The sequence below is a fragment of the Tropicimonas sp. IMCC34043 genome (genome assembly GCF_003390845.1).
GTDB lineage: Bacteria > Pseudomonadota > Alphaproteobacteria > Rhodobacterales > Rhodobacteraceae > Tropicimonas.
The window spans coordinates 115344-170458 of the sequence record NZ_QMEK01000006.1; the positions used below are offsets into that span (position 1 = coordinate 115344).

General features: G+C 64.8%; 57 protein-coding genes and 1 tRNA gene (1 of these 58 only partly in view). 31 read left to right on the plus strand and 27 right to left on the minus strand.

All coding sequences use genetic code 11. The features are described 5' to 3' along the window. Positions 1–144 precede the first annotated feature (144 nt). The 11 genes from DQG17_RS18040 to DQG17_RS18090 all read left to right on the plus strand — a co-directional run bounded on the left by DQG17_RS18040 (position 145) and on the right by DQG17_RS18090 (position 11881). Positions 145–801 carry a Crp/Fnr family transcriptional regulator gene (locus tag DQG17_RS18040; RefSeq protein ID WP_116134269.1) on the plus strand — a complete coding sequence of 219 codons (657 nt, stop codon included), beginning with the start codon at positions 145–147 and terminating at the stop codon, positions 799–801. Positions 802–1212: 411 nt separating this feature from the next. Further along, a complete protein-coding gene (locus DQG17_RS18045; protein WP_116134270.1) occupies positions 1213–1413 on the plus strand; it encodes a DUF2892 domain-containing protein in 201 nt (66 codons plus the stop codon). A gap of 28 nt (positions 1414–1441) precedes the next feature. After that, on the plus strand, positions 1442–1867 hold the full coding sequence (locus tag DQG17_RS18050) for a YeeE/YedE family protein (protein WP_116134271.1): 426 nt from the start codon (positions 1442–1444) through the stop codon (positions 1865–1867). Between the two features lie 4 nt (positions 1868–1871). Continuing rightward, entirely contained in the window at positions 1872–2387 is a 516-nt protein-coding gene (locus DQG17_RS18055; protein WP_116134272.1) for a YeeE/YedE family protein, read from the plus strand. Between the two features lie 10 nt (positions 2388–2397). Further along, positions 2398–3279, plus strand: a complete 882-nt coding sequence (locus DQG17_RS18060) for an MBL fold metallo-hydrolase (RefSeq protein WP_116134273.1) — start codon at positions 2398–2400, stop codon at positions 3277–3279. A gap of 81 nt (positions 3280–3360) precedes the next feature. Next, on the plus strand, positions 3361–5049 hold the full coding sequence (locus DQG17_RS18065; protein ID WP_116134274.1) for a bifunctional protein tyrosine phosphatase family protein/NAD(P)/FAD-dependent oxidoreductase: 1689 nt from the start codon (positions 3361–3363) through the stop codon (positions 5047–5049). 64 nt (positions 5050–5113) lie between these two features. After that, entirely contained in the window at positions 5114–6865 is a 1752-nt protein-coding gene (locus tag DQG17_RS18070; RefSeq protein WP_116134275.1) for a SulP family inorganic anion transporter, read from the plus strand. 109 nt (positions 6866–6974) lie between these two features. After that, on the plus strand, positions 6975–8084 hold the full coding sequence (locus DQG17_RS18075) for a hypothetical protein (protein ID WP_116134276.1): 1110 nt from the start codon (positions 6975–6977) through the stop codon (positions 8082–8084). 85 nt (positions 8085–8169) lie between these two features. Continuing rightward, positions 8170–9177: a deoxyribose-phosphate aldolase gene (gene deoC / locus DQG17_RS18080; protein WP_116134277.1), complete on the plus strand. Its 1008-nt coding sequence runs from the start codon at positions 8170–8172 to the stop codon at positions 9175–9177. Between the two features lie 4 nt (positions 9178–9181). Further along, positions 9182–9538 carry a hypothetical protein gene (locus DQG17_RS18085; protein ID WP_116134278.1) on the plus strand — a complete coding sequence of 119 codons (357 nt, stop codon included), beginning with the start codon at positions 9182–9184 and terminating at the stop codon, positions 9536–9538. Between the two features lie 6 nt (positions 9539–9544). Continuing rightward, a complete protein-coding gene (locus DQG17_RS18090; RefSeq protein ID WP_116134279.1) occupies positions 9545–11881 on the plus strand; it encodes an aldehyde dehydrogenase family protein in 2337 nt (778 codons plus the stop codon). 119 nt (positions 11882–12000) lie between these two features. Here DQG17_RS18090 and DQG17_RS18095 read toward each other — a convergent pair whose 3' ends face one another. Beyond that, entirely contained in the window at positions 12001–13242 is a 1242-nt protein-coding gene (locus DQG17_RS18095) for a urate hydroxylase PuuD (RefSeq protein ID WP_116134280.1), read from the minus strand. Positions 13243–13484: 242 nt separating this feature from the next. Here DQG17_RS18095 and alc point away from each other — a divergent pair, with 242 nt between their 5' ends. Next, positions 13485–14489, plus strand: a complete 1005-nt coding sequence (gene alc / locus DQG17_RS18100; protein WP_116134412.1) for an allantoicase — start codon at positions 13485–13487, stop codon at positions 14487–14489. 39 nt (positions 14490–14528) lie between these two features. Here the strand turns inward: alc and DQG17_RS18105 are convergent, their stop codons facing one another. The 4 genes from DQG17_RS18105 to DQG17_RS18120 are packed head-to-tail and all read right to left on the minus strand — an operon-like array spanning position 14529 to position 18464. Next, entirely contained in the window at positions 14529–15272 is a 744-nt protein-coding gene (locus DQG17_RS18105; RefSeq protein WP_116134281.1) for a proteasome-type protease, read from the minus strand. A 32-nt stretch (positions 15273–15304) separates the two neighbouring features. Next, the gene (locus DQG17_RS18110) at positions 15305–16111 is read right to left on the minus strand and encodes a transglutaminase family protein (protein ID WP_116134282.1); all 807 of its coding nucleotides are present in this window, start codon (positions 16109–16111) and stop codon (positions 15305–15307) included. A 4-nt stretch (positions 16112–16115) separates the two neighbouring features. Then, positions 16116–17057 carry an alpha-E domain-containing protein gene (locus tag DQG17_RS18115; protein ID WP_116134283.1) on the minus strand — a complete coding sequence of 314 codons (942 nt, stop codon included), beginning with the start codon at positions 17055–17057 and terminating at the stop codon, positions 16116–16118. 6 nt (positions 17058–17063) lie between these two features. Continuing rightward, entirely contained in the window at positions 17064–18464 is a 1401-nt protein-coding gene (locus DQG17_RS18120) for a circularly permuted type 2 ATP-grasp protein (protein WP_116134413.1), read from the minus strand. Between the two features lie 843 nt (positions 18465–19307). On the opposite strand from DQG17_RS18120, the gene chvE reads away from it, so the two are divergent. From chvE to araA, 5 genes are all read left to right on the plus strand, one after another. After that, positions 19308–20396: a multiple monosaccharide ABC transporter substrate-binding protein gene (gene chvE / locus DQG17_RS18125; RefSeq protein WP_116134284.1), complete on the plus strand. Its 1089-nt coding sequence runs from the start codon at positions 19308–19310 to the stop codon at positions 20394–20396. An 81-nt stretch (positions 20397–20477) separates the two neighbouring features. Further along, a complete protein-coding gene (gene mmsA, locus DQG17_RS18130; RefSeq protein ID WP_116134285.1) occupies positions 20478–22004 on the plus strand; it encodes a multiple monosaccharide ABC transporter ATP-binding protein in 1527 nt (508 codons plus the stop codon). 4 nt (positions 22005–22008) lie between these two features. Next, positions 22009–23226 carry a multiple monosaccharide ABC transporter permease gene (mmsB, locus tag DQG17_RS18135; protein ID WP_116134414.1) on the plus strand — a complete coding sequence of 406 codons (1218 nt, stop codon included), beginning with the start codon at positions 22009–22011 and terminating at the stop codon, positions 23224–23226. Between the two features lie 120 nt (positions 23227–23346). Next, positions 23347–24045, plus strand: a complete 699-nt coding sequence (gene araD / locus DQG17_RS18140) for an L-ribulose-5-phosphate 4-epimerase AraD (protein ID WP_116134286.1) — start codon at positions 23347–23349, stop codon at positions 24043–24045. Between the two features lie 132 nt (positions 24046–24177). Further along, complete coding sequence (gene araA, locus DQG17_RS18145) at positions 24178–25686, plus strand: L-arabinose isomerase (protein WP_116134287.1); 1509 nt, start codon at positions 24178–24180, stop codon at positions 25684–25686. A gap of 165 nt (positions 25687–25851) precedes the next feature. Here the strand turns inward: araA and araC are convergent, their stop codons facing one another. Further along, positions 25852–26844, minus strand: a complete 993-nt coding sequence (gene araC / locus DQG17_RS18150; RefSeq protein WP_157973658.1) for an arabinose operon transcriptional regulator AraC — start codon at positions 26842–26844, stop codon at positions 25852–25854. A gap of 164 nt (positions 26845–27008) precedes the next feature. On the opposite strand from araC, the gene DQG17_RS18155 reads away from it, so the two are divergent. Further along, complete coding sequence (locus tag DQG17_RS18155) at positions 27009–28640, plus strand: ribulokinase (RefSeq protein WP_116134289.1); 1632 nt, start codon at positions 27009–27011, stop codon at positions 28638–28640. Between the two features lie 339 nt (positions 28641–28979). Continuing rightward, a complete protein-coding gene (locus DQG17_RS18160) occupies positions 28980–30290 on the plus strand; it encodes a replication-associated recombination protein A (protein WP_116134290.1) in 1311 nt (436 codons plus the stop codon). Between the two features lie 109 nt (positions 30291–30399). On the opposite strand, the gene rplQ is transcribed toward DQG17_RS18160, so the two are convergent. The 15 genes from rplQ to ttcA all read right to left on the minus strand — a co-directional run bounded on the left by rplQ (position 30400) and on the right by ttcA (position 44547). Then, positions 30400–30810 (minus strand): 50S ribosomal protein L17, encoded by a 411-nt coding sequence (gene rplQ / locus DQG17_RS18165; protein WP_116134291.1) that lies wholly within the window; start codon positions 30808–30810, stop codon positions 30400–30402. A gap of 128 nt (positions 30811–30938) precedes the next feature. Next, positions 30939–31955 carry a DNA-directed RNA polymerase subunit alpha gene (locus DQG17_RS18170; RefSeq protein ID WP_116134292.1) on the minus strand — a complete coding sequence of 339 codons (1017 nt, stop codon included), beginning with the start codon at positions 31953–31955 and terminating at the stop codon, positions 30939–30941. A 115-nt stretch (positions 31956–32070) separates the two neighbouring features. Then, positions 32071–32460 (minus strand): 30S ribosomal protein S11, encoded by a 390-nt coding sequence (rpsK, locus tag DQG17_RS18175; RefSeq protein ID WP_116134293.1) that lies wholly within the window; start codon positions 32458–32460, stop codon positions 32071–32073. 14 nt (positions 32461–32474) lie between these two features. Then, a complete protein-coding gene (gene rpsM / locus DQG17_RS18180) occupies positions 32475–32843 on the minus strand; it encodes a 30S ribosomal protein S13 (RefSeq protein ID WP_116134294.1) in 369 nt (122 codons plus the stop codon). A gap of 337 nt (positions 32844–33180) precedes the next feature. Continuing rightward, positions 33181–34536 (minus strand): preprotein translocase subunit SecY, encoded by a 1356-nt coding sequence (gene secY / locus DQG17_RS18185; RefSeq protein WP_116134295.1) that lies wholly within the window; start codon positions 34534–34536, stop codon positions 33181–33183. 100 nt (positions 34537–34636) lie between these two features. Beyond that, positions 34637–35110, minus strand: coding sequence for a 50S ribosomal protein L15 (gene rplO / locus DQG17_RS18190; RefSeq protein WP_116134296.1), 474 nt, complete (start codon positions 35108–35110; stop codon positions 34637–34639). Between the two features lie 138 nt (positions 35111–35248). Then, positions 35249–36286 (minus strand): L-glyceraldehyde 3-phosphate reductase, encoded by a 1038-nt coding sequence (gene mgrA, locus DQG17_RS18195; RefSeq protein ID WP_116134297.1) that lies wholly within the window; start codon positions 36284–36286, stop codon positions 35249–35251. Positions 36287–36335: 49 nt separating this feature from the next. Then, entirely contained in the window at positions 36336–36842 is a 507-nt protein-coding gene (locus DQG17_RS18200; RefSeq protein WP_116134298.1) for a histidine phosphatase family protein, read from the minus strand. Positions 36843–36964: 122 nt separating this feature from the next. Beyond that, complete coding sequence (argB, locus tag DQG17_RS18205; RefSeq protein ID WP_116134299.1) at positions 36965–37843, minus strand: acetylglutamate kinase; 879 nt, start codon at positions 37841–37843, stop codon at positions 36965–36967. 190 nt (positions 37844–38033) lie between these two features. After that, positions 38034–38687, minus strand: a complete 654-nt coding sequence (yihA, locus tag DQG17_RS18210) for a ribosome biogenesis GTP-binding protein YihA/YsxC (RefSeq protein ID WP_116134300.1) — start codon at positions 38685–38687, stop codon at positions 38034–38036. After that, a complete protein-coding gene (locus DQG17_RS18215) occupies positions 38684–39307 on the minus strand; it encodes a CatB-related O-acetyltransferase (protein ID WP_116134301.1) in 624 nt (207 codons plus the stop codon). Before DQG17_RS18215 ends, yihA begins: the two co-directional genes overlap by 4 nt. 14 nt (positions 39308–39321) lie before the next feature. Beyond that, positions 39322–40083, minus strand: coding sequence for an MOSC domain-containing protein (locus DQG17_RS18220; protein WP_116134302.1), 762 nt, complete (start codon positions 40081–40083; stop codon positions 39322–39324). A 28-nt stretch (positions 40084–40111) separates the two neighbouring features. Continuing rightward, positions 40112–41917 carry a membrane protein insertase YidC gene (gene yidC / locus DQG17_RS18225; RefSeq protein WP_116134303.1) on the minus strand — a complete coding sequence of 602 codons (1806 nt, stop codon included), beginning with the start codon at positions 41915–41917 and terminating at the stop codon, positions 40112–40114. 126 nt (positions 41918–42043) lie between these two features. Then, positions 42044–43582 (minus strand): bifunctional diguanylate cyclase/phosphodiesterase, encoded by a 1539-nt coding sequence (locus DQG17_RS18230; protein WP_116134415.1) that lies wholly within the window; start codon positions 43580–43582, stop codon positions 42044–42046. A gap of 95 nt (positions 43583–43677) precedes the next feature. Then, positions 43678–44547 (minus strand): tRNA 2-thiocytidine(32) synthetase TtcA, encoded by an 870-nt coding sequence (ttcA, locus tag DQG17_RS18235; RefSeq protein ID WP_116134304.1) that lies wholly within the window; start codon positions 44545–44547, stop codon positions 43678–43680. 135 nt (positions 44548–44682) lie between these two features. Between ttcA and DQG17_RS18240 the strand changes: the two genes are divergently transcribed. Continuing rightward, positions 44683–45630, plus strand: a complete 948-nt coding sequence (locus DQG17_RS18240) for an alpha/beta hydrolase (RefSeq protein ID WP_116134305.1) — start codon at positions 44683–44685, stop codon at positions 45628–45630. Between the two features lie 33 nt (positions 45631–45663). On the opposite strand, the gene yidD is transcribed toward DQG17_RS18240, so the two are convergent. From yidD to rpmH, 3 genes are read right to left on the minus strand one after another with little or no spacing between them, the layout of a single operon-like run. Continuing rightward, entirely contained in the window at positions 45664–45924 is a 261-nt protein-coding gene (gene yidD, locus DQG17_RS18245; RefSeq protein ID WP_116134306.1) for a membrane protein insertion efficiency factor YidD, read from the minus strand. Next, entirely contained in the window at positions 45921–46277 is a 357-nt protein-coding gene (gene rnpA, locus DQG17_RS18250) for a ribonuclease P protein component (protein WP_116134307.1), read from the minus strand. The genes yidD and rnpA overlap by 4 nt, the downstream gene beginning before the upstream one ends. 17 nt (positions 46278–46294) lie before the next feature. Continuing rightward, positions 46295–46429 carry a 50S ribosomal protein L34 gene (gene rpmH / locus DQG17_RS18255; protein WP_104020418.1) on the minus strand — a complete coding sequence of 45 codons (135 nt, stop codon included), beginning with the start codon at positions 46427–46429 and terminating at the stop codon, positions 46295–46297. A 388-nt stretch (positions 46430–46817) separates the two neighbouring features. Between rpmH and DQG17_RS18260 the strand changes: the two genes are divergently transcribed. From DQG17_RS18260 to DQG17_RS18280, 7 genes are all read left to right on the plus strand, one after another. After that, positions 46818–47507: a TVP38/TMEM64 family protein gene (locus tag DQG17_RS18260; protein WP_369908077.1), complete on the plus strand. Its 690-nt coding sequence runs from the start codon at positions 46818–46820 to the stop codon at positions 47505–47507. 4 nt (positions 47508–47511) lie between these two features. Continuing rightward, complete coding sequence (locus tag DQG17_RS18265; RefSeq protein WP_116134309.1) at positions 47512–48924, plus strand: NAD(P)/FAD-dependent oxidoreductase; 1413 nt, start codon at positions 47512–47514, stop codon at positions 48922–48924. Between the two features lie 14 nt (positions 48925–48938). Continuing rightward, positions 48939–50345 carry a HAMP domain-containing sensor histidine kinase gene (locus DQG17_RS18270; RefSeq protein ID WP_116134310.1) on the plus strand — a complete coding sequence of 469 codons (1407 nt, stop codon included), beginning with the start codon at positions 48939–48941 and terminating at the stop codon, positions 50343–50345. 48 nt (positions 50346–50393) lie between these two features. Further along, positions 50394–50470, plus strand: a tRNA-Arg gene (locus tag DQG17_RS18275). 251 nt (positions 50471–50721) lie between these two features. Continuing rightward, positions 50722–50892, plus strand: coding sequence for a hypothetical protein (locus tag DQG17_RS21735; RefSeq protein ID WP_157973659.1), 171 nt, complete (start codon positions 50722–50724; stop codon positions 50890–50892). Positions 50893–51031: 139 nt separating this feature from the next. Further along, a complete protein-coding gene (locus tag DQG17_RS21740; RefSeq protein ID WP_157973660.1) occupies positions 51032–51220 on the plus strand; it encodes a hypothetical protein in 189 nt (62 codons plus the stop codon). Beyond that, positions 51210–52580: a DUF6538 domain-containing protein gene (locus DQG17_RS18280; protein WP_369908079.1), complete on the plus strand. Its 1371-nt coding sequence runs from the start codon at positions 51210–51212 to the stop codon at positions 52578–52580. Before DQG17_RS21740 ends, DQG17_RS18280 begins: the two co-directional genes overlap by 11 nt. Here the strand turns inward: DQG17_RS18280 and DQG17_RS21745 are convergent. Further along, entirely contained in the window at positions 52577–52750 is a 174-nt protein-coding gene (locus DQG17_RS21745; RefSeq protein ID WP_157973662.1) for a hypothetical protein, read from the minus strand. The genes DQG17_RS18280 and DQG17_RS21745 overlap by 4 nt on opposite strands. A gap of 3 nt (positions 52751–52753) precedes the next feature. After that, positions 52754–52984 (minus strand): helix-turn-helix domain-containing protein, encoded by a 231-nt coding sequence (locus DQG17_RS18285; RefSeq protein ID WP_116134312.1) that lies wholly within the window; start codon positions 52982–52984, stop codon positions 52754–52756. Positions 52985–53269: 285 nt separating this feature from the next. On the opposite strand from DQG17_RS18285, the gene DQG17_RS18290 reads away from it, so the two are divergent. Continuing rightward, complete coding sequence (locus DQG17_RS18290) at positions 53270–53566, plus strand: hypothetical protein (RefSeq protein WP_157973663.1); 297 nt, start codon at positions 53270–53272, stop codon at positions 53564–53566. Positions 53567–53592: 26 nt separating this feature from the next. Here the strand turns inward: DQG17_RS18290 and DQG17_RS21750 are convergent, their stop codons facing one another. Next, on the minus strand, positions 53593–53745 hold the full coding sequence (locus tag DQG17_RS21750) for a hypothetical protein (RefSeq protein ID WP_157973664.1): 153 nt from the start codon (positions 53743–53745) through the stop codon (positions 53593–53595). 98 nt (positions 53746–53843) lie between these two features. On the opposite strand from DQG17_RS21750, the gene DQG17_RS18300 reads away from it, so the two are divergent. The 3 genes in view from DQG17_RS18300 to DQG17_RS18310 are tightly spaced (each overlapping or abutting the next) and all read left to right on the plus strand, a layout consistent with a single transcriptional unit that may run on beyond the window. Further along, the gene (locus DQG17_RS18300; RefSeq protein ID WP_116134315.1) at positions 53844–54155 is read left to right on the plus strand and encodes a hypothetical protein; all 312 of its coding nucleotides are present in this window, start codon (positions 53844–53846) and stop codon (positions 54153–54155) included. Then, positions 54155–55015 carry a DUF6456 domain-containing protein gene (locus tag DQG17_RS18305; protein WP_116134316.1) on the plus strand — a complete coding sequence of 287 codons (861 nt, stop codon included), beginning with the start codon at positions 54155–54157 and terminating at the stop codon, positions 55013–55015. Before DQG17_RS18300 ends, DQG17_RS18305 begins: the two co-directional genes overlap by 1 nt. Continuing rightward, positions 55012–55115: the 5' portion of a hypothetical protein gene (locus DQG17_RS18310; protein WP_116134317.1), read on the plus strand. The gene runs 289 nt beyond the window's last position; only the first 104 of its 393 coding nucleotides appear in the window; it begins with the start codon at positions 55012–55014; its stop codon lies beyond the right edge, outside the window. Before DQG17_RS18305 ends, DQG17_RS18310 begins: the two co-directional genes overlap by 4 nt.

A 55115-nucleotide genomic window follows, 5' to 3' on the forward strand; every position in this document is an offset into this window, starting at 1 on the left:
TATCACGAGGGTTATCGTCATCCATTATGCCGCGGGACGCAACGGCGCGGGCGTTTTCCGCTCGAAACGGGGGTTGAAAAGCCGGGCCCGCGGGCCGAGACAAGGCCGGGACCATGTCCCGCAACCAGAAGGACGACAACCGGGATGACCTGGCTCGACCAATTCGACGGCCTTGCCGGGCTTGCCCCGCAGGAACACGCGACGCTTGCCGCGCGCAGCCAGATCATCGAGGCTCCCGCCGGCGCGGTTCTGTTCGGCCCCGGTAATTCGCCAGAGAACATGCTGCTGCTGCTGTCGGGCATTGTCCGGGTGCAGAAGATCTCGGACTCGGGGCGCGAGATCGTGCTCTACCGCGTGCGCGCGGGCGAAAGCTGCGTGCTGACCACGGCCTGCCTGCTGGCACACGAATCCTATGCCGCCGAAGGCATCGCCGAGACCGAGGTCAGGGCCGCGGCCATCCCCCGCACCGTCTTTGACGACCTCATGGGCCGGTCCGCAGCGTTCCGAAGCTTTGTCTTCGACGCCTATTCCCGGCGCATCACCGACCTTTTCGTGGTGATCGAAGAGGTCGCCTTCCGCCGCATGGACATCCGTCTGGCGCAAAAGCTGCTGGAACTGGCGCAGGGCGGCGTGATCAAGGCGACCCACCAGATGATGGCCGCCGAACTCGGCACCGCGCGCGAGGTGGTGTCGCGCCAGCTTGCCGAATTCCAGCGCCGCGGCTGGGTCGCCCAGTCGCGCGGCACCATCGCCATCCTCGACGGCGCGGGGCTGGCCGCACTGGCCGCCACAGCCGCCTGAACCGCCGCGGCATTCTCCGAAAAGACGCCGCAAGCGCGCCGATGCAGGCGGACAGCGCAGCGGCCTCCGATGCGGGTGCGGGCGCCTTGACGCCGACCAGCGATATTCCCACATTCACAGAATGGAATTTCTTTTCGGATCGGTATATAGTCCGCTCCACAGGCCCGGCGGCGGCAACACCGCCCCGGTGCCTGGGGTGGCTTCTTGCGAAGGCGCGCCTGTCCGGGGGGAACTGCGAATGACATCATACGACGGGTCGGGCGCGCCCGACGGTGTCCTTTTGCCCGGTCGGGCCGAATCTGACGTGTTCGTGAGATCGGGAAGAAACCTCGTCGAACTGTGACATGATCACCGATGGCCGTGCCGCTTGGGTGCTATGCCACCGCTACATCTGAACCAAAGGAACACACCATGACCAAGAACGTTGGAAGCCTCGACCGGACCATCCGGCTTGTCGTCGGCATCGTATTGCTGGTCCTCCCGTTCATTGCCGGCTGGAGCATGCTCTGGACCGTGATTTCGGTGGTCGTCGCCCTGGTATTGCTGGGCACCGCCGCTGCGCGCACCTGCCCGCTCTACACCATGCTCGGCATGAAGACCGAAAAGAGCTGACGATCGGCCAAACGGACTGACAGGATAGATGGAAACGAACTTCACGCCGCTGGCGTCTCTGCTCGGCGGGGGTCTTATCGGGCTCGCCGCCGTGCTTCTCATGCTCACTCTGGGCCGGATCATGGGCGCGACCGGGATCCTGTCTGCCGCGATCTGGGGCACCGACGACCGCCGCTGGCGGTGGGCGATCCTCGCCGGCATGGTCTCGGGTCCCGCCGCCTATCTGGGCCTCACCGGCAACTGGCCGGCGGTCGAAGTGCCGGTCTCGACGCCCGCACTGCTGATCGGCGGCTTTCTGGTTGGCATCGGGGTCAGCTATGGCTCTGGCTGCACCTCGGGGCACGGGGTCTGCGGCATGGCGCGGCTTTCGCCACGGTCCATTGCGGCAACGCTCTGCTTCATGCTGTTCACGGGTCTGACCGTCTATGTCACCCGCCACCTGATCGGAGGGTGAAGCGATGCGCCTGATCCTGAGCTATCTCATCGGCCTGATCTTCGGCCTCGGCATCTCGATTTCCGGCATGGCGAACCCTGCCAAGGTGCTGAACTTCTTCGATGTCGCGGGGTCCTGGGACCCCTCGCTCCTGTTCGTCATGGGCGGCGCTGTCGTCGTCACCTTCTTCGGCTATCGCTGGGTGCTGAAACGCCCTGGGCCAAGTTTCGACCAGATCTTTCACCTGCCGCAGAACAAGGCGATCGACGTCAAGCTTCTGGCGGGTTCTGCCGTCTTCGGCATCGGCTGGGGTCTTGCCGGGTTCTGCCCGGGCGGGGCGCTGCCCGCACTTGGCACCGGCAAGCTCGAGGTGCTGATCTTCGCGCTTGCCATGCTTGCAGGCATGTTCGCCGCGCGGCTGATCGATACCCGCATGGCGGCCCGGCTTCAGGCCCCGCCGCTGCACGAACACCAGCCGGCGCCGCATGGCCCGCTGACCCACAAACCGCGCGATCCCGGCGCGAAAGCAGACATTACCTGAGGAGGAAACCATGAACTTCCCCGTCGAACTATCCGTGAAGCCCGACGTGACGGGCTTTTTCGATCCTGACACCAATACGATCAGCTATGTGGTCAAGGACCCGGCCTCGAATGCCTGTGCCATCGTCGATTCGGTGATGGATATCGATTATGCCGCCGGTCGCATCACCTATACCCACGCCGACGAGTTGATCCGCCATGTGCAGGACAACGGGCTGAAACTGGAATGGCTGCTCGAAACCCATGTCCATGCCGATCACCTGTCGGCCGCGCCCTATATCCAGCAAAAGCTCGGCGGCAAGATCGGCATCGGCGAGAAGATTACCGTCGTGCAGGACGTCTTCGGCAAGATCTTCAACGAAGGCACCGAGTTCCAGCGCGACGGCAGCCAGTTCGACGCCCTGTTCAAGGATGGCGACAGCTACATGATCGGCACGATGAAGGCCGTCGCCCTGCACACGCCGGGCCATACGCCCGCCTGCATGACCCATGTCGTGGGCGACGCAGCCTTTGTCGGCGACACGCTGTTCATGCCCGACGGCGGCTCGGCCCGGGCGGATTTCCCGGGCGGCGACGCGGGCGTGCTTTATGACAGCATCCAGAAGGTGCTGGCGCTGCCCGACGAGACCCGGCTGTTCATGTGCCACGACTATGCCCCGAACGGCCGCGAGATCCAGTGGGAGACCACGGTGGCCGAGGAGAAGGCCAACAACATCCACGTCGGCGGCGGCAAGACGAAGGAGGAGTTCGTCAGGTTCCGCACCGAACGCGACGCAACGCTCGACATGCCGCGGCTGATCATCCCCTCGCTGCAGGTCAACATGCGCGCGGGCGAGATCCCGACCGACAAGGACGGCCGGCAAATGCTGAAGGTTCCGGTCAACGGCCTCTGACAAAGACACAATGACAAGACGACGCCGCTTCGGGCGCCGGTGCTCCGGCCCCGGGGCATCCCTGTGGAGGAGAACAGGACCATGGACGCCAGAAAACTGACCGAGGCAATCTCGGTCGCGCCGCAGATCACGCCCGAGGACATCGCTGCCATCAAGGAGGCGGGTTTTCGCGCCATCATCTGCAACCGTCCCGACGGTGAAGGCGCCGACCAGCCGACCTTCGAGGAAATCGAGATGGCCGCCAGGGCGGCCGGGATCGAGGCGCGCTATATCCCGATCGTCGGCGGCATGGTCCGGGACGAGGATGCCCGGACCTTTGGCCGGGCGCTGACCGAACTGCCGGGGCCAGTGCTGGCCTATTGCCGTTCGGGCACCCGTTCGACCACCTTGTGGGCGCTCTGCAAGGCGCCCGAGATGGACGTCTCGGCCATCCTCGCGACGGCCAAGGCCGCGGGATATGACATGGGCGGCGTCGTGCGGCGCATCGTCAACGGCGGCAAGACCCCAACGACGACCGGCGACGCCAAGTTCGACGTGGTGATCGTGGGCGGCGGCGCGGGCGGCATCTCGGTCGCATCGAGCCTGCGCGCACGCAACCGCGACATCTCGATTGCCGTGATCGACCCCGCCGACATCCACTATTACCAGCCCGGCTGGACCATGGTCGGTGCCGGCATCTTCGACCCCGCGACCACCGCCCGCACCATGGGATCGCTGATCCCGCGCGGCGTGCACTGGATCAAGTCCGCGGTTGCGGCCTTCGAGCCCGCCAACGACGCCGTCATCCTCGATGGCTGCCGGGTCGTGACCTATGACCGGCTGATCGTCTGCCCGGGGCTGAAGCTTGACTGGCAGAAGGTCGAGGGGCTGGTCGACACGCTCGGCAAGAACGGCGTCACCTCGAACTATCGCTATGATCTCGCGCCCTATACCTGGGACCTCGTGCAGGGGCTGAAATCGGGCCGGGCGCTGTTCACCCAGCCGCCGATGCCGATTAAATGCGCCGGGGCGCCGCAAAAGGCGATGTATCTGTCCGCCGACCACTGGTTCCGCACCGGGGTGCTGAAAGACATCGACGTGCAGTTCATGAACGCCGGCGGCGTGCTGTTCGGGGTCAAGGATTTCGTCCCGGCGCTGATGGAATACGTCAGGAAATACGATGCGACGCTGAACTACTTCCACAACCTCGTCGCCGTCGACGGCGCGGGCAAGACCGCGACCTTCGAGGTCACCGAGCCCGGGCAGGAGCCGCGGCGTGTCACTGTCGAATACGACATGATGCACGTCTGCCCGCCGCAGACCGCGCCCGACTTCATCCGCGTCTCGCCACTCGCCGATGCCGTGGGCTGGGTCGATGTCGACCCGTCCACCCTGCGCCACAAGACCTACGAGAACATCTGGTCGCTCGGCGACGTGATGAACGCGCCGAACGCCAAGACTGCGGCCGCAGCCCGGATCCAGGCCCCGGTGGTCGCCGCCAATGTCGCTGCCGACATCGCCGGCCACAGCCCCGAGGGGTCTTACAACGGCTATGGCTCCTGCCCGCTGACGGTCGAGCGCGGCAAGATCGTGCTGGCGGAATTCGGCTATGGCGGCGTGTTGCTGCCCTCGTTCCCGAAATGGGTCATCGACGGCACCAAACCGACCCGCGCCGCCTGGTGGCTGAAGGAACAGCTTTTGCCCCCGGTCTATTGGAGCGCCATGCTCAAGGGCCGGGAATGGATGGCAAAGCCCGAACGGATCACCGACGACGGCGCCGTGGTCTCGTGAGCCTTTGCGCCGACGCGGCCCGCCCCGGACCGCGTCGGCGCCCCCATTGACGACAGGACTTCAGATGCCACGCTACCTCCGCCGCTATCTGCCCATCCTCGACTGGGGCAGCCAGTACGACCGCCGGACCTTTGAAAGCGACCTGCTGGCCGCGGTGATCGTGACGATCATGCTGATCCCGCAGTCGCTCGCCTATGCGCTGCTGGCCGGCCTGCCACCCGAAATGGGGCTTTACGCCTCGATCCTGCCGCTGGTCGCCTATGCGGTCTTTGGCACCTCGCGGGCGCTGGCGGTCGGGCCGGTTGCGGTGGTCTCGCTGATGACGGCGGCGGCAATCGCCCGGCTCGGCCTCAACGATCCGGCGGCCATTGCGCTTGCGGCGATCACGCTGGCCTTCCTGTCGGGCATCTTCCTGATCACGCTCGGCGTGCTGCGGCTGGGCTTTCTGGCCAATTTCCTGTCGCACCCGGTGGTCGCGGGGTTCGTCACCGCCTCGGGGATCCTGATCGCGGCAAGCCAGCTCAAGCACATCCTCGGAGTGAAAGCCGGGGGGAACAACCTGCTCGATACGCTCGGCCAGTTGTTTGCCAATATCGGCCAGACCAACCTCTGGACGCTGACGATCGGCGCGTCTGCCATCGGCTTTCTCTATTGGGTGCGCCGGGGGCTGAGACCGATGCTGCGCGCCCGCGGTGTGCCGCCGCGGATCGCCGACATCGCGGCCAAGGCGGGGCCGGTCGGCGCGGTCGTGGCAACGACGCTGGTCGCCTGGATCTTCGGCCTTGCCGACCGCGGCGTCGCCGTCGTGGGCGACATCCCCTCGGGCCTGCCGCCGCTGACCGCGCCCAGCTTCGATCTTGCGGTCTGGGGCAAACTGTTCGGCTCGGCGGTCCTGATCTCGATCATCGGCTTTGTCGAGTCGGTCTCGGTCGCGCAGACCTTCGCCGCAAAGCGGCGCCAGCGCATCGACCCGGATCAGGAGCTTATCGGGCTTGGCGCCTCGAACGTCGCCGCATCGCTGACCGGCGGCTATCCGGTGACGGGCGGGTTCTCGCGCTCGGTCATCAGCTTCGATGCCGGGGCCGAAACACCGGCGGCAGGTGCCTATACCGCGGTCGGGATCATGATCGCCGCGCTGGTGCTGACGCCGCTGCTCTACTTCCTGCCCAAGGCAACGCTTGCGGCCACGATCATCGTCGCGGTGCTGAGCCTCGTCGATTTCTCGATCCTGCGCCACGCCTGGAGGTTTTCCCGGACCGATTTCTTCGCCGTTCTCGCCACGATCGTCCTGACCCTCGGCGTCGGGGTCGAAGTCGGGGTCTCGTCCGGCGTGGTGCTGTCGATCTTCCTGCATCTCTACAAGACCTCGCGCCCCCATATCGCCGAGGTCGGGCTGGTGCCGGGCACCCATCACTTTCGCAACATCGATCGCCACAAGGTGCTGACCGATCCCAGCCTGCTGACGCTACGCGTCGACGAAAGCCTTTACTTCGCCAATGCGCGGTTCCTCGAGGATTACATCTTCGACCGGGTCGCAGACGACAAGCAGGTCAAGAACGTGGTGCTGATGTTCCCGGCGGTGAACGAGATCGACCTCTCCGCACTCGAATCGCTCGAGGCGATCCTGCACCGGATGAAGGACATGGGCGTCGGGCTGCATCTGTCCGAGGTGAAAGGCCCGGTGATGGACCGGCTGAAACGCAGCCATTTCCTCGAACACCTGAACGGCCGGGTGTTCCTGTCGCAATATGACGCCTACATGGCGCTTGCGAAGACCGCGGCCGAGGCCCCCCCACAGCCAGATGCCGCCGAATAGCGGCAGGACGCGGCGAAACCCCGGGCGCGGGACCTTGCCCGGCCCGGGGACGCCCGCCCGACCCGTCGCGGCAGTTGGCATCGCCCCCGCTTGCCCCTAAGACGCGGACATGGATCTGGCCGATTTCTCCATCGCCGCGCTCAATTCGCTGTCAGTCGAGGGCAGCGGGCTTGCACGTCGGGCGATCGTGCCGCCCGCCGCGCAGGGCGAAGGCTTCGACGAGGCCTATGACCGGACGACGCTTTGGTACGACGCGCTGGCGCAGGATGGCCGGGTCCTGCTGATCTGCCCAAAACTGCTCAACCTGCGAACGCTGATCAACGATGGCAATTTGAAGCTCGACGGGGTGCCAAGCCCGATCCGCCGGGTCCGTCATTTCCGCCGCCACGATATCGTCGAGCTGAAGGCCGCCCATCCGCCCGCCCGTATCGAAACCTCGGCCGGCCGCTGGACCGGCGGCAGCGGCGTCAGCCCGGACCAGACCGCTCTGTTTGCGGGCCTCAACGCCTCGCTGCACATCTCGCGCAACAACCGGCTCGACTGGATCGCCGACTGGGCGCGATTTCACATCGGCGAGCACGGGCTGCAGGCCATGCTGATCATGGACAACGGATCGGACGCCTACCCGCCCGAGGCGATCCTGGAGGCGCTGATCCCGACCGGCCTGCAACGTGCCGTGGTGCTGAAGGTGCCGCAAAGCTATGGCCCGGTGCGAACCAAGGCGGGCGGCGGTGGCGCGAAGTTCCTGCAGCCGGCGATGCTGAACCTCGCCCGGCTTCGTTTTCTCGCCCGCGCCCGCGCGGTGCTGAACGCCGATCTCGACGAACTGGTCTGGTCTGCCGGTGGCTCGATCTTTGACGCCGCCGTCGACAGCCCGCTGGGCCTTGTCCCGTTTGCCGGCGAATGGCGCCAGCCGGGACCCGAGGCCGAACCGCCCTGGTGCCACGCCCAGCACGACCACACCCGCCCCGGTGCCCGGCCCTGCCCGCCGAAATATTGCCTGCGCCCGGGTGGCTGGCTCGGCCGCGGCGGCTGGGATGTCCACCGCCCCGAGATGCCGCTGTCCGCGCTCTGGCCGCGCCGCCGCGACTTCGGCTATTGGCATTGCCGCGCGATCACCACGAACTGGAAATCCTACAACCGGCTCAGCTTTCGCAAGGCGGGCAGTCTGGATCCGGTGACGCGGGCAAAGCTTGACGCGCGCCTGCCTTGCGCCTGATCCCACGTTATCGTCCTGCCCTGTTGCTCCTGCGCGCGCCGCGTGCAACGCTCGGTACCATGTATCAGAGGGAGGGGAGCGCCCGATGCAAAGCCGAACCGAGACCGGGACCGACCTGGCAACGGGCAGCCAGCATCTGCCGCAACTGACCGAGCCGCGCAATCCGGGCCTCGAACTTGACATGGACTGGGTGATGCGGGCCGCGGCCAACCGTTCGGCGATCGAACGGCGCACCGCCACCCTGCCCGGCCGTCGCTCGGTAAAGAAGGAATTTCAGGCAGCCTGGCTGCTCAGGGCGATCTCGGTGATCGATCTGACCACGCTTTCGGGCGACGACACGCCGGGCCGGGTCAGGCGGCTTTGCGCCAAGGCGCGCCAGCCGGTGCGCCACGACCTGCTGGAGGCGCTCGGGATGACCGGGCTGACCACGGGCGCGGTCTGCGTCTATCACGAGATGGTGGAAACGGCGGTCGCGGCGCTGGACGGCTCGGGCATCCCGGTCGCCGCAGTCTCGACCGGATTTCCGGCCGGGCTGTCGCCCTTCAAGCTGCGCGTGGCCGAGATCGGCGAATCGGTCCGTGCCGGCGCCTCGGAAATCGACATCGTGATCTCGCGCCGCCATGTGCTGACCGGCGACTGGCAGGCGCTTTACGACGAGATGCGGACCTTCCGCGAGGCCTGCGGCGCGGCGCATATCAAGGCGATCCTGGCGACGGGCGAGCTTGGCAGCCTTCGCAACGTGGCGCGGGCGAGCCTTGTCTGCATGATGGCGGGCGCCGATTTCATCAAGACCTCGACCGGCAAGGAGGCCGTCAATGCCACCCTGCCGGTGAGCCTCGTGATGATGCGTGCGATCCGCGATTATCACGCCCGCACCGGGATCCGAATCGGCTACAAGCCCGCGGGCGGGATCTCGACCGCCAAGGACGCGCTGATCTATCTGATGCTGCTGAACGAGGAACTGGGGCCACATTGGGTGCGGCCGGATCTGTTCCGGTTCGGCGCCTCCTCGCTTCTGGGCGATATCGAACGGCAGCTTGAACACCACGTGACCGGCGCCTATTCGGCCGCCTGGCGCCATGCGCTGGCCTGACCACATGCGCCCGCTCGCCCTGCTTTGCGCCGCCGCCCTGATCCATCCCGCGACCGGCGGGGCAGAACCGTTCACGGGTCGCACCACGTCGGCCAGTTCCGGTTCCGTCGCCATCGGCAACCCGGAGCCTTCGGCGGGCGATACGACCGATCTGGAGGGCGTCATGGGCGGCTCGCTTGGCGCCATGGCAGGCGCGGCGGTCGGCGCGCGGATCGGCGGGCTGCCGGGGGCCATCGCGGGCGGCTATGCCGGGGCGGCGATTGGCAGCGACGCGATTGCGACCCCCGGCGGATGGCAAGGCTGCGAGGCGGGAACACAGGCGCTCGAAGGCTCCTGTCCGCCCGAAGGAAGGGGAGACTAGATCGACATGAGCAGCGACACAGACATCGCCACGATCTTCGAGACGCTGGAGTATGGCCCGGCCCCGGAAAGCGATGCCGAGGCGCAGGCCTGGCTTGCCAGCCACAATCGCGCGTTCGGCCATTTCATCGACGGCGCCTTCACCCTGCCGGCCGAGGGGTTCGACAGCCTCAATCCCGCCACAGGCGCGCTGCTGGCAAGCGTCTCCCAGGCGACGGCCGAGGATGTGGACGCGGCCATCGCTGCGGCGCGGGCGGCACAGCCCGGCTGGGCAGCGCTTGGTGGCCATCGCAGGGCGCGGTATCTCTATGCCCTGGCGCGGCTTTTGCAGAAACACACCCGGCTGTTTGCGGTGCTCGAGACGCTCGACAACGGCAAGCCGATCCGCGAAAGCCGCGACATCGACATCCCGCTAGCCCAGCGGCATTTCTATTACCACGCCGGGATGGCGCAGTTGATGGACGAGGCGCTGCCTGGGCGCCTGGCGCTGGGTGTCTGCGGCCAGATCATCCCCTGGAACTTCCCGCTGCTGATGCTGGCCTGGAAGATTGCCCCGGCGATTGCCGCCGGCAACACCGTGGTGCTGAAACCCGCCGAATGGACCCCCCTGACCGCATTGCTGTTCGGACGGATCTGTCAGGAGGCGGGGCTGCCCGCCGGTGTCGTCAATATCGTGACCGGCGACGGCGCGGTGGGCGAGATGATCGTCGCCGCCCCGGTCGACAAGATCGCCTTCACCGGCTCGACCGAGGTCGGCCGCGCGATCCGCCGTGCCACCGCGGGATCGGACAAGTCACTGACGCTCGAACTGGGGGGCAAGTCGCCCTATGTCGTGTTCGAGGACGCCGATCTCGATTCCGCGGTCGAGGGGCTGGTGGATGCGATCTGGTTCAACCAGGGCCAGGTCTGCTGTGCCGGATCGCGCCTGCTGGTGCAGGAGGGGGTCGCAGACCGTTTCCATGCGATGCTGAAGGCGCGGATGGCGACGCTGCGGCTTGGCGATCCGCTCGACAAATGCATCGACGTCGGCGCCATGGTCGATCCGGTGCAGCGCGACCGGGTCGCGGCGATGGTCGCGGCAAGCGGCGGCGATCTGTTCCAGCCCGCCAAGGCCCTGCCCAGGGGCTGCTTCTATCCCCCCACCCTGATCACCGGGCTCAGCCCCGCCGACCGGCTGATGCAGGAGGAGATCTTCGGCCCCGTCCTTGTCTCGACCACCTTCCGCACCCCCGACGAGGCGGTCGATCTGGCCAACAACAGCCGCTATGGTCTGGCCGCTTCGGTCTGGTCCGAGAATGTGAACCTCGCGCTCGGGATCGCGCCGCGGCTGACGGCGGGCGTCGTGTGGATCAACGGCACCAACATGTTCGATGCCGCCGCGGGCTTTGGCGGCGTCCGCGAAAGCGGCTTTGGCCGCGAAGGTGGCTGGGAGGGGATGCGCGCCTATACAAAGGCGAAGACCGTGCCGAACCGGGCCCGCCCGGTCGCAGCAATACCGGCGCCGGCCGCCGGCGCGCCCGCAGGCCCGATTGACCGCACCGCCAAGATGTTCATCGGTGGCAAGCAGGCCCGCCCCGACGGCGGCCATTCCCGTGCCCTCTGGTCGCCCGCGGGCGCGCTTCTGGGCCATGTCGGCGAGGGCAGCCGCAAGGACATCCGCAATGCGGTCGAGGCGGCGACGAAGGCCACGGGCTGGTCACGCGCAACCGCGCATCTGCGGTCCCAGATCCTGTACTACGTCGCCGAGAACCTGTCGGCCCGCGCCGCCGAATTCGCCGCCCGGGTCAATGCCACGACCGGCGGCGGTGCGGGTGCCGCCGAGGTGGAGACAGCGCTCGATCAGCTGTTCACCCATGCCGCCTGGGCCGACAAGCTCGACGGCGCGACCAAACCGGTGCCACTGCGCGGACTTGCCTTGGCGGTGCCGGAACCACTGGGCGTGATCGGGATTCTCTGCCCGCCGATGCCCTCCTTCATGGGCCTCGTCGCCGCCATGGCGCCGGCGATTGCCATGGGCAACCGGGTGGTGATTGTGCCCTCCGAACCCTTCCCGCTGATCGCGACCGATTTCTATCAGGTGCTCGAAACCTCCGACGTTCCGGCCGGCGTGGTCAATATCGTCACCGGCCCGCAAGAAGCGCTCGGGTGCACGCTGGCCGACCACACGGGCGTCGATGCGGTCTGGAACCTGTCGCTGCCCGATTACGATGCCGCAATCGAGACGGCCGCGGCCGGCAACCTGAAGCGCACCTGGTGCAGCGGCGTGCCAAAGCGCGGGTTTGGCCGCGCGGCTCTTGATGAAGCAACCGGGATCAAGACGATCTGGGTGCCCTACGGCGAATAGCCTCGACCGCAGCGTGGCCCTGCAAGGGCCCGCGCTGCCTGGCCCAAGGCAAAGGCCCGCATCTGCGATGCGAGCCCCAGGGGCAGGCGCCCCGGCCCCGCAAGTCCGGTCCTGAAAGATCAGCCGCCCGTCGCCGCGCGATACCACGCGACCAGCACCATGCGGTCGGCCGGTTCCATCATGTTGGCACTGCCCGGCGGCATGGCATGGGTGACCCCCGCCTGCAGATAGATCTGCTCGGCATGGCGCGCCACGTCGGATTCGGTCACGAGCTTCACCCCCCGCGGCGGCACGACGATGCCGGGCCACCCGGGTTCGGGCGTGTGGCACATCGAGCAATTGCCCTGAACGATGTCGAAGGCGTCGGCGAAATGCTCGGACTCGACAAAGCGTTGCTGGGACGGCGTCAGCGCCGTCTCCTCCCAGCCTTCGTCGTCGCCATAAAGCGGCGCCATCGACAGCCAGACGATGGCCAGAAACAGCAGCACGGTCGCTGCCCAGGTCCACTTCGGCCCCTTCTTGGGGTACTCGCTGGCATGCAGCGTGTTGAAATAATGCCGGATCGTCACGCCCATCAGGAAGACGAGGCTGGCGATCAGCCAGTTCCACTTGCTGGCGAAGGCCAGCGGATAGTGGTTCGACAGCATCAGGAACAGCACCGGAAGCGTCAGATAGTTGTTGTGGGTCGACCGCTGCTTGGCGATCTTGCCGTATTTCGCATCCGGCACCCGGCCCGCCTTCAGATCGTCGACCACGATCTTCTGGTTCGGGATGATGATGAAGAACACGTTTGCCGTCATGATCGTGGCGGTAAAGGCACCAAGATGCAGCAACGCCGCCCGTCCGGTGAAGATGTGGGTGTATCCCCAGGCCATCACCACAAGGATCACGTAAAGCAACAGCATCAGCCGGGTATTGTCGTCGCCAAACTTCGACTTGCAGATCCGGTCATAAGCCAGCCAGCCGATGGTCAGCGACGCGAGCGAGATCAGGATCCCAAGCCAGATCGGCATGTTCAGCACTGTCGGATCGACCAGGAACAGGTCGGCGCCGAGGTAATAGACCAGCACCAGCATGGCAAAGCCCGACAGCCAGGTCGCATAGCTTTCCCATTTGAACCAGACCAGATGCTCGGGCATGCGGTCGGGAGCGACCATGTATTTCTGCACGTGATAGAAACCGCCTCCGTGCACCTGCCATTCCTCGCCGGTGGCGCCATGCGGCATGTCGGGCGCCTTGCGCAGGCCGAGGTCGAGCGCGATGAAATAGAACGACGAGCCGATCCAGGCGATGCCGGTGATGACATGAAGCCAGCGGACCGCAAATTCGGCCCATGACCAGAGAATAGCTGTATCTAGCAAATGCGCCTCCCGCTCGGCTCTGCACGGATTTGTGTTCTGCGGCCAAGGTCGTCCAACTCGGGGCCGATTTCAAACCCCTTCGCGCCGACCGCTGTGACCATCTTGCGGGAGGTCCGGCGCTTCGGCTAGGAAACAGGCGAGAACAGGCGCCACCGCGCAAGCCCCCGGCAACTTTGGCCTTCGCGCCGGAGCCACGGCACGGTCGGCGCCCAATCCCCTTTATGCCGAAAGCGATCCGTCACATGACCGATACTCCCGATCAGGACATTCCCCAATTCGCCCGCAGCGGCATCAACCTCGCCTCGGGCGGTCTGGGCGCGCGCGGGCTCTATGCCACCGACGAGTTCTTTGCCCCGCTCGAACGGATGCTGGCCGATACAGATCCCGTCTTCATCGCCGACAAGTATGACGACAACGGCAAGTGGATGGACGGCTGGGAGACGCGCCGCCGCCGCGGCGAGGGCCATGACCATGCCGTGATCACGCTGGCAGCTCCGGGCCGGATCACTGGATTTGACGTCGATACCCGGCATTTCACCGGCAACTATGCCCCCGCGGTGCGCATCGAGGCCGCCTGGACCGAAGACCTGACCGACGCGACCGAGTGGGTCGAGGTGCTGCCGCTGAAGCCGCTTGGCCCCAACGCGCATCACTTCTTTTCCTGCCGCAGCCCCGAGGTCTGGCACCATCTGCGGCTGCACATCTATCCCGACGGCGGCGTGGCGCGTCTGCGGGTGTTCGGGATGCCCGAACTGCGGCCCGAGTTGAAGGGGGCGAACATCGACCTTGCCGCGGCGCTGAACGGCGGCCGGGTGCTGGCGGTGTCGGACGCCCACTATGGCGACCCGCAGCGGCTGCTGTTTCCCGGCCGCGGCGCCAACATGGGCGACGGCTGGGAAACCCGGCGTCGGCGCGCGCCCGGGCATGACTGGGCCATCATCGCGCTCGGCGCCCGCGGCACGATCGACTCGCTGACCGTCGACACCGCGCATTTCAAGGGCAATTTCCCCGACCGCTGTTCGTTCCAGGTCGCCGATCTGCCGCAATACGGCGACGCGCTGACCGACGCGCTGGTCACCCAGTCGATGTTCTGGAAACCGCTGCTGGCCGAACAGCCGCTGAGCGCCGATCATATCCACGAGTTCCGCGACGAGGTCGAAAAGCACGGGCCCGTCACCCATGTGCGGTTCAATATTCAGCCCGATGGCGGGGTCAGCCGGGTCCGCATCAACGGTCTGGTCGCCTGACGGGGTGCGGCCGGCGGTGTGGCGCCGGCCGTCCGCGCATCAGGTGTCGTCGGGAAAGGTGAAGTCCGGCAGGCGGCCGAAGGCGTCGCGCAGCGCAATGCCCCAGCCGCTCGAGATCAGTTCGAAATAGCCGTCGTCCGGCTGTACCCGAAACACCCGCCCGCGCTCGAAACTGTCGGTTTCATAGGCATGGACGTCGAGCGGCAGGCTGACCGACAGGTTGGCCTTGATCGTCGAATCGAACGAGACCATCAAAAGCTTGATCGCCTCTTCGAACGTCATCTCGGGATCGTAGGCGCGCACCAGGATCGGGCGGCCGTATTTCGTTTCGCCGATCTGGAAATAGGGCGTGTCGAAGCTCGCTTCGATGAAGTTGCCCTCGGGATAGATCATGAACAGCCGCGGCCCGCCGCCGCTGATCTGACCGCCAAGGATCACCGTCGCGTTAAAGCTCGAATCGGCACGCTGCCCGGATTCGGCATGGGCCCCGATCACTTCGCGCAGGGTATTGCCGACCAGCGAGGCGACCTGAAACATCGACCGCGCCTTGAGGATGCCGGGCTGGCGCGCCGCGGGTTCCTTGCTGCGTTCCTCAAGCAGGCTGATCAGCGCCTGCGTGGTCGCCAGGTTGCCGGCGGTCATCAGCGTGATGTTTCGCTCGCCCGGCACATGCCATATGTACATTTTCCGGAAGGTCGAGATGTTGTCGACCCCTGCATTGGTGCGGGTGTCGGACATGAACACCAGCCCACGCTTCATCATCAGGCCAACGCAGTAGGTCATGGCGGCGCATACTCCTTGAGTCGTGCCGCTCCCTATTGCTGGATCTGCAGGGCAACGTGAAGGGACTCCTGTCCACTGCCCTGACGAATTCCATGGATTGGTGCCGCATCGCGATAGTCGCGCCCGACGGCCACCCGGACATAGCGGTCGTCCGGGCAGACCTCGTTCGACACGTCGAAGCCAACCCAGCCCAGACCGTCCACCCAGATCTCGCACCAGGCGTGGCTTGCCTCCTGCTCGTCCTGCCCGTCCATCTTCAGATATCCGCTGACATAGCGCGCCGCATAGCCCATCAGCCGGGCCACGGAGATCATGATATGGGCGTGATCCTGGCAAACCCCCTGCCCGGCGGTCAGCGCCGCCTCGGCGGTGGTGGTACTGTTCGTGGTGCCGGCCTGGTAGCGAACCGCACCGGCGATCGCATCCGAAAGCTTGTGCGCCTGATCCAGCGCCTCGCTGTCGCTCAACCCCGCCTTCAGCTTGCGGGCGAATTGCCGGATCTGCGGGCCCGGCGCGGTGAATGCGGTCGGTTCCTTGAACAGCCACAGCGGCGCGCAGCCCTGATGCGCCCCGAGGACGCCCTGGCGATCAACGGTCTCGACCAACCCCTCGCTGACGATCTCGATCTCCTGCACGCCGGGATCGACCTTGACCAGCTCGGTATGGTTGACGAACTGATCCTCAAAGGTCACCTGCCGGGTTCCGCCGGTGATCGAGGTCGACCATTCCAGAACCTGCTGGCCGTGCCCGGTCCTCGGCACCAGCCGCAGCTGTTGCAACGCATAGTGAACCGGCTGGTCATAGGTGTACTTTGTCACATGGGTGATTTTCAGCCGCATATCATCACCCGTAAAATCGAAAGTCGGTTTCGATGTCATTGCTCAGCTTGCCGCTTTCCGCAATGAAAACACCGAGGAATTCATGCAGCCCATTCTCGAAGATGGTCTGAATGGAACTGCCGTCCAGCACTTCGCAGATCTGCTGGGCCTGAAGCTGGCTTTCCTGGCAAATGCCGTATTCGGCCTCGAGGTATTTCAGATAGCGACTGATCTCGGACGAGCAGAACGCAAGCGACCGCGGCATCCGCTTGTCGAGGATCAGGAATTCCGCAATCCCCTTGGCGCTGGTTTCGCCCGGGTTCAGCCAGTTATAGGACCGTTCGGCCGAAACGGACCGCAGGATTACCTCCCACTGGGCATTGTCGATCGTCGAGCCGACGAATGTCGCCGAGGGAAGCAGGACGTAATACTTCACGTCGAGGATCCGGGCAGTGCTGCCGGCGCGTTCGATGAAGGTCCCGAGCCGAGAGAAGGCGTAGATGTCATTGCGCAACATCGTGCCGTGCAATGCACCGCGCACCACCGAGGTTCGGTTGCGGATGATCATCAGCGTGTCGTGCATGTTGCGTTCGGTCACCGGACGGGCCAGCGCCGTCTTCAGTGACATCCAGCACTCGTTCGTGGCCTCCCAGACCTCGCTCGACAACGCGGTCCGCACCGTGCGGGCGTTGTTGCGTGCCAGTTCGATCAGGTTCATCACGCTCGACGGGTTCGATTTGTCGCGCAACAGGAAATCCATCACCCGCGCGGCGTCGTAACCGTCGTTCTTCTCGTCATAGAGTGCCAGCATTCCGGCGGTGGTCAGGATCGACTGCCATTCGTTCGAGGCATCCGACGACCGCGTCAACGCGATGCGCCAGCCAGCCTCGAGCAGTCGTGCGGTGTTTTCGGCGCGTTCCAGATATCGAAACATCCAGAACAGCCCGCCTGCTGTCTTGCCAAGCATCTCGGGCTACTCCCCCAAAACCCAGGTGTCCTTGGTTCCCCCGCCTTGCGAGGAATTGACCACAAGCGACCCTTTCTTAAGGGCAACCCGGGTCAGGCCGCCCGGTGGCATCTGAATCCGGTTCGGCGATACCAGAACGAACGGGCGCAAGTCGACATGGCGCGGGGCAAGCCCCGCCTTGGTCAGGATCGGTACCGTCGACAGCGAAAGCGTGGGCTGCGCGATATAGTTCCCGGGTCGCGTTTTCAACTTGCTGATGAAGGAGGCGATTTCCTTCTTGCTGGCCAGCGGGCCGATCAACATGCCGTAGCCGCCCGAGCCATGCACCTCTTTCACCACCAGCTCAGTGATGTGTTCAAGCACATAGGCCAGCGAATCGGGTTCGGAACAGCGCCAGGTCGGCACATTCTTCAGGATCGCTGTCTCGCCGGTGTAGAACTCGACGATGTCAGGCATATAGGAATACAGCGCCTTGTCGTCGGCGATCCCGGTGCCGGGCGCATTGGCGATCGTGATGTTGCCGGCGCGATAGACGTCCATGATCCCAGGCACGCCCAGCAGGCTTTCCGGCTTGAACGTCAGCGGGTCGAGATAGTCGTCGTCGACCCGGCGATAGATCACGTCGATCGGCTGATAGCCGCGGGTCGTACGCATTGCCACCCGGCCGTCTTCGATCCTCAGATCGGCGCTTTCGACCAGTTCGGCGCCCATCTGATCGGCGATGAAGGCATGTTCGAAATAGGCCGAGTTGTGGATCCCGGGCGTCAGCACCGCGATCACCGGCCTGTGGTTCGGCGACCCGGCCGGCGCACATTCAGACAGCGAACGCCGCAGCATTTGCGGATAGGCGCTGACGGGGCGCACCTTTAGCTGAGTGAACAATTCCGGGAACATCTGCAGCATCGTCTCGCGGTTCTCCAACATATAGGAGACCCCCGAGGGTGTGCGCGCATTGTCCTCGAGCACGAAGAATTCGTCCTCGCCGGTACGGACCAGATCCACGCCGACGATATGGGTATAAACCCCGCCCGGCGGATTCACCCCGACCATCTCCGGAAGAAATGCCGAATTGCCCGCAATGATCTCGGGCGGAAGTCGACCCGCGCGCAGGATTTCCTGGCGATGATAAATGTCGTGGAGGAAGGCGTTGATCGCCCTCACCCTTTGCTCGATACCGCGCTCCAGCCGCGACCATTCCCGTGCCGAGATAATTCGCGGAACCACGTCAAAGGGAATCAGCCGTTCGTCGGCTTCCTTTTGACCATAGACTGCAAATGTGATCCCGATCCGCCGGAAAAACGCCTCTGCCTGAGCGGACATGCGGTTCAGACCTTTCAGATCCTCACCACAAAACCACTTGTAAAAGCCTTCGTAAGGCTCGCGCGCGCTGTCGTTGTCCAACAGCATTTCGTCGAAATGATTCTGCACCTGACCCATGAGTCGATCAGCGTCTTTCCCGCAGGAAACGGCAAGAGGGGACAATGCGTACCGCGCGAATTTGCCCGAGTTGCCATGGATTTGGCGCTCTCAGGGGCGGCATTTAGCTCAAAAAACAAGCAGAAAAATTACCAAGTTGCGTCCTTCGGGTCATTTCTACCTGAGGTAGAACGGCGGTCGCGTCGCAACGGCGCCCGGCATCGCGCCCCTCTTCCGGCGACGATCCTCCTCCCGGTCAGGCGTCGCACGAAACTCCATGTCCAATCCCCGTGCGATCTGACCAGACCCGGGCGGGAGTGCCGTCTGCCCGCGGGGCAAGCGTGTCGGGTTTCAAGGTACAGCGGGTAATTGAAGCGGAAAAATCCGTCAGAGCGTCAATTTTGTACCCAGCTTTGCGCCGGAACGGCCCCATGGCGCAGAATACGGCGGGCCAGGCTCGCTCTGGCCATAGCGCGCCTGCCCGGCAAGGGGAGCAAGGCCGGGCAGCGATTCGGATCGCCCGGACGGCGGCACCTTCCGATCCGTAGTCCAAAAGCAAAATGATCCATGTATTTGACCAATTGCCGTCTTCCAAACCGCGGAATTTGGAACAGAATAAGCGCAGGAGGACAAAACCGACCGTGTTTTGGAGCCCGTCAGCAGTGGCGCCGCTCGGAGGGAGGATCAAGAGGCTCAACGGACTCGTCGTCTCTGCCCGTTCGCGGGTGGATGGCCGAGTTGTACCGACCTCTGATGCTCGCCCCAATGGCAAGACCGCTGAAGTTCGGAACGATCCGCACCAAGGTGCGGCCCATATGTTAGAGGGAGGAATACATGCTGGAAATCAGGAACCTATCGGCAGCGCTGACGGCTGGTGCGACGGCGCTGGCACTCGGCCTTTCACTCGCCGCGGCGCCGGCCGTTGCCGCCGACAAGGGCTATGTCGGTATCTCGATGCCGACGAAGTCCTCTGCGCGCTGGATCACCGATGGCGAGAGCATGGTCGAGCAATTCCAGGCGGCGGGCTACGAGACCGACCTGCAATATGCCGAAGACGACATCGCCAACCAGCTTCAACAGATCGAGACGATGATGCTGAAAGGCGTCAACGTGCTGGTCATTGGCGCAATTGACGGCACCACGCTGTCGGCCGCGCTGGAAAACGCCGCCGCCTCGGACATCAAGGTCATTTCCTATGACCGCCTGATCCGCGATTCCGGCAATGTCGACTATTACGCGACCTTCGACAACTTCCAGGTCGGCGTGCTGCAGGCCACGTCGCTGGTCGACGGCTTGCAGGCGCGGTTCCCCGATGCCGGCACCTGGAACATCGAACTGTTCGGCGGCAGCCCCGACGACAACAACGCCTATTTCTTCTATGACGGCGCCATGTCGGTGCTTCAGCCGCTGATCGATGACGGCAAGATCAACGTCGTCTCCGGCCAGACGGGCATGGAAAAGGTCGGCACGTTGCGCTGGGACGGTGCGGTCGCGCAGGCTCGCATGGATAACCTGCTGTCGGCCAACTACACCGACACGCAGCTGCATGGCGTTCTGTCGCCCTATGACGGGCTGTCGATCGGCATCATCTCGTCCGTGAAGGGCGTCGGCTATGGCTCCGGCGATCTGCCGATGCCGATCATCACCGGTCAGGATGCCGAGGTCCAGTCGGTCAAGGCGATCATCCGCGGCGATCAGTATTCCACCGTCTACAAGGACACCCGCGAGCTTGCCCGCGTGACCGTCGGCATGGTGCAGGCTCTGCTTGAAGGCGCCACGCCCGAGATCAACGACACCACCACCTATGACAATGGTGTCAAGGTCGTCCCCTCGTTCCTGCTGAAGCCGGTCGCAGTGGATGCGACCAACTGGGAAGAGGTTCTCCTGGGCGGTGGCTACTACACCCCCGATCAGATCCAGTAAGGTTCCTCCCCCCGGGGCGGCGCCTTCGGGCGTCGCCCCACCTTGGGCCGGAAAACCGGCCCGTCTGATGAAGAGGCTTCGATGACCGCCATTCTCGAAATGCGCAACATCACCAAGACGTTCCCGGGGGTCAAAGCCCTGTCGGACGTCAACCTCACGGTCGAGGAAGGTGAGATCCATGCGCTTGTAGGCGAAAACGGCGCCGGGAAATCGACCCTGATGAAGGTGTTGAGCGGCGTCTATTCCCATCACGAATACCAAGGAGACATCGTCTATCGCGGCGAGGTCCAGAAATACTCCAAGATTGCCGACAGCGAGGACAAGGGGATCATCATCATCCACCAGGAGCTTGCTCTGGTACCGCTGCTGTCGATCGCCGAAAACATCTTTCTGGGCAACGAGACCGCCAAGAACGGCATCATCGACTGGCACGAGGCCCATGCCCGCGCCGCGGTGCTGCTGAAGAAGGTCGGGCTGAACGAAAGCACGGCGACCAAGATCACCAACCTCGGCACCGGCAAGCAACAGCTTGTCGAGATTGCAAAGGCGCTGTCGAAACGCGTCGAACTGCTGATCCTCGACGAGCCGACATCGAGCCTGAACGAGACCGACAGCGAAGCGCTGCTGGAGCTTCTGCGCGAGTTCAAGCGTCAGGGCATCACCTCGATCATCATCTCGCACAAGCTGAACGAGGTCGCCGAGATCGCCGACACGATCACCGTGCTGCGCGACGGTCAGACCGTCAGCACCTTCCCCTGCGAACGCGGCCTCGAGATCGAAAACCGGATCATCAAGGACATGGTCGGCCGCGAGCTGACCAACCGCTTCCCGCCCCGTACCTCCCACATCGGCGAGTTGCTGATGGAGGTGAGGGACTGGAATGTTTATCACCACATCCATGCCGACCGGCATCTGATCCGCGACGTCAACATCAACGTCCGCGCGGGCGAGATCGTCGGAATCGCCGGGCTGATGGGCGCCGGACGCACCGAACTGGCCATGAGCATCTTCGGCCGCTCCTATGGTCAGAGGATCTCGGGCAAGGTGTTGCTGAACGGCGCCGAGGCCGATGTCAGCGAGATCAAGAAGGCGGTGGCGCATGGGCTTGCCTATGTCACCGAGGACCGCAAGGAATTCGGCCTCGTCCTCGACAACTCGATCAAGCACAACCTGACGCTCGCGAACCTGACGGAAGTCTCGAAGGGCGTGGTGCTGGACGATCAGGCCGAACGCCGGGTCGGGCGCGAATACATCGACAAGCTCAACATCCGATGCTCGTCGATGCTGCAGGAGGTCGTGAACCTTTCGGGCGGCAACCAGCAGAAGGTGGTGCTGGGCAAATGGCTGTTCTCGCAACCCGAAGTGCTGATGCTCGACGAGCCGACGCGCGGGATCGACGTGAACGCAAAATTCGAGATCTACACGATCATCAACGAGCTTGCGGCCGAAGGGAAAGGGATCCTCATGATCTCCTCCGAGATGCCCGAGCTTCTGGGCATGTGCGACCGCATCTATGTGATGAACGAGGGTCGGATCGTGGGCGAACTTCCGGCGGCCGAGGCGTCGCAGGAACGTATCATGCGGATGATCATAAAAAATGACGGGTGAAACGATGCAACAGGTGGCAAACACCGCCGGGCCGGCAAACTCCGGCACCGAGACGACGAAGATAACGATCGGCAGCTACCTCAAGGCGAACCTGAGGGAATATGGGCTGCTGCTGGCCCTGCTCGTGGTCATGGTCGCGTTCCAGATCATGACCGACGGCATCCTGATGAAGCCGCTCAACATCACCAACCTGGTGCTGCAGAACAGCTATATCGTCATCATGGCGGTCGGCATGTTGCTGGTCATCGTGTCGGGCAACATCGACCTTTCGGTGGGATCGGTCGTCGGTTTCATCGGCGCGCTCGCGGCGGTGCTGATGGTCAGTTACGGGCTGAACCCGATCCTCTCGGCGATCATCTGCCTTGCCACCGGGGCCGCCATCGGCGCCGCACAAGGTTATTGGGTCGCCTATCACAAGATCCCGTCCTTCATCGTGACGCTGGCCGGCATGCTGGTGTTCCGCGGCCTGACGCTCGCTCTGCTGCACGGCCAGTCGATCGGCCCGTTCCCGAAGTTGTTCCAGCGGCTCAGCTCGGGCTTCATTCCCGACCTTCTGCCAATGGGCGGCATGCATGGCCTGACCCTGCTGCTTGGCGGCGCGCTCAGCCTGTGGCTGGTCTATGCCAACTTCAGCAGCCGGCTGGCCCAGCAAAAGATCGCTACGCCCGACGAACCGTTCACGGTGTTCCTGCTGAAGAACATCCTGATCCTGTTCGCCATCAACTATTTCACCTATCTGATGGCTGGCTATCGCGGGCTGCCGAACGTGCTGATCGTGATGGCGCTGCTGATCGGGGTCTACAGCTTTCTGGCCGGGCGCACCACGATCGGGCGGCGGATCTATGCCCTTGGCGGCAACCAGAAAGCGGCCAAGCTCTCGGGCGTCAACACCGAGAAGCTGATCTTCCTGACCTTTGCCAACATGGGGCTGCTCGCAGCCCTTGCCGGCCTCGTCTTTGCCGCGCGGCTGAACTCTGCCTCGCCCAAGGCGGGCGTCTCCTTCGAACTTGACGTGATCGCGGCGGTCTTCATTGGCGGCGCCTCGATGTCGGGCGGCGTCGGCACCGTCGTTGGCGCGGTGATCGGCGCCTTCCTGATGGGTGTGATGAACAACGGCATGTCGATCATGTCGGTCGGCATCGACTATCAGCAGGTCATCAAGGGTCTGGTGCTGCTCGCGGCCGTGATCTTCGATGTCTACAACAAAAAGAAATCCGGCTAGACCGGCCTCGCTCCGGGCCACCAGCCGTCTCTGCATGGCCCCGGCCCGGGGCAATCCGACAACACCCCGGTGCGGCCGTCCGAGAAGACGGCTTTTGCACCGGATCAGGAGGTGCCACCAATGCTGCTCCAACTGCGCCAAGCCGTGCTGGATGCCAATCTCGAACTCAACCGCCGCGGTGTCGTGCTCTATACCTGGGGCAACGTCAGCGGCATCGACCGCGAGGCCGGGCTGATCGCGATCAAGCCGTCCGGCGTCGATTACGCAGCGATGACCGTCGACGATATCGTCATCGTCAACCTCGACAACGAGGTGGTCTGGGGCGAGAAGAAGCCGTCATCCGACACCCGCACCCACACTGCGCTTTACCGTGCCTTCCCGCAGATCGGCGGCGTGGCGCATACCCATTCGACCCACGCGGTCGCCTGGGCGCAGGCGCGCCGCGCCATTCCCTGCCTTGGCACGACCCAGGCCGATTATTGCGCGGGCGAGGTGCCCTGCACCGCGCCGCTGCCGCCCGAAGAGGTGCGCCGCGACTACGAGACCGCCACCGGCGACGCGATCATCCGCCGGTTTCAGGCGCTCGACCCGGCCGCGGTGCCGATGGTGCTGGTTGCAGGCCACGGTCCGTTCAGCTGGGGCACGGACGCCGACGATGCGGTGCGCAACGCGGTGATCCTCGAAGAGGCCGCCCGCATGGCGACGCTGACCGTCACCATCGCCGGGCGCGATCCCGAACCGCTCGAGGATTACGTCCTCGACTATCACTATGAACGCAAGCACGGGCCGAACGCCTGGTACGGCCAGGGCAAGAAATAGAACCGGTCGCACGCACCCCGCGGTGCCCGACCACCCGAATGACAGCTCCGGTCCCCATGCACATCGGAACCGGGGCGATGGAAGCTTGGCCGATGGACGTTTCCGCCGGCCCAAATACGAAAGAGCACGAACATGATTGGACTGAAGCCGCTGAAGTTCTGGTTCATCTGCGGGTCGCAACATCTCTATGGCCCGGAAACCCTGGCACAGGTCGCCGACGGTGCCCGTACCGTGGCCGAGGGGCTTGCCGCCAGCGGACGTCTGGTGCTGCCGCTTGACTTCGCAGGTGTCGTGACCACCGGCGACGAGATTGCCGATGTCTGCAGACGCGCCTCGGCCGACCCGGAATGCGGTGGCGTGATCCTGTGGATGCACACGTTCTCGCCGGCCAAGATGTGGATCCGCGGGCTGTCGCTGCTGACCAAGCCGGTGCTGCACCTGCACACCCAGTTGAATGCCGACCTGCCCTGGGCCACCATCGACATGGACTACATGAACCTGCACCAGGCCGCCCATGGCGACCGCGAGGCAGGCTTCATGCACACACGGCTCCGGCTTCCCCGCAAGGTCGTGGTCGGACATTGGTCCGAAGCGAGCGTGCAGATCGAGGTCGATGGCTGGATGCGGGCGGCCCGCGCCTGGGACGACTGGCAGGGCGCGAAGTTCTGCCGCTTTGGCGACAACATGCGCAACGTTGCTGTGACCGAGGGCGACAAGGTCGGGGCCGAGATGGCCTTTGGCTTCTCGATCCAGGGCTATGGCATCATGGATCTGGCCGACCGCATGGCCGAGGTGCCGCAATCCGAGGTCGTGGCACTGGCGGCCGAATATGCCGATCTTTATGACGTCGACCCGGTGCTTGCCCCGGGCGGCGAACGCCACGACGCGCTGCTTTACAATGCGCGGCAGGAACTGGGGATCGGGGCCTTCCTGGCCGAAGGCGGCTTCAAGGGCTTCACCCACACCTTCGAAGATCTCCACGGGCTCGACCAGCTTCCCGGCATCGCCACCCAGCGGCTGATGGCCCAGGGTTATGGTTTTGCCGGCGAGGGCGACTGGAAGACCGTCGCGCTGCTGCGCGCGGTCAAGGTCATGGGCGAGGGGCTGACCGGCGCCTGTTCGTTCATGGAGGACTATACCTACGACATGGTCCCCGGGAACCAGCGCGTCCTCGGCTCTCACATGCTCGAGGTCTGCCCGACGATCGCCATCGGCACGCCGCGGGTCGAGATCCATCCCCTCGGCATCGGCGGCAAGGCCGACCCGGTACGGCTGGTGTTCAATGCCCGCAAGGGGCCCGCGATCAACGCAAGCCTGATCGACCTTGGCAACCGCTTCCGCCTGATCGTCAATGCGGTGACTGCCGTCGATCACCCGGACCTGCCCAAGTTGCCGGTCGCCCGCGCGGTGTGGGAATGCCAGCCCGATTTCAAGACAGCCCTTCAGGCCTGGATCCTTGGCGGCGGCGCACACCACACTGCCTATTCCTATGACGCAACGCCCGAGATGCTGGAAGATTTCGCGTCCATCGCCGGGATCGAACTTGCGCTCATCGACGCCGACACCCGGATCGACCGGTTCAAGCAGGATCTGCGCACGAACGAAATCTACTGGCACCTTGCCAAAGGGATCCGGGCCTAAATCCCCGGGGGCCGGCGCAGGGCGGGGAACGGGACCACCCCGCCCTGCGCCGGCCGCAGTCGCCTGGCCGATTTTTCGATCCGACCATCGGGTCTGACGATTTCGCCGGGTAAAGCCCGCCCATATTGCCGGGCGGGCTTTTCTTTGTGACCGGAGTTCCGGGGATCAGTCCTGCAGCGCGGAGGGCAGCGTCTCTGGCGGCGATGCCGGCTCGATCCGGCCAAGGCTGTGGTCGCGGAAGGTTCGCGGGCTCATGCCGGTGTGGCGCCTGAATACCCGCGAGAAATAAAGCGGATCGTCATAGCCGACCATCTGCGACAGCGACTTGATCGGCACGTTGGTGACCCGCAGCAACTGGATCGCATATTGCACCCGCTGCGCGTCGCGCCATTGCACGACCCCGGTCCCGATATAGTGGCGGAACAGATGCGACAGCCGCGAGGGCGACAGGCAGACCTGGCGCGCGATGTCCTTCACGCCAAGCGGTTTGTCGAGGTTCTCGGAGATCAGCGCGCAAGCCGCCAACACGCGTTCGTCGATGACTGTTTTGGCCGCGTTCGCGGCCCGGTCGGACCGGGCACAGGTCAGCAGGATCTGCTCCAGCCGGTTGAATGCCAGATCGGTCGACAGGTTGTCGGAAAGATCTGACCAGTTGTCGACCTCGATGAAAAGCCGGAACAACTCGCTGAAGGTCCGCTCATCGCGGTGGCGCTGCAAATGGATGCCCTGCACCTGCGTGCCCCACTCGAGCCAGGGCTTCCAGAACGCCCGCGGCTGGAAATAGATCCAGCGGTGCCACCACTTCGCGGCCTTGCGGTCGCGGCCGTAGAAATGCCGCGCACCGGGAGGAAACAGCAGCAGATCGCCCGGTTCGACCGTGAAAGACTCCGGCCCGTCGAACACCCGGCCGCAGCCTTCGATCGTCAGGTTGATGATCCATCCCCGCATTCCATCCGGCCGGTCGATCCAGAAATCGAGCGGCTCGTCTCTTTCGATGGGCGTAATCCCGGACACCAGCCGCACGTCGAATTCGAACCCCGGAAACAACGGCGCAACCTGTTTGTCCTCGCCCGGCGCATCGGGCGGGATGCGCAGCTTGCGAATGACACGCTGAACCTTTGGGTCCTGGGTTGGATCGAAGGTGGGCTGATCGTCCATGTCTCCAGCGCTTTGCTGCATTGTTCAAACACCGGCACAATATTACGCTAACAGTTAGAAGATGCGAGAGTAAAGGGGTGTCCCGGACGGGGCTTGAGGAGAATCGTCCATGACACCTGCAGGGTCGACCACAGAAGCGACCCCAGAGGAGGAGACTACCTGCGATGAATAGGGCTGCCGAGAAATGTGCGCTGGGGCTGGATTTCGGCTCTGACAGCGTGCGGGCCGTCGTGGTGCGTGTTGCAAATGGCGACGAGATCAGCGCCGATGTTGCCGAATATCCGCGCTGGAGCGAGGGCCGGTTTTGCGACCCGACGCGCCAGCAGTTTCGCCAACATCCCGCCGACTACATGGAAGCGATGGTTGCGGCGGTTCAGGGGGCGTTGAAGAACTGCCCGGAAACGCCAAGGATTGTCGGGATCGGCGTCGATACCACCGGCTCTTCGCCGATGCCGGTCACGGCCGATGCCACGGCCCTGGCGCTGAAAGACGGCTTTTCCGCCGATCCCGACGCCATGTGCATCCTGTGGAAGGACCATACCTCGGTGCGCGAGGCCGAGGATATCAATGCGCTTTGCGCCACGGGCCAGTTTCCCGACTACATCCGCTATGTCGGCGGCATCTATTCCTCGGAATGGTACTGGGCCAAGATCCTCCATATCGCCCGGACCAATCCCACGGTGTTCCGCGCCGCCGCCAACTGGGTCGAGCTCTGCGACTGGATCCCGGCGCTGCTGACCGGGGTGAACGATTCCACCAAGATCGTGCGCGGTGTCTGCGCTGCCGGCCACAAGGCGCTGTGGCATCCTGACTGGGGCGGGCTTCCGGGCCGCGACTGGCTGACCGCCCTCGACCCGGTGCTGGGCAACCTCCCGATGCCGCTGTTCACCGAAACCAAGACCAGCGATCAGGTCGCCGGCCGGCTGACGCCCGACTGGGCGGGACGGTTCGGAATCGACGCCGGCATTCCGGTCGCGGTCGGCGCCTTCGACTGCCACATGGGCGCGGTTGGCGCGGGCATCGAACCCTATTCCTTCGTCCGGGTCATGGGCACATCGACCTGCGATATCCTGATCGCCCCGCCCGAAGAGGTCGGCGATACCTTGGTTCACGGCATCTGCGGGCAGGTCCCCGGCAGCGCCCTGCCCGGCTATATCGGCTTTGAGGCCGGTCAATCGTCGTTCGGCGATGTCTTCGCCTGGTTCGAACGCATCCTGAGCTGGGGTCGCAGCAACGGTGCCTCGCGCAAGGGCTCGATGCTGCCCGCGCTCGAGGCCGAAGCGGCCGCCCTGCCCCCCGGCGCCTATGGCGAACGCGCGCTCGACTGGCTGAACGGGCGCCGGACCCCCGACGCCGATCAGGCGGTGCGCGCGATGATCGCGGGACTGCACCTGGGATCGACCGCGCCTTCGATCTATCGGGCGTTGATCGAGGCCACGGCCTTCGGCGGCCGCGCCATCGTCGAACGCTTCGAGGCCGAGGGCATTCCGGTCAAGAAGGTTGTCGGCATCGGCGGCATCGCCCGCCGTTCCGACCTTGTGTCGCAGATCACCGCGGATGTGATGAACCGCGAGATCTACATTATCGAATCCGACCAGTGCTGCGCCCGCGGCGCCGCGATATTCGCCGCCACTGCGGCCGGCGAATACGAGGACGCATTTGCTGCCCGCGACGCCATGCTCAGCCCGGTCGAAAAGGTCTTCAAGCCCAACCCACAGGCACACGCGGTCTACGAGGCGATCTATCAGGATTACCTGCGCCTCGGATCCTACGCGAACCGCAAGGATTTTGCCTGACCCTTCCTCCCCCAGGAGGGCTTGAAGCATACGGCCCGGGCGCCTCCCCTCGCCCGGGCCGTTGATTTTCAACAGGATCGCCTTTCGCTCGAACACTGCGTGGCGGGAGAGTCCCACAGCGCGGATTCTTGGTTCATCCTTTTCAGAAGGATCAGGCCATGCCCGCGCAGCTGTCGCCCGAGCGGCAGCCGGCAGGTTCGGGCCAGGGCGTGCGAGGCCAGCGTACCTTTGCCATCGCGCCGGCTGTCCCCGCGAAAAGAGGTTGCAGTGCCACCTCATAAGAGGCACGCCGGACTGGCCTGTCCGGGCAAGATGATCGGAATGCCGCGCTAGGGAGCCATGCCAGACCTGTTCGATTCTCCATCTGCTGCAGCGCCGGCCGGAACCTCGCGTCCGCTGGCCGACCGTCTGCGCCCTGCGACGCTTGCCGAGGTGATCGGACAAGACCATCTGCTTGGGCCGGACGGTCCGCTTGGTGCCATGCTGGCCGAAGGAAGCCTCGCCTCGCTGATCTTCTGGGGTCCGCCGGGCGTCGGCAAGACCACCATCGCCCGGCTTCTGGCGCACGAGACCGACCTGAATTTTGTCCAGATCAGCGCCGTCTTCTCCAGCGTCGGGGAATTGCGGAAGGTGTTCGAATCCGCCCGCATACGCCGGCAGAACGGCCAGGGCACGTTGCTGTTCGTCGACGAAATCCATCGTTTCAACAAAGCCCAGCAGGACGGCTTTCTGCCCTATATGGAGGACGGCACCATCGTGCTGGTGGGGGCGACCACCGAGAACCCGTCCTTCGAGCTGAACGCCGCGCTTCTGAGCCGCAGTCAGGTTCTGGTGCTCAAAAGGCTCGACACCGACGCAATGAACGCCCTGCTTGCGCGTGCGGAAGCCGACCTCGGCCGGAAGCTGCCGCTGACCCCGTCGGCGCGCGCCGCGCTGGCCGCGATGGCAGATGGCGACGGACGGGCGCTATTGAACCTTGTCGAACAGGTTGCGGCGTGGAAGCCAAAGGCGCCGCTCGACCCCGACCAGCTTTCAGCGCGGCTGACCCAGAGGGCCGCCCATTATGACAAGTCGGGCGACGGGCACTACAACCTGATATCCGCCCTGCACAAGTCGATCCGGGGCTCGGACCCCAATGCGGCGCTTTACTGGTTCGCGCGGATGCTCGAGGGCGGCGAGGATCCCCGCTTTCTGGCTCGCCGCCTGACCCGGATGGCAGTCGAGGATATCGGCCTTGCCGACCCGCAGGCGCAGTCGCTGTGCATCGACGCCTGGCAGACCTATGAGCGGCTGGGCAGCCCCGAGGGGGAACTGGCGCTGGGGCAGGCGGTGATCTATCTGGCGCTGGCGCCGAAATCGAACGCGGCCTATGTCGCCTATAATGCCGCCCGCGCCCTGGCGAAGAAGACCGGGTCAGAACCGCCGCCAAAGCACATCCTCAACGCCCCGACGCGCCTGATGAAAGAGCAGGGCTATGGCAAGGGCTATGCCTATGACCATGACGCGGAAGACGGCTTCTCGGGCCAGGACTATTTCCCGGAAGGGGTGGACCGTGTCTCGCTTTACGATCCGCGCGACCGGGGCTTTGAGCGCGAGATGCGAAAAAGACTGGAATGGTTCGCGAAACTGCGGGCGAAGCGGCAGCAGTGAATGGCGCGCTTTGCCGTGCGCGCCTGCAGGCACCCTGCCCTGATCCCGCAAAGGAAAAGGGGCACCGCATTGCGGCACCCCTCGAAAATCATTCAGGTCTGCGCCGGGCTCAGGCCTCGGCGGCTTCCAGGCGGGCGCGATCGGCAGCGCCCTTCGCCTCGGGGTCACGGTCGACCAACTCGATGATCGCCATCGGCGCCATGTCGCCATAACGGAAGCCGGCTTTCAGCACGCGGACACAGCCGCCGTTGCGTTCGGCATAGCGGGGGCCGAGAATGTCGAACAGCTTGGCGACGTGACGGTCGTCTTTCAGCTGGGCGGCAGCCTGACGGCGGGCATGAAGGTCGCCGCGCTTGCCAAGCGTGATCAGCTTTTCGACGATCCGCTTCAGTTCCTTGGCCTTGGGCAGGGTGGTCTTGACCTGCTCGTGTTCGATCAGCGAACCCGACATGTTGGCGAAAAGCGCCTTGCGGTGCTCATGGGTGCGGTTCAGGCGGCGATAGCCGCGGGCGTGACGCATTGTCTTACTCCATCTTGCCCTCTACGGGCGATTTTGCTTTGTCTGGGGGTTCCATGCGTGTGGAACCCTCTCCTTGGGGCGATCTGCCCGGGTCGTGCGGTCGCGCCCGGGGGCGCGACCAACGGGGATCAGAACTGATCCTCGAATTTTTTCGCCAGATCCTCGATGTTCTCCGGCGGCCATTCCTCGACATCCATGCCGAGATGCAGGCCCATACCGGACAGCACTTCCTTGATCTCGTTCAGCGACTTGCGGCCGAAGTTCGGGGTCCGAAGCATTTCGGCCTCGGTCTTCTGGATCAGGTCGCCGATATAGACGATATTGTCGTTCTTCAGGCAGTTCGCCGACCGGACGCTGAGTTCCAGTTCGTCGACCTTCTTCAGAAGCAGCGGGTTGAACTCCAGCCCGTCGTCCTCGTCCTGACGCGTCGCCGACTCCGGCTCTTCGAAGTTGACGAAGATCGACAGCTGGTCCTGCAGGATGCGCGCGGCATAGGCCACGGCATCATCCGGCGTGACCGAACCGTTGGTCTCGATCTTCAGGGTCAGCTTGTCATAGTCGAGCACCTGGCCCTCGCGGGTCGGCTGCACGTCATAGGAGACCTTCTTGACCGGCGAATAGATCGCGTCGATCGGGATCAGGCCGATCGGTGCATCCTCGGGCCGGTTCTTGTCGGCCGAGACGTAGCCTTTGCCGGTGTTGACCGTCAGTTCCACGTAAAGGTCCGCACCCTCGTCGAGGTGGCAGATCACGTGTTCGCGGTTCAGGATCTCGATCCCTGCGGATTCCGAGATTTGCGCAGCCGTGACGGCGCCGGGACCGCGGGCGGTGATCGACAACCGCTTCGGACCGTCGACATCCATCCGGATCGCGACCTGCTTGAGGTTCAGCACGATGTCGGTAACGTCCTCGCGGACGCCGGGAACCGACGAGAACTCGTGCAGAACATTGTCGATCTGGACGCTGGTGATGGCCGCACCCTGGAGCGACGACAGCAGGACCCGGCGCAGGGCATTGCCAAGCGTCAGACCGAAGCCACGTTCCAGCGGTTCGGCCACGAGGGTCGCACGCCGACTGGGGTCGGCACCCGGCCGGACCTCCAGCTGAGTCGGCTTTATAAGTTCCTGCCAGTTCTTGTGGATCATGTATGTCGCCTCCATACCAGTGCGCGGCCCATGACCGTGGTCGCGCACACCCGAGGGTCAAATGACAAGCGGATCGCGCCCCGGAACGGGCGCGATCCCTAGATCAAAGCAAAGATCAGACCCGACGACGCTTCGGCGGACGGCAGCCGTTGTGCGCGATCGGGGTCACGTCGCGGATCGAAGTGATGTTGAACCCGACCGCCGCAAGGGCACGCAGGGCGCTTTCACGTCCCGAACCGGGACCCTGGACTTCGACTTCCAGCGTCTTCACGCCGTGTTCCTGTGCCTTGCGGCCGGCGTCTTCGGCGGCCATCTGCGCGGCATAGGGGGTCGACTTCCGCGATCCCTTGAAACCCATGGTGCCAGCGGACGACCATGCGATCGCGTTGCCCTGCACATCGGAAATCAGGATCTTGGTGTTGTTGAACGAGGAGTTCACATGCGCAACGCCAGCGGCGATGTTCTTGGAAACCTTGCGCTTGGCGGGACGTCTTTCGCGAGCCATCTGCCTGTACTCCCTTATTTCTTCTTGCCGGCGATCGGCTTGGCCGGGCCCTTGCGGGTGCGCGCGTTGGTGTGGGTCCGTTGACCCCGCACCGGCAGACCACGGCGATGGCGCAGACCGCGATAGCAGCCCAGATCCATCAGGCGTTTGATGTTCATCTGGGTTTCGCGACGCAGGTCGCCTTCGACGTGCAGATTGGCGTCGATGTATTCACGGATCGCAAGAACTTCCGAGTCGCTCAGCTGGTTGACGCGGCGGGCCATGTCGATACCGACGGCCTCGCAGATCTTGTCGGCGGAATCTCGGCCGATTCCGTGGATATAGGTCAGCGCGATCGGGACGCGCTTGGCCGTCGGGATGTTGACGCCAGCAATACGTGCCAAGTGGGACATTCCTTCATGGTCGCGGTTCCGTGGTTCCAGAACCTTTTTTCACAACTGAAGCCCGACAGCGCTGTGCCACCGGGCCGGGACGTGCCGCCGATCGACCGGCACTGCAGAGCAGGGATCAGACGGCGATTCTCGTTTGAGAGGTTGTCAAGTACGGCCTAACGGGGCGCCCGTCAAGGCCCCCTCTTCACGCTATGTCAAGGCATTGCCTGCCAGGACGCGCGCCGAACGTCGATGCCCCGATCATTCCTCAGTTTCGCGTCCCCGTCAACGTAAACGGGCGCCCCTTGGGGACGCCCGCTGCAGTTGGTCGCGTTGGTCGCAGGCCGGCTCAGCGCCGCGCCGGCGCCTTGCGCGGGCGCTTCTTGCTGCGCAGCTGCGATTTCTCGATCAGACCCTCGTACTGGTGGGCCAGAAGATGCGACTGGATCTGCTGGATCGTGTCCATGGTCACCGAGACCACGATCAGCACCGAGGTACCGCCGAAATAGAACGGGATCGACAGCTGGTGGCGCAGGATGTCCGGGAACAGGCAGACCGCCGCCAGATAGGCCGAGCCAAGCACCAGAACCCGCCGCACCACATAGTCGAGGTATTGGGCGGTCTTCGCACCGGGCCGGATGCCGGGGATGAAGCCGTTCTGGTTCTTCAGGTTGTCGGCGACCTCGTCGGTCTTGAAGGCCACGTTCTCGGTGTAGAAATAGGTGAAGAACACGATCATCGACACGAAGAACAGCAGGTACAGCGGCTGGCCCGGACCGAAATACGCCAGGATCGTCGACATGATCGGCCCGGTGTTCCCGCCCGAGAAGGTCGCGATGGTCGTCGGCAACAGCAGCAGCGACGAGGCAAAGATCGCCGGGATAACGCCGGCCGGGTTGACCTTGACCGGCAGGTGAGAGGAACCGCCGTCGTAGACCTTCATCCCCACCTGACGGCGCGGATACTGGATGTGGATCTTGCGCAGCGCACGCTCCATGAAGACCACGAAGGTGACGAGCCCGATCATCATCGCCAGAACGCCGATGATCACCGCCGGGCTGACAGCGCCGCTGCGGCCCGAGGCGAGGAAACGCGCCAGCGCTGCCGGTGCTTCGGCAACGATGCCGACGAAGATGATCAGCGAGATCCCGTTGCCGACCCCGCGGGCGGTGATCTGTTCGCCCAGCCACATCAGGAACATGGTGCCGCCGACCAGGGTGATGACCACCGCGGCACGGAAGAACCAGCCCGGATCATGCGCAAGACCGCCCGATTCGAGGCTGACTGCCAGACCATAGGCCTGGAAGGTCGCCAACAGCACGGTGCCATAGCGCGTGTACTGGGTGATCTTCTTGCGGCCTTGCTCGCCTTCCTTCTTCAGCTGCTCCAGATAGGGAACCATGGAGGACAGAAGCTGGATGATGATCGAGGCCGAGATATAGGGCATGATGCCGAGCGCAAAAATGCCCATCCGCCCCAGCGCGCCACCGGTGAACATGGTCAGCATGCCGCCGATCCCGGCCGACGCGCGTTCCATGAAGTCGCGCAATGCGCTGCCGTCGATCCCCGGCACCGGGATATAGGTGCCCAGACGATAGACGATCAACAATCCGATCGTGAAGAAGATGCGCTGCCGGAGCTCGGTGGCTTTCCCGAAGGCGCCCCAGCTCAGGTTCGCCGCCATTTGCTCTGCTGCAGATGCCATTCGCGGTCTCTCTCGTGCAGGCGCCGCCGAACCGTTTCCCGGTCGGCGGCGCTGGAAAACTTGGGTTTAAGTAAGGGCCGCGGCCCCGACCCACAAGCGCTTATTCGGCCGCCGGCTTGGAGGCGACCGAAAGCGAGCCGCCGGCCTTCTCGACCATCGCGACTGCCGCCTCGGAGGCGCCGGAAACCTGCAGCGTCACCTTGGCAGAAAAATCGCCCTTGGCCAGCACCCGGACGCCGTCCAGCTTGCGGCGCACGAGGCCGGAGGCGACAAGCGCATCCTCGGTGATCGGGGCCGAGACGTCGATCTTGCCGGCGTCAATGAATTTCTGAAGGATGCCAAGGTTCACCACGGCCCATGCCTTGCGGTTCGGCTTGTTGAAGCCGCGCTTTGGCAGGCGCATGTAAAGCGGCATCTGACCGCCTTCATAGCCGTTGATCGCCACACCCGAACGGGATTTCTGGCCCTTGATACCACGCCCGGCGGTCTTGCCCGTGCCCGAACCGGGGCCGCGGGCGATGCGCTTTTTGGCGTGGGTGGAGCCCTTGGAGGGGCTCAGATCGTTGAGTTTCATGTCGCGTCTCCTTGCCGGATGCGATCCTTGCGACATCGGATCGACCACGGCGTTTCTTGTTGATTTATGCGATCCTGCGGGGATCACCGGGGGCCTCTACACCCGGCGTCCCGCAAATTCAAGAGATTCCCTGTGACGTCATGCCCCTTCGGAGGAACGCGACCAGAGATTGATGTCGACCGGCGGATCGAGCGTCAGCCTGTCGATCTCGGCCAGTTCGGCGTCGCTGAAGTCGAGCTTTGCCACGGCGCCGGCGCAATCGGTCACCTGTTCGGGACGGCTCGCCCCGATCAGGGCGGTCGTTATCCCGCCACCGCGCAGCACCCAGGCGATGGCCATCTGCGCAAGCGTCTGGCCCCGCGCCGCCGCGATGTCGTTCAACCCCCGCACCCGCGCCAGCGCCGCCTCGCTTAGCGTGTCGGGGTCGAGCGACTTGTGCTGACTCGCCCGGCTGCCTTGCGGAATGCCCTTGAGATACTTCGATGTCAGCATCCCCTGCGCCAGCGGCGAGAAGGCGATCGATCCGACCCCGAGCTCTGCCAGCGTGTCCTTCAGCCCGTCGCGTTCGACCCAGCGGTTCAGCATCGAATAGCTCGGCTGATGGATCAGGCAGGGCACGCCCAGATCCTTCAGGATCGCCACGGCCTCGCGGGTGCGGGCCGAATTGTAGGACGACAGCCCGACATAGAGCGCCTTGCCGGCCCGCACGATGTCGGCCAGCGCGCCCATCGTTTCCTCCAGCGGCGTGTCGGGGTCGAGGCGGTGGGAATAGAAGATGTCGACATAGTCGAGCCCCATCCGCCGCAGGCTCTGGTCGCAGCTGGCGATCAGGTTCTTGCGGCTGCCCCATTCGCCATAGGGTCCCTCCCACATCCGGTATCCGGCCTTGGACGAGATCACCATGTGATCGCGCAGGCCGCGGAACTCGGTCCGTAGGATCTCGCCAAACGCCTCTTCGGCGCTGCCCGGCGGCGGGCCATAGTTGTTGGCCAGATCGAAATGGGTAATGCCGAGGTCAAAGGCGGTCCGGCAGATCGCGACCTTGGTCTGGTGCGGGGTGTCGTGGCCAAAGTTGTGCCACAGCCCCAGCGAGACCGCCGGCAGCAGCAGGCCGGAGTTTCCACAGCGGTTATAGACCATCCGCTCGTGGCGGTCGGCCGCAGGAACATAGGTCATGGTTCTTCTCCCTTGCTCCGGTCGCGAGGCGGCAGTCGGCCCCGGCCGGTCAGTCTGGCTCGTCGAGCAGGTCGTGCGGCGTCAGGAACCGCACCACCTGACCGCTGCCCGGCGCGATTTCGGCCGGGGTCTTGACGTCGAAGCCCGCGACCAGCAGCGCGCCGGTCGGATAATCGTCGAACCGAGGGTGGTCGGGTTGTTCCGCGACCAGCATATGGGCCAGTTCGGCGACCCCCGGATTGTGGCCGATCATCAGGATCGTGCCGGCCCCGGGCGTCACCGCCTGCAGCATGGCCAGCATTTCCTCGGGACCGGCGTGATAGAGTTCCTTGCGCAGATCCGGCTGGCCCGGCAGCTTCATGCCCTCCCAGGTCTCGCGGGTGCGGCGTGCGGAGGAACTGAGGACCCGATCCGGGTTCAGCTCTTCCTTGGCCAGCCAGGCGCCGATGGCCTTGGCGGCGCGCTTGCCGCGCTTGTTGATCGGGCGGTCGAAATCCGAAATCTCGGGGTTGACCCAACTCGATTTGGCGTGGCGAAGCAGAAGGACGTGCAGCATGTGGCTCCGTGACGGGCGCTCGGACTGTGGCGCGCCGGACCCGTGCCCGGCGCCGCCCCAAGCTTTGGGCGCTGAGGACGCTCCGGTCAAGGGCCGAGCGGCTTTTCGCCCCCCGGCGCCTGTCAGGGCTTCAGCCGCTGGGGATAGCGGATCAATGTGCCCGCACCGTGTTCGGTGAACAATTCCAGCAGACAGGCATTGGGCGCGCGACCGTCGAGAATGACCACGGCCCGTACCCCGCCCGAAACTGCCGCAAGCGCGGTTTCGGTCTTGGGGATCATGCCGCCCGCGATCACGCCGCTTGCGGTCATCTCCTGTACCTGATCCGGCGTCAGCTGGGTCACGACCTCGCCCGCGGCGTTCTTCACCCCCGCGACATCGGTCAGCAGCAGCAGGCGGTCGGCCTTCAGCGCAGCGGCAATGGCACCCGCGGCAGTGTCGCCGTTGACGTTGAAGGTCTCGCCGCCCCGGCCGGCGCCAAGCGGGGCGACCACCGGGATGATCTTGTGGGCGTGCATCTGGTGGATCAGTTCGGGCGAAACCTCGACCGGTTGGCCGACCAGGCCGAGCGCCGGATCGATCGGATCGCAGACCATCATGTTGGCGTCCTTGCCCGAGATCCCGACCGCGCGGCCACCCTGCTGGTTGATCGCCTGCACGATCCGCTTGTTGACGAGCCCCGAGAGAACCATCTCGACCACTTCCATCGTGGCCTCGTCTGTCACCCGCTTGCCGTTCACGAACTCGGACTTGATGTCGAGCTTCTGCAGCATCTCGTTGATCATCGGCCCGCCGCCGTGAACGATCACCGGGTGGACCCCCACCTGGTTCATCAGCACGATGTCGCGGGCAAAACTTGCCATCTGCTCGGCGTCGCCCATGGCATGGCCGCCGAACTTTATGACCACAGTGGCCCCGGCATAGCGCTGAAGATAGGGAAGCGCCTCGGAGAGGGTACGGGCGGTGGCAATCCAGTCGCGGTTCATCTTCTGTCTGATCATCCGGTTGGCTCGGGTTGTTCGGGGACCCTTGTTATGCCGAGGGTCCTGCTCTGCCAAGGGGCAATTGCTGCCCCAGCGATGGGTGGTTCAAATGGGCCTGCGAGGTAACCATTTGATGTCCAAAGAATTACCTGCCTGGCAGATCCATTTGCCGATGTCGGTGCGGCCCCAGGAACCGGACGGTTCAGGATCAGGCCATCCTGGCGATGATGCTGCGCAACATGGCGATCCCCTCGCCCTCTTCCGACGAGGTCAGGACGATCTCGGGATAGGCCGCGGGATGCGGCTGCAAGGCGCCGCGCACCTGCTCCAGCACCGCCTCGGTCTCGCCGCCGCGCAGCTTGTCGGCCTTGGTCAGCACGGCCTGGAACGGGACCGCCGCCTTGTCGAGAAGGCCGAGGATCTCGTCATCCACCGCCTTGATGCCGTGGCGGGCGTCGATCAGCACGAAGGCCCGGCGCAGGGTCGGCCGCCCCGACAGATAGGATTTCAGCAGCGCCTGCCAGCGCGCCACCACCGACAGCGGCGCCTTGGCAAAGCCATAGCCCGGCAGGTCGACCAGATAATGGCTGTCGGCGAGGGTGAAAAAGTTGACCTCCTGCGTCCGGCCCGGCGTGTTCGAGGCCCGCGCCAGCGCCTTGTGGCCGGTCAGCGCGTTGATCAGCGAAGATTTTCCCACGTTCGAGCGGCCGGCAAAGCACACCTCGATCCGGTCGGCGGGGGGCAGGCCCGACATCGCGACGACGCCCTTCAGAAACCCTGCGCCGCCGGCAAACAGACGGCGCCCGGCCTCCAGCGATGCCGCATCGGGTTGCTCGGCCAGTGGAAAGGGCAGCGTGTTCACAGGGCGGCCTCCAGCGCGTCGATATTGGCACCGCGGATCACGTCGAGGTGTTGCGAGATCATCTTAAGCGGCCAGTCCCACCATGCAACGCGCAAAAGCCGCTCGATTGTCTCGTCATCGAACCGGCGGCGCACCACACGGGCCGGATTGCCGGCGGCAAGCGCATAGGGCGGCACGTCGTGGGTGACCACCGAGCGGGCGGCGATGATGGCGCCGGGGCCGATCGTGACCCCGGGCATGATCATGGCCTCGGTGCCGATCCAGACATCCGCGCCGATCACCGTGTCGCCCTTGTGGCCCGCAGCCCAGGTGGCCGGATCGAAGCCGCGTTCCCAGCCTTTGCCGAAGATGTTGAACGGGAAGGTCGAAAAGCCCGTCATCGCGTGGGTAGCCCCGTTCATCATGATCTTGACGCCGGTCGCGATGGCAACGAAGCGGCCGATGATCAGCTTGTCGCCGATGAATTCGTAGTGATGCAGCACATTGCGGTCGAAAAAGGCGATCGGATCTTCCGGATCGTCGTAATAGCTGAACTCGCCAACTTCGACATTCGGGCGCGACCGGGCAAGCGGCTTCAGAAAGACGACGCGGCGCGAGCCCTCGAGCGGCTGCAGCGACATCGGCGAGGGGCCGGTCACGCCAGAACCTCGACACGATCGCCGAGCCGGACCGGTCCGCCGACCAGAACCCGCGCATAGACGCCGAAATCCTGGTGGCCGAAGGCCGCCTTCAGCGCACCGAGCGTGTCGGCATCCTCGCGCCCGGTCTCGGGGTTCACCTTGGTGGCGTTGCAACGCGTGATCCGCCGTTCGACCCGAAGCCGGACATCACCGATCCGGATCTCGCGGCCGATCCAGTCCCATTCGGCCCAGGGCGCGAATCCGTCGACCCAGAGGTTGCCGCGCCAGCGATGGATCGACAGCTCGTGGCCCATGCGCGCAGACAGATCGCGCAGCGATGCGCGGCTCAGCACGGCGAGATAGGGTTCGGAGACATCCGTCAACGCCGGCGCGCCCGCGGAAACCACCCGCGTCGCCGGCGGCCTGGTGTCGGGCCACATCGGGCGCACCCAGTCGAGGAGCGCCGCAGCGCCCTCTGCCGTGTCGGGTGCGATCTCGATGCTGCCGGCCTCGGGATGGGCCAGATGCACGGTTGTGCCGTCTTCGGACAGCCGGGCCCGCACCGCCATCAGCGGCGGCGAGGCGACCCCGCGCACGAAGTTGCGCTTGGGGTACCAGCCCTCGGGTTGACCGGGAAAGGCCGCCGCCTCGTGGGCGATGGCCCAATGCCGGTCACCGGGCAGGACCTGGCCTGCGGTCAGTTCGACCGACTCAAGCTCCTCCCGCCCGACCGACTTGATCGGGTGGCGACAGATATGGGCCAGACGTCCGGTCATCCCGTGCCCTCCCTCCGGCCCGCGCCCGTCATTTTGGGTCCGGCTTATTCTTGCGCCGGAAGCTCGACAGGATATTGCCGAACACATCGGGCTTGAACCCGTGCCGCCGCATGATCGTGTATTGCTGTGCGAAGGTCAGCGTGTTGTTGGTGATCCAGTAGAGCACCAGACCGCTGGCGAAGCTGCCCAGCATGAACATGAACACCCAGGGCATCCAGGCAAAGATCATCTGCTGCGCCGGGTCGGTCGGGGCCGGGTTCAGCTTCTGCTGCAGGAACATCGAGATGCCCAGAAGGATCGGCAGAATGCCCAGCGACAGGATCTGCAACGGGCCAAGGTCAGGCACGGCAAACGGAAGCAGCCCGAACAGGTTGACGATCGACGAGGGATCGGGCGCCGAGAGGTCGCGGATCCACAGGATCCATGGCGCCTGACGCAGTTCGATCGTGACGAAAATCACCTTGTAGAGCGAGAAGAAGATCGGGATCTGCAGAAGGACCGGCAAACAGCCCGAGGCGGGGTTCACCTTTTCCTTCTTGTAGAGCTCCATCATCTCTTTCTGGAGCTTCTGGCGGTCGTCGCCGGCCCGTTCCTTCAGCTGCTCCATCTGCGGCTGAAGTTCCTTCATCTTCGCCATCGAGGCATAGGACTTGTAGGCCAGCGGGAACAGGATCGCCTTGATGCAGAAGGTCAGCGCGATGATCGACCAGCCCATGTTGCCGAACAGGGTGTTGTTGAGGAAGTGCAGCACCCGGAAGATCGGCTTGGTGAGGAAGAAGAACCAGCCCCAGTCGATCGAATCGACGAAGCGGTAGACATCCTCGTGGTTCTGGTAGTCGCGGATGATCTCCCAGACCTTGGCGCCGGCAAAGACCCGCGTGGTCTGCGAGACGGTCTGGCCCGGCGCGATCTCGGCGGTCGGATAGACGGCCTGGGTCTGATAGATCTCGGAACTGGGCTGGTAGAGCATCACCTGCTTGACACCTTGATCCGCTTCGGGGATCAGCGTGGTCATCCAGTACTTGTCGGTGAACCCGATCCAGCCCTGCTGAACGCCGTCGATCGTCTTCGCCTGGGCGCCAAGGCTCGGGTCGAAGTCGAAATCTTCCATCTTGTTATATTTCACTTCACTGAGGCTGCCGTCGGCCATGGCGACGACGCCTTCGTGAAGGACAAAGAAATGCTGGACGTCGGGCAGCCCGTGGCGCGCGACAATGCCATAGGGGGCTGCGCGGCGCGTGGTGTCCGTGGGGTTCTCGACCGACTGGGTGACAGTGAACATGTAATTGTCGTCGACCGCGACATTGCGGCGGAATATCAGGCCCGAAGGACTGTCCCAGCGCAGCGTCAGCGGCGATTGCGGCGTCAGGACATCGCCTGCTTCGACAGTCCAGATCGTATCGGAACCGGGAACGTCGCCGACATCGAGCCCGCCGCCGGGGGCCCAGCCGAACAGCGAATAATACGCCTGCTCGCCGCCAACCGGGCGCAGCAACGTCACCTCGGGCGAATCTGGTTCCAGCGTCTCGCGGTAGTCCGTGAGCAGCAACTGGTCGATCCGGCCTCCGGCCAGCGAGATCGAACCGCTGAGCCGCGGCGTCTCGATCTTCAGGCGCGGAGCCTCGGCGACCGCGACGACATCGGCCGCCGGTGGCTGCGCGCCGGATCCCGCAGTTTGCGGCACAGCGGCACCTGCCGGAGCCTCGGCCGTGACAGCGGGCGGCTGACTCGTGTCGACTTCAGGCTGCTTGGGGGGGAACAGCACGAACCACACCAGGATCACGATAAAGCTGAGAGCCGTGGCGAGAATGAGATTCTTGTTCTGATCATCCATCAGGGGATCACCGACGTCCTTTTGTCCGGGTTCGCGGAGGTTCAAACGGTCGCGGGCCGAAACGTCAAGCGGATTCCCCCTTTTCCAACCGTGGCACGCAGGCGCGGCAGAGGTTGCGCGGCCGCTTCAGACGCCCGGCAGGCCGGTGCCCTCGGGCGCGCCGCGGTGGTCGCGTTCGGCTGCGAGCCATGCGCTGGTGTCGGCAAAGGACATTGGCCTTGCAAGGTGAAAGCCTTGCAGATGGGTGCATCCGAGCTGTTGCAACGTGGCAAGCTCGCCGCCCGTCTCGACCCCCTCGCCAAGGGTTTCAAGGCCAAGTTCGGCGGCCATGGACAGGATGGCGGCCACCATCCGCCGCTGGCCCGGATCGGAATCGACATGGGTCACAAAAGAGCGATCGATCTTGATCCGGCTGACCGCGAAGCGGCGGATATGCGCAATCGAGGCGTGCCCGGTTCCGAAATCGTCCAGATCGACCATGCAGCCCATTGTCGCGAGCCCCGCGATATTGCGGCCGATCGTGTCGTTGCCGGTCTCGGCCACGACGGTTTCGAGGATCTCGACCGCAAGCCGGTCTGCGGTCAGATCGAAGCGGTCGAGTTCCCAGCGGATGCGGTCGAGCAGGCGCGGATTTCTGAGTTCGGCGGCGGAAAAATTGATGCCGATCCTTGGCACGCGGTAGCCGGCCGCATCCCAGCGGCGCAGGGCGGTCAGCCCCTCGGTCAACATCACCTCGCCAAGGCGTTCAAGAAGGCCGGCGGCCTCGATCGTCTCCAGGAAATCGCCCGGAGGCAGCGTGCCGCGAACCGGGTGCTGCCAGCGAGCCAGCGCTTCGACCCCCGAGACCCGGCCGCTCTCGACCGCAATCTGGGGCTGGAACCAGGCCCGGATCTGACCGCGGTCAAAGGCCTTCAGGATGTCCTCGGCCATCCCGCTGCGCAATTGCAGGGCTTCGCGCATCTCGGGAGAATAGGCGCGGATCGACCCGCTGCCGGCGCGGCGTGCGTCGTCCATGGCGATCTCTGCGGCCTCGAGAATGACCTCGGGGCGGCGTTCGGGGGCGCGACGGGTCAGGCAGAACCCGACCGAGGCCGATATGTGCAGGGTTGCGGCGTCGAGAGCCATCGGCTCGGCAATCGCGGCCTGCAACCGTTCTGCCACCCGCACGCCGATCTCGACGCTGGCCTGACGGATCGGGCTGAGGCAGAGCGCGAAGCGGTGATCGATGAGACGGGCGGCAATATCGCCGGGGCGGACGACGGAATTGACCCGCTCGGCGGTCTGGCGGATCACCGCCTCGGCCCCGGCCGATCCCAGATTTTCGGAAAGTTCGGCGAAATCGTCGATCTGAACCACGAAGACGATGGTGGATTGCCCCCGGCCCTCGAAATTCTCGAGCACCTCGTTCAGTCGCGCCAGCAGCTGGGAGCGGGTGGCAAGGCCCGTCAGCCCGTCTTCGGGGGCGGCGCGGCGTTCGCGCGTGTCCCCCTTGCCAAGCAGCACGAGGGCCGGCAGCGACATCGCAAGGACCATCATGACCGCCTCGCCGCCCAGCCACTGACCGCCGAGCATGAAAGCCGGCACAAATGCCAGAGCCTGCGGCTGTGTTGCCGCATGAAATAGCCCCCGGCCTGCATGGCGGAAACGGCCGTCAAACCCGAACATCGGCATGGTTCCTCGTATTGACGCAACGGCGCCTGTCGCAGCCAAGCTATGAAAGACGACTCATCAGGGTCTTAACGTCCTGCCCCTGTTTGCCGTCAATTCGCGTCAAAACCCGTCGGATCCAAAAGGGCGCTGCGACCGGGGTCGCGCACCAGGCCCGCGAAATCGAACAGCGCGGGATCGAGAAGATGCGAGGGGCGCGCGTTCATCAGCGCCCGGAACATCTTTTGCCGTCGACCCGGGCTGGTCTTTTCCCAACCGTCGAGGATCGCCTTGACCTGCTGTCTCTGCAGCCCGTCCTGGCTGCCGCAGAGATCGCAGGGGATGATCGGATAGTTCATCGCGGCGGCAAATCGCGCGCAATCGGCCTCGGCCACATGGGCCAGCGGCCGATAGACGAAAACATCGCCCTCCTCGTTCACCAGCTTCGGCGGCATGGTGGCAAGCCGGCCGCCGTGAAACAGGTTCATGAAAAACGTCTCGAGGATGTCGTCCCGGTGGTGACCCAGCACCACCGCCGAGCAGCCCTCCTCACGCGCGATGCGATAGAGGTTGCCACGCCGCAGCCGCGAACAGAGCGCGCAATAGGTCCGCCCTGCCGGCACCTTGTCCATGACGATGGAATAGGTGTCCTGATATTCGATCCGGTGCGGCACGCCCATGCGGTCGAGGAATTCGGGCAGGACGGTTGCCGGAAACCCGGGCTGGCCCTGATCGAGATTGCAGGCCAGCAGCTCGACCGGCAGTAACCCGCGCCACTGCAATTCGTGCAGCACCGCAAGCAGCGTATAGCTGTCCTTGCCGCCCGACAGGCACACAAGCCAGCGCGCCCCGCGTTCGATCATGCCGTATTGCTCGATCGCCTCGCGCACGTCGCGCACGATCCGCTTGCGGAGCTTGCGGAACTCGGTGGTCGAGGGGGCGCCGTGGAACAGCGGATGGATATCGTCGAGATCGTCGAGCAAAGTTCTCTTTCCGGAAACGGTTCAGGGTGGATTGCGCGCCTTATGCCAGCTTGGCAGCCGCAGGCAAACAGCTTTGCAGGTTGGCCGGACGAAGGCACAATAGGGCATCCACAGCCGATCGGGGAGGGCCGCGCCATGGATTACGTGTTCTGTGTCAGAAGCATTCGCAACGGAGCGTTCAGCGACGAACCGGGGGCAAGCCATTTTCTGGCGGTGCCGGGCAATGTCGCGAACCCGGGGCCGCAACACCGGATCGCCAAGACGGCATGGCTGAAGAAGGTGCTGGAAGAGGCCGAGTCGGGCCTCGACAACGGGATGCCGCGCGGCGACATCGTGTTCTATGTGCATGGCTTCAACAACGATCAGACGACGATGCTGGCGCGCCAGCGCAAGATCCGCGCCGGGCTCGAGGCGCAGGGGTTCGCAGGCGTCGTGGTCAGCTTCGACTGGCCCTCGGCCAGTTCGGCGCTGAATTATCTGGAGGACCGGACCGATGCCAAGCAGACGGCATTGAAGCTGGTGGACGAGGGGATAAGGTCGTTTGCCGCGCTCCAACGCCCCGATTGCCGGATCAACCTGCATATCCTGGCCCATTCCATGGGCTGCTATGTGGTGCGCGAGGCCTTCGACGATGCCGACGACCGCCCAGGCATTGCCCGCCACAGCTGGTCGGTAAGTCAGGTGATCCTGGTCGCGGCCGATATCTCGCAGGGTTCGCTGGCGGCCGGAAACCCGAAAAGCTCGTCGCTCTATCGCCATAGCGTGCGGCTGACGAATTATTACAACCCGCTCGACAACGTGCTGTCGGTGTCGAACGTGAAGCGGGTCGGGGTGGCCCCGCGGGCCGGACGCATCGGCCTGCCGCCTCTGGTGCCCGGGACGGCGGTGAACGTCTATTGCGGCGCCTGCTACGAGGCCCACAAGGGCGAGTATGGCGGCGGCATCAACGCCGCCCATACCTGGTACTTCGACGATCCGCGGGTGCTGGAAGATGTCTGGCACACGGTGCGCGGCCACCTCGACCGCCACGAGATCCCGACCCGGGCGCTGACCGACAAGGGCAATCTGGCGCTCCGTCCCTAGGCCGTTCGGCCCCGGGGAATACAGAGCAAAGGCTCAATGGGGGGTGCGGTTCGGCGCGTCGTGGTCGTGGTCGGTTCCCGGAACGGGATCATATCCGCAACTGCCCCAGGGGTTGCAGCGGGCAATCCGTTTCAGCGCCATCCAGCCGCCGCGGATTGCCCCGTGGGTGCTGAGCGCCTGAAGCGCATAGGCCGAACAGGTCGGCTGATAACGGCAGTTGTACCCGACCCAGGGGCTGAAGATCAGCCGGTAGCCGCGAATCGGCAGGGCAAGGATCCAGGCGGCGGGGCTCATTGCGGGCCACGGCGGGCGGCGTGAACCCGTGCCAGCGCCTGCAGGAGATCGTCGTGCAGCGCCACAAAGGGACGTTCTGCGGTAACACCCGACTTGCCGATCAGCACATAGTCCCAGCCCGGCTGGCCCAGCGCGGGCAGCACCTCGCGCGCAATAGCCCGCAGCCGGCGCTTAGCTCGGTTGCGGGCAACGGCATTGCCGACCTTCTTGGAACAGGTAAAGCCGACCCTGACCATCGTCGGATCGGCTTCGTCGGGCCGGCGCTTGCGCGCCTGCAACAAAAATCCGGGCGTTCCGGCGCGTCCGGCACGGGCCGCTGCCAGAAAATCCGCACGCTTGGTCAGGGTGGCCATGGCGGCCGCCCCGGGCCTCACGCGCTCAGCGATTTCCGGCCGCGGGCGCGGCGAGCGTTCAGGATCTTGCGGCCGGCTTTGGTCGCCATACGGGCGCGAAAGCCGTGGCGGTGCTTGCGAACCAGGTTCGAGGGTTGAAAGGTGCGTTTCATCGCTCCGTCTCCGTCATGCAGCTGATTGGCCCAAATCCAGCGGCGGATTCGAAGGCTCGTGTAACTCGAAGCCCGGCCTTTACGGGGGAACCCGGACCGAGTCAATCGGCCCGCAGGCGATTTCCTGAAACATCCCTACCCTGCGATGCCGCCGGATGTTTCAATCCGCCCCCGGACCGGCTCTGTTATCGCCCCTTTGTCACGAAACCGCCAGCGCGCGTTCAAGCAGCCGTGAAGCCCCTGTCGCAGGCCGTCACAAGGCGGCATCTTCAATACATCCGACGCCGGGCGCCGTGCCCCGAAACCGAAAGCCGCCCCGCCCATGTGCGAACCCGTCGAGCCCTCCCGCAGTGCACCGCGTCCCGGGCCGAAGTCGGTTGTGCGGCGGATGCTGCCCTTTGGAGTGTTGATTGTCGTCGCGGTTACAGGGGCCATCCTGCTGCATGACAGGCTGAGCTTCGAAGCGCTGGCGAACCATCGCGAGGCGCTGATCCAGTTGCGCGATGCCCATTATCTGGCGGCAGTGACCCTGTTCATTGTCGCCTATGCCGCGATGGTGACCTTCAGCCTGCCGGGGGCAACGCTCGCGACATTGACGGGTGGCTATCTGTTCGGGGTATTCCCGGGCGTGTTGTTCAACGTCAGCGCGGCGACGCTGGGCGCAATCGCGCTGTTCTGCGCTGCGCGCCACGGGTTCGGCGACGCATTGGCGGCGCGGATGGACGCAACCGACGGTCGGGTGAAGCGGATCAAGCGCGGGATCGACGCAAACCAGTGGGAAATGCTGTTCCTGATCCGGCTGATGCCGCTGGTGCCGTTCTTCGTTGCAAACCTGATCCCGGCGCTGGTGGGGGTGCCGCTGGGCCGCTTTGCGATCACGACGTTCCTCGGCATCATCCCTGCGGCATTGGTCTATACCTCTGCGGGCTCCGGGCTTGGCCACGTGTTCACGGCCGGAGAGATGCCGGATCCCGGTCTTATCCTTACCGCGCCGGTTCTGTTGCCGATCCTCGGGCTTTGCCTTTTGGTCGCGCTTCCCATCGTTTTAAAATCGCGATTTTCACCGCGGGAGCCTTGAGATCATGGAACAGATTTCCTGCGACCTTTGCATCCTCGGGGCCGGTTCGGCGGGGCTGTCACTTGCCGCCGGCGCCGCCCAGATGGGTGCCAGCGTGGTGCTGCTCGAACGTGGCGCGATGGGGGGCGATTGCCTCAACACCGGGTGCGTTCCCTCAAAGGCGCTGATCGCGGCGGCAAACCGGGCGCAGGGCATCCGTGCCGGGGGCCTCGGCATCAAGGGGCAAGAGCCGTCCGTCAACTTCGCCGAGGTCATGGGCCACGTTCGCGGCGCCATCGCCACCATCGCGCCGCATGACAGCCAAGAGCGGTTCGAAGGCCTCGGGGTGCGGGTGATCCGGGCACATGGCCGGTTCGTGGCACCTGACCGGGTCGAGACCAAAGCCTGTGCTATCACGGCCCGCCGCTTTGTCATCGCCACCGGCTCGTCGCCCGCGGTTCCGCCGGTTCCGGGGCTGCCCGACGCACCCTATCTGACCAACGAGACGCTGTTCGACCTGCAGGCGCTGCCCGAACACCTGATAATACTGGGCGGAGGGCCTGTGGGCCTGGAGATGGCGCAGGCATTCCGCCGGCTTGGCGCACGGGTGACGGTGATCGAGGCCGCGCGCGCGCTTGGCCGCGAGGATCCCGACCTGGCGGTGCCGCTGACCGATGCGCTGCGGGCCGAGGGGATCGAGATCCTGGAACAGACATTGGTGGAACGGGTGCGGACACTGACGGGCGAGGTCGTGGCCGAGACCTCGGGCGGGCCGGTTGCCGGCAGCCATCTGCTGGTCGCCGCGGGCCGGGTCCCGAATACCGGCGATCTGGGGCTCGATACGGCGGGGATCCGCCACGACCGCCGCGGCATCACGGTCGACGCGGGCCTGCGCACCACCAATCGGCGCGTCTATGCCATCGGCGATGTCGCGGGTCAGGGCCAGTTCACCCATCTGGCGGGCTATCACGCCTCGGTCATAGCCCGCAGCATCCTGTTCGGTCTGCCCGCAAAGGCGCGGCACGATCACATCCCCCGCGTTACCTATACCGACCCCGAACTGGCGCAGATCGGCCCGACCGAGGCCGAGGCGCGCGCGCAGCATGGCGCGCGGCTTGAGGTTCTGCGCGTCCCCTTTGGCGGCAATGACCGCGCCGTGGCACAGGACACGACCGCGGGACAGCTCAAGCTGATGGTGCTGCGTGGGCGCCCCGTCGGCGTCTCGATCCTCGGGCCCGACGCGGGCGAACTGATTGCCCCATGGGCACTGGTTCTGGCCAACCGGCTGAAGCTCAAGGCAGTGTCGGACACGGTGCTGCCCTATCCGACGCTGGGCGAGATCAACAAGCGCGCGGCGGGGGCCTATTTCTCGCCGCGTCTCTTTGATAGTCCTCTGGTGAAGAAGGTGGTGGCTTTCGTCCAGCGCCATATCCCCTGAGGTCCGCCCACCCCATGTTCCTCAATTCGCTCTCCGGTCGATTCCTGCTGTTGACGGCGGCCTTCGTGATGCTGGCCGAAGTGCTGATCTTCGTGCCCTCGATCGCCCGGTACCGCGAGGATTTCCTGCTGTCGCGACTGGAGCGGGCCCAGATTGCCTCGCTGGCGCTGCTGGCCACCGACGGGATGATCGACGACAAGCTCGAGGCCGAATTGCTGGAGAACGCAGGCGTGCTGAACGTGGTGCTCAGGCGCGACGAGATGCGCCAGCTCATGCTCTCCTCGCCGATCCCGGCGCCGATCCACGCCACCTTCGATCTGCGCGACGCCGGCGCCTTCGAACTGATCCGCGATGCGCTGGCCTGTCTGCTCGACCCGCGGGATCAGGTGATCCGGGTGATCGGCAATCCGGTGCAGAGCGCCGGTCTGCTGATCGAGGTTACGATGAAGACCGACGAGATGCGCGACGAGATGGTGCGCTATGGCCTGCGCATCCTGCTGCTGTCGGCAGTGATTTCCGGCGTCACGGCGCTGTTGCTGTTCCTGTCGGTGCGCCGGCTGCTGGTGACGCCGATCCACCGGGTGGTGGCTGCGATGCAAAGCTATGCCGCCGCCCCCGAGGATGCGCGCCGGATCATCGTCCCGACCGCCAAGGTGCTGGAACTGCGCGAGGCCGAGGACGCGCTGCAGAGCCTGCAAAAGGATCTGACCGGTGCGCTGCGACAAAAGGAACGGCTGGCCCAGCTTGGCGCCGCGGTGGCCAAGATCAGCCACGATCTGCGCAATATCCTGACCACGGCGCAGCTGTTCGCCGACCGGATGGATCAAAGCCAGGACCCGGCGGTGCAACGTGCGGCACCGAAACTCGTCGCCTCGATCTCGCGCGCCGTGTCGCTGTGCGAATCGACCCTCGCCTTCGGCAAGGCCGAGGAACCCGCACCGCAACTGAAACACATCGCCCTCGCCCCGATCATCCACGACGTGATCGAGAACGAACGCCTCGCCGCACAATCCGACGACATCAGTTTCGCCGAGGATGTGCCGGCCGGCCTGTTCCTGCGCGCCGATCCCGAACAGCTGCACCGGGTGATCTCGAACCTGGTGCGCAACGCCCGCCAGGCGATAGCGGCAACCGGCAAGGAGGGCGAAGTCTGCGTCGGGGCCGACGAGAGCGACCAGGGCTGGACGCTGACCGTCACCGACACCGGCCCCGGCCTGCCACCCAAGGCGCGGGAATACCTGTTCCAGCCGTTCCAGGGCGGCACCCGCAAGGGCGGCTCGGGCCTCGGCCTCGCGATCTCGGCCGATCTGGTGCGCGGCCACGGCGGCAAGCTGGATCTGCTGCGCACCGGACCCGACGGCACGGCCTTTGCCATCTTCCTTCCGAAGGCGGTGGTTTCGCCCGATGACGCGCAAATCTGAATTTGCCCCTTGCATCCCCCTCTATGGGAAGCTATCTGACCGCCTCACGCGCTGGTAGCTCAGTTGGATAGAGTACTTGACTACGAATCAAGGGGTCGGGGGTTCGAATCCTCCCCAGCGCGCCACAATTCTCGATCAGAAGATCCCGATAACTGCCTGAAATTCCTAATTTAATTTTGGAATTTCGGCGGTTATGTGGCGAGACGAGCATCGGCTTCCCGCAACAATTCCCGCATTTTTCCCGCAACATGTGTTCTGACGGAATCGTCGGTCTGCGGTTGCAAGATGGCAGCACGGCCGACAGGGTGCTGTTGTCGAAAAGGTTCGCGGTGCCGTGGCCCAACGGTCCCGACTCGAGCCGGCAGAAGGGCGCAGAATGATCGACCGGCATCGCAACGCCAAAAGCTCCGACCGGGAGCCTGCCGAGCCCGAGGTCGAGCTTCCTGAGGATCGGCCCGACACCGGGAGCCCGGGAATCTGGGGGCGGGTGATCTTGATTCTGTCCTGCATTTACTTCGCGGCCAAGATCCTCGCCATTTTCCACTGAGTTGCCGCCATTCCCCACATAGGGTGCCTTCGGGCGCCCTTTTTCGTTTGCAGCCTTCAGTTCCCCAAATGGCGCGCGTCTTGTTCCGATTTGGCCCACCTAACTCGTCGACGTCTTCATTGGGGGCAAGGCGCGAAGAATGGCGTTCGTTGAAGCGGCCGAAGTGGCCGAAGTGGCCGAGCTTCCATCGTCATGGGAAACCTTCTTAACCTTGGACGGGACTCCTCTTGCGGGATTGTTGCGGGATTGGCATTATGTCGCAGAATATGCGGCGGTGCCGCCCATTTTTCCTTGGAAACCATGCGAAAGCCCGTGCAATGGCGAGTAGGTATCCCGGCGTAACGCTCGACCGTGGCCGATATTACTTCGTGAAGAGGGTTCCTCGGGAATTTTCCGGATTGGTTCTGGGCGCGAATGGAAAGCCTGTAAGTCAGGTCAGACACGCTTTGCGCACCGATTCCTTGCTGGAAGCCAACCGCAAGGCGGCCGAGGTCGAGCGCGAGATTCTGGCCGAGTGGGAAGCGCTTGCGGCCGGTCGGACGGCGGACGCGCATCGGCACTATGAGGCGGCGCGCAAGCTGGCCGCGGCGCGCGGCTTCCATTACATGCCAACGGCAGCGCTCGCGAGTTCCGACATAGACGAAATCGTTTCGCGGCTTCTCGCCCTGGCAAAGTCCGGCGGTGAGATCGCGGCCCCCGAAGTCCGGGCCGCACTTCTCGGCAACGTCGCCGAGGTTGCGCCGACCTTCGAGCAGGTTTTCGACGATTGGCGGGAAATGACCCGAACGGACCGTGCCGGCAAATCGGCGGCGCAGGCGCAGCGGTGGGAACGATCGCGCCGGCAGGCAATTGAGAGCTTCAACGCCGTTATCGCCAAAGATCTTCGCTTTCCTAGCAGCCCCTTGCCGGTGAACAAGATTGAGCGCGCGCACGCGCTGGCCTATCGCGAATGGTGGTCGAAGCGGATCGAGGCGGACGGCCTGACGGCCTCGGCCGCCAACCGGAATATCGGATACCTGTCGCGCATCCTGTCCGAGTGGTCGAAGCTGAAAGATCGCGAGATCGACAACCCGTTCGCCGGCCTGCGCCTCAAGGGTCGGGGTGACAATCGCACGCCGCCATTCTCGACGGAATGGATCGAGGACAAGCTTCTGGCGCCCGACGCTTTCGACGCCCTGAATGACGAAGCGCGCGACGTGCTGTTGATGATGGTCAACACCGGCCTGCGACCCTCAGAAATCACCGACGCCCCGCCCGCCGACTTCATGGTCGACGCCCCGATCCCGTTCTTTCGCGTCGCGCCGCATGGGCGCGAATTGAAGGTCGAGCACACCGAACGGGATATTCCGCTGACCGGCGTGTCGCTGGACGCCGCGAAGCGGATCGCCGAGCGCGGTGGCATCAAGAGGTATGCGCACAAGTCGAACGGCTGGTCGGCGGCGGTCTCAAAGCACCTGCGAGCGCACAACCTGCGCGAGACGGATCGGCATACGCCCTACTCGCTGCGCCACGCCCTCGAAGATCGGCTCCTTGAGGCCGGGATCGACGATCGCGTGCGCGCCGACATTCTCGGGCACCGCTATGCCCGGCCGAGATATGGGGAGGGCGGTGCGCTTAAGGGGCGTCTTGCTGCGCTTAGGAAGGTCGCGCTTCCGGATGCGGGCGACGACGATGCCATCGGCGACTAGGCCACGTCCGCTCTGATCGCCAGCACGCGCGCCAGTGCGTCCCGGTCACTCTTGCGACGTCTCGCTTCCTCTTCAAGCCGCTGGAACAACGGCAAGGCGTAGTGATCGCCCTCCTGAATGATGCGCGCGGCAATCCGCATCGCGCGGCCGAGGTCTTCATCCGAAGCCATGGATCACGCGACCGAAAAGGTTGCCTTGATGTTGTATCCTGCAAGCTTGTTGCGAAGCGTCGGGGCCGTGATCCCGAGGATATCCGCCGCCCTGGCGCGATTTCCTCCGGTCACATTGAGCGCGTGAACGATCACGGCGCGCTCGGCCTCCTTGATGATTTCCGCAAGCGCCCGGCCTTCGAGCTCAAGCGTAATGCACTCCCGATCGGTCCGCGCCTGTCCTGTGGTAGTCATTCCTTTGCCGTCCTTGCCAGTGAGAGGGAAGCACCACCAACCCCAAGCACAGGGTTAGACTTCGCAGTACATTCCCGCAACATTAAATCGAGCAACTTTGCGGAAAATACTATCATACAATGGTAGATCGTAGCGTAACCTTGAAAAGGTGACGTTACGTGGCGCAGAATGACACACACTTAGGAAAATATTCTTCCTTTTCCGACTCGGTTTGAGTATCCATTCCCGCAACAGATCCATGTAGACCGGACGCAACCCGACACATCGGAGGTTGCGGACATGCCAGTGACGGCACTTGCGGGGGGCACCTCTCTCGCGCACTTCAAGTTTTCCAACGCACGTCTTCTGACGTTCGTCTGCCAGATGGAATCGGCCGAACAACGCCGAGTCCATCTTTCCGTGGCGTCCGGGCTGGACCCGGCCGATCTGGCGCTTGCGATCGCCGCGGCCGTCGAGGCCGATTTCGCCACGCGCAACCCGCACGCGGACGTGCCGAGCCATGTCGCGACCGATGCCGGCCGCGAGTTCGTGCTCGGGCAGTTGGTGCCGCTGATCTCGCCGTTCCGGAGTTTCGTGCAATGACCGGGCGCGCGGTCGATGCCCGCCTGTCATCCCTGCGGCGCCCGCGCCTTCTGGTTCAGGCGGCCCGGCATGTCGTCGCCGAGGATCGCCGCCCCCGCCATCCCCTCACGGCCGCCCTTGAGATCGAAGCCGAGTGCGAGGACCGCCGCCGCGCCGGTGATCCGCTCTATTCCTCCCAAGTGCACGTCCTTGCCGTCGCAGACGTGATCCGCGCCGCCGCGTCCACGCGCGCCGATGGGCCTGCCGCGCTGTCCGTGATCCCCGGGGGGCTTGCGTGATGGCCGCGAAATTCCCCGTCCCGAACCGCCTCGCGGTGCCGGTTGTCCCGGCCGAATTTGCCGGATGGAAGGTCTGCCTTCCCGAGATCCGGGGCGAAGGGCTCCGACTGCGCGGTTACTCGCGCCACGTCACGGCGAAATGGAACCGCGCCGCCGAGGCCCGCAACCACGCCGCGGCCGAGTCCGCCCGCAACGCCCTGCTGAAAGTCTTTCACGCCCACGGCGCCGCCATGGCGCGCGCCCGGGGCGACCGTGCCAGCACGAAGCGGCGCCTCGAATTGATGCTCCATTTTCAGGCGAGGGAAGCGTGATGCCTGACCTTCGGATCAAGCCCACCTGGATCGAAAGCTATTTGCGGCACGTCGCCGGGGGCGAGGGCATCCGCGAGATCTCCCGCGCGACCGGCGTCCATCCGTCGACCGTGTTGCGCCGGGTCCGGCTTTGCGAGGATCTGCAAACCAGTCCGGAATGGTCGCTGGTGTTCGAAGCGCTGATCCGGGCGGCGCAGGCGCCGGCGAACGGCTTGCCGCGCGGGTATGGGCGCGACGTCCTGTTGCAGATGCTCGGAACGTCGATCGCAGACATGGGCGAGGCACTTGACGCCGTGCGCCATGCCGGTGCCGGCGCCGAGATCATCGTGTCGGATCAATACGCGCGTGCGGCGATCATGGCACGCGGCAAAACCTGCGGCGGGGTCGAAAAGCCCGTGGCGCTCGCGATGGTCCTTCTCGGCCTCGCCGCCGGCGCCGGGGCCGTAGGCGGGATTGCCCGGCTCGTCCTGACGGAAGCGGCGGCAAGTGTCGTCGTCGGGCGTCCGGCCCGCGCCGCGCCCGTTCCACCGTGCCACGCCGCCCAGCGCCGCACCGGGTTCCGGCGCTGGCCCGAGGGGGCCGAGCGGCTGCGCGCGCAACTCCCGAGCCGATTGACACATGAACAGCGCGCCGAGGCGTTCCGTCTGGCCGAGGCGTTCGCGCTCGACCCCGAAGACGCCGAGCGGACATTCCCGCGCGACGTTCTCGGCCGGGATCTGTCGACGGTGCTCAAACGCTACATCGTCGCCGGCGACGGGCTTGAGGAAATCGAGAAGTCCGAGGGTTGGCCCTGCCGGTCGGCAAAGCTCGTGCTCGCGATCGCCCTCGATCGCCTCGCCGCCTGGCGGTTGGCGCAATGAATGCCCCGGCAAAGCGCGCCTGCATGGTCTGCGGCCGGGCCGAGGCGCCGTGCTTCCTCGGCTGGCCGGGCTTTGCGGCGGCGCATCCGAAGCCAATTCG

Excerpts from the sequence above, each read along its gene's own strand:
- DQG17_RS18040 (WP_116134269.1), top strand. The coding sequence starts at position 145 with ATGACCTGGCTCGACCAATTCGACGGCCTTGCCGGGCTTGCCCCGCAG.
- DQG17_RS18045 (WP_116134270.1), top strand. The coding sequence starts at position 1,213 with ATGACCAAGAACGTTGGAAGCCTCGACCGGACCATCCGGCTTGTCGTC.
- DQG17_RS18050 (WP_116134271.1), top strand. The coding sequence starts at position 1,442 with ATGGAAACGAACTTCACGCCGCTGGCGTCTCTGCTCGGCGGGGGTCTT.
- DQG17_RS18055 (WP_116134272.1), top strand. The coding sequence starts at position 1,872 with ATGCGCCTGATCCTGAGCTATCTCATCGGCCTGATCTTCGGCCTCGGC.
- DQG17_RS18060 (WP_116134273.1), top strand. The coding sequence starts at position 2,398 with ATGAACTTCCCCGTCGAACTATCCGTGAAGCCCGACGTGACGGGCTTT.
- DQG17_RS18065 (WP_116134274.1), top strand. The coding sequence starts at position 3,361 with ATGGACGCCAGAAAACTGACCGAGGCAATCTCGGTCGCGCCGCAGATC.
- DQG17_RS18070 (WP_116134275.1), top strand. The coding sequence starts at position 5,114 with ATGCCACGCTACCTCCGCCGCTATCTGCCCATCCTCGACTGGGGCAGC.
- DQG17_RS18075 (WP_116134276.1), top strand. The coding sequence starts at position 6,975 with ATGGATCTGGCCGATTTCTCCATCGCCGCGCTCAATTCGCTGTCAGTC.
- deoC (WP_116134277.1), top strand. The coding sequence starts at position 8,170 with ATGCAAAGCCGAACCGAGACCGGGACCGACCTGGCAACGGGCAGCCAG.
- DQG17_RS18085 (WP_116134278.1), top strand. The coding sequence starts at position 9,182 with ATGCGCCCGCTCGCCCTGCTTTGCGCCGCCGCCCTGATCCATCCCGCG.
- DQG17_RS18090 (WP_116134279.1), top strand. The coding sequence starts at position 9,545 with ATGAGCAGCGACACAGACATCGCCACGATCTTCGAGACGCTGGAGTAT.
- alc (WP_116134412.1), top strand. The coding sequence starts at position 13,485 with ATGACCGATACTCCCGATCAGGACATTCCCCAATTCGCCCGCAGCGGC.
- DQG17_RS18105 (WP_116134281.1), bottom strand. The coding sequence starts at position 15,272 with ATGACCTACTGCGTTGGCCTGATGATGAAGCGTGGGCTGGTGTTCATG.
- DQG17_RS18110 (WP_116134282.1), bottom strand. The coding sequence starts at position 16,111 with ATGCGGCTGAAAATCACCCATGTGACAAAGTACACCTATGACCAGCCG.
- DQG17_RS18115 (WP_116134283.1), bottom strand. The coding sequence starts at position 17,057 with ATGCTTGGCAAGACAGCAGGCGGGCTGTTCTGGATGTTTCGATATCTG.
- DQG17_RS18120 (WP_116134413.1), bottom strand. The coding sequence starts at position 18,464 with ATGCTGTTGGACAACGACAGCGCGCGCGAGCCTTACGAAGGCTTTTAC.
- chvE (WP_116134284.1), top strand. The coding sequence starts at position 19,308 with ATGCTGGAAATCAGGAACCTATCGGCAGCGCTGACGGCTGGTGCGACG.
- mmsA (WP_116134285.1), top strand. The coding sequence starts at position 20,478 with ATGACCGCCATTCTCGAAATGCGCAACATCACCAAGACGTTCCCGGGG.
- mmsB (WP_116134414.1), top strand. The coding sequence starts at position 22,009 with ATGCAACAGGTGGCAAACACCGCCGGGCCGGCAAACTCCGGCACCGAG.
- araD (WP_116134286.1), top strand. The coding sequence starts at position 23,347 with ATGCTGCTCCAACTGCGCCAAGCCGTGCTGGATGCCAATCTCGAACTC.
- araA (WP_116134287.1), top strand. The coding sequence starts at position 24,178 with ATGATTGGACTGAAGCCGCTGAAGTTCTGGTTCATCTGCGGGTCGCAA.
- araC (WP_157973658.1), bottom strand. The coding sequence starts at position 26,844 with ATGGACGATCAGCCCACCTTCGATCCAACCCAGGACCCAAAGGTTCAG.
- DQG17_RS18155 (WP_116134289.1), top strand. The coding sequence starts at position 27,009 with ATGAATAGGGCTGCCGAGAAATGTGCGCTGGGGCTGGATTTCGGCTCT.
- DQG17_RS18160 (WP_116134290.1), top strand. The coding sequence starts at position 28,980 with ATGCCAGACCTGTTCGATTCTCCATCTGCTGCAGCGCCGGCCGGAACC.
- rplQ (WP_116134291.1), bottom strand. The coding sequence starts at position 30,810 with ATGCGTCACGCCCGCGGCTATCGCCGCCTGAACCGCACCCATGAGCAC.
- DQG17_RS18170 (WP_116134292.1), bottom strand. The coding sequence starts at position 31,955 with ATGATCCACAAGAACTGGCAGGAACTTATAAAGCCGACTCAGCTGGAG.
- rpsK (WP_116134293.1), bottom strand. The coding sequence starts at position 32,460 with ATGGCTCGCGAAAGACGTCCCGCCAAGCGCAAGGTTTCCAAGAACATC.
- secY (WP_116134295.1), bottom strand. The coding sequence starts at position 34,536 with ATGGCATCTGCAGCAGAGCAAATGGCGGCGAACCTGAGCTGGGGCGCC.
- rplO (WP_116134296.1), bottom strand. The coding sequence starts at position 35,110 with ATGAAACTCAACGATCTGAGCCCCTCCAAGGGCTCCACCCACGCCAAA.
- mgrA (WP_116134297.1), bottom strand. The coding sequence starts at position 36,286 with ATGACCTATGTTCCTGCGGCCGACCGCCACGAGCGGATGGTCTATAAC.
- DQG17_RS18200 (WP_116134298.1), bottom strand. The coding sequence starts at position 36,842 with ATGCTGCACGTCCTTCTGCTTCGCCACGCCAAATCGAGTTGGGTCAAC.
- argB (WP_116134299.1), bottom strand. The coding sequence starts at position 37,843 with ATGATCAGACAGAAGATGAACCGCGACTGGATTGCCACCGCCCGTACC.
- DQG17_RS18215 (WP_116134301.1), bottom strand. The coding sequence starts at position 39,307 with ATGTCGCTGCAGCCGCTCGAGGGCTCGCGCCGCGTCGTCTTTCTGAAG.
- DQG17_RS18220 (WP_116134302.1), bottom strand. The coding sequence starts at position 40,083 with ATGACCGGACGTCTGGCCCATATCTGTCGCCACCCGATCAAGTCGGTC.
- yidC (WP_116134303.1), bottom strand. The coding sequence starts at position 41,917 with ATGGATGATCAGAACAAGAATCTCATTCTCGCCACGGCTCTCAGCTTT.
- DQG17_RS18230 (WP_116134415.1), bottom strand. The coding sequence starts at position 43,582 with ATGTTCGGGTTTGACGGCCGTTTCCGCCATGCAGGCCGGGGGCTATTT.
- DQG17_RS18240 (WP_116134305.1), top strand. The coding sequence starts at position 44,683 with ATGGATTACGTGTTCTGTGTCAGAAGCATTCGCAACGGAGCGTTCAGC.
- yidD (WP_116134306.1), bottom strand. The coding sequence starts at position 45,924 with ATGAGCCCCGCCGCCTGGATCCTTGCCCTGCCGATTCGCGGCTACCGG.
- rnpA (WP_116134307.1), bottom strand. The coding sequence starts at position 46,277 with ATGGCCACCCTGACCAAGCGTGCGGATTTTCTGGCAGCGGCCCGTGCC.
- rpmH (WP_104020418.1), bottom strand. The coding sequence starts at position 46,429 with ATGAAACGCACCTTTCAACCCTCGAACCTGGTTCGCAAGCACCGCCAC.
- DQG17_RS18260 (WP_369908077.1), top strand. The coding sequence starts at position 46,818 with ATGCTGCCCTTTGGAGTGTTGATTGTCGTCGCGGTTACAGGGGCCATC.
- DQG17_RS18265 (WP_116134309.1), top strand. The coding sequence starts at position 47,512 with ATGGAACAGATTTCCTGCGACCTTTGCATCCTCGGGGCCGGTTCGGCG.
- DQG17_RS18270 (WP_116134310.1), top strand. The coding sequence starts at position 48,939 with ATGTTCCTCAATTCGCTCTCCGGTCGATTCCTGCTGTTGACGGCGGCC.
- DQG17_RS21735 (WP_157973659.1), top strand. The coding sequence starts at position 50,722 with ATGATCGACCGGCATCGCAACGCCAAAAGCTCCGACCGGGAGCCTGCC.
- DQG17_RS21740 (WP_157973660.1), top strand. The coding sequence starts at position 51,032 with ATGGCGTTCGTTGAAGCGGCCGAAGTGGCCGAAGTGGCCGAGCTTCCA.
- DQG17_RS18280 (WP_369908079.1), top strand. The coding sequence starts at position 51,210 with ATGGCGAGTAGGTATCCCGGCGTAACGCTCGACCGTGGCCGATATTAC.
- DQG17_RS21745 (WP_157973662.1), bottom strand. The coding sequence starts at position 52,750 with ATGGCTTCGGATGAAGACCTCGGCCGCGCGATGCGGATTGCCGCGCGC.
- DQG17_RS18285 (WP_116134312.1), bottom strand. The coding sequence starts at position 52,984 with ATGACTACCACAGGACAGGCGCGGACCGATCGGGAGTGCATTACGCTT.
- DQG17_RS18300 (WP_116134315.1), top strand. The coding sequence starts at position 53,844 with ATGGCCGCGAAATTCCCCGTCCCGAACCGCCTCGCGGTGCCGGTTGTC.
- DQG17_RS18305 (WP_116134316.1), top strand. The coding sequence starts at position 54,155 with ATGCCTGACCTTCGGATCAAGCCCACCTGGATCGAAAGCTATTTGCGG.